Annotated in this window: 51 protein-coding genes and 3 tRNA genes (2 of these 54 only partly in view); 34 read left to right on the forward strand and 20 right to left on the reverse strand. The window is 63.1% G+C overall.

Annotated features, from left to right (window positions below):
* Positions 1–980: the 3' portion of a carotenoid 1,2-hydratase gene (locus H7A19_08125; protein ID MCP5474797.1), read on the forward strand. The gene continues 178 nt to the left of window position 1, outside the view; only the last 980 of its 1158 coding nucleotides appear in the window; its start codon lies off the left edge, out of view; the stop codon is at positions 978–980.
* A gap of 375 nt (positions 981–1355) precedes the next feature.
* Here H7A19_08125 and H7A19_08130 read toward each other — a convergent pair whose 3' ends face one another.
* Together H7A19_08130 and H7A19_08135 are read right to left on the reverse strand one after the other, a co-directional pair.
* Positions 1356–1751 carry a GFA family protein gene (locus tag H7A19_08130; GenBank protein MCP5474798.1) on the reverse strand — a complete coding sequence of 132 codons (396 nt, stop codon included), beginning with the start codon at positions 1749–1751 and terminating at the stop codon, positions 1356–1358.
* Positions 1752–1758: 7 nt separating this feature from the next.
* Positions 1759–1911 (reverse strand): hypothetical protein, encoded by a 153-nt coding sequence (locus tag H7A19_08135; protein ID MCP5474799.1) that lies wholly within the window; start codon positions 1909–1911, stop codon positions 1759–1761.
* A gap of 903 nt (positions 1912–2814) precedes the next feature.
* On the opposite strand from H7A19_08135, the gene acnA reads away from it, so the two are divergent.
* From acnA to H7A19_08175, 8 genes are all read left to right on the forward strand, one after another.
* Positions 2815–5523 carry an aconitate hydratase AcnA gene (gene acnA / locus H7A19_08140; GenBank protein ID MCP5474800.1) on the forward strand — a complete coding sequence of 903 codons (2709 nt, stop codon included), beginning with the start codon at positions 2815–2817 and terminating at the stop codon, positions 5521–5523.
* A gap of 196 nt (positions 5524–5719) precedes the next feature.
* Positions 5720–6094 carry a DUF2237 domain-containing protein gene (locus H7A19_08145; GenBank protein ID MCP5474801.1) on the forward strand — a complete coding sequence of 125 codons (375 nt, stop codon included), beginning with the start codon at positions 5720–5722 and terminating at the stop codon, positions 6092–6094.
* 249 nt (positions 6095–6343) lie between these two features.
* Positions 6344–7081, forward strand: a complete 738-nt coding sequence (locus H7A19_08150) for a nucleotide-binding protein (GenBank protein MCP5474802.1) — start codon at positions 6344–6346, stop codon at positions 7079–7081.
* A gap of 27 nt (positions 7082–7108) precedes the next feature.
* The gene (locus H7A19_08155; GenBank protein MCP5474803.1) at positions 7109–8413 is read left to right on the forward strand and encodes an MFS transporter; all 1305 of its coding nucleotides are present in this window, start codon (positions 7109–7111) and stop codon (positions 8411–8413) included.
* A 27-nt stretch (positions 8414–8440) separates the two neighbouring features.
* Positions 8441–9424, forward strand: coding sequence for a glycosyltransferase family 2 protein (locus tag H7A19_08160; protein MCP5474804.1), 984 nt, complete (start codon positions 8441–8443; stop codon positions 9422–9424).
* Position 9425: 1 nt separating this feature from the next.
* Positions 9426–11282, forward strand: a complete 1857-nt coding sequence (asnB, locus tag H7A19_08165) for an asparagine synthase (glutamine-hydrolyzing) (protein MCP5474805.1) — start codon at positions 9426–9428, stop codon at positions 11280–11282.
* A 3-nt stretch (positions 11283–11285) separates the two neighbouring features.
* The gene (locus H7A19_08170; protein MCP5474806.1) at positions 11286–12143 is read left to right on the forward strand and encodes a class I SAM-dependent methyltransferase; all 858 of its coding nucleotides are present in this window, start codon (positions 11286–11288) and stop codon (positions 12141–12143) included.
* On the forward strand, positions 12140–12880 hold the full coding sequence (locus H7A19_08175; GenBank protein MCP5474807.1) for a methyltransferase domain-containing protein: 741 nt from the start codon (positions 12140–12142) through the stop codon (positions 12878–12880). Before H7A19_08170 ends, H7A19_08175 begins: the two co-directional genes overlap by 4 nt.
* A 37-nt stretch (positions 12881–12917) precedes the next feature.
* Here the strand turns inward: H7A19_08175 and H7A19_08180 are convergent, their stop codons facing one another.
* The gene (locus H7A19_08180; protein ID MCP5474808.1) at positions 12918–14654 is read right to left on the reverse strand and encodes a hypothetical protein; all 1737 of its coding nucleotides are present in this window, start codon (positions 14652–14654) and stop codon (positions 12918–12920) included.
* A 635-nt stretch (positions 14655–15289) separates the two neighbouring features.
* Here H7A19_08180 and H7A19_08185 point away from each other — a divergent pair.
* Together H7A19_08185 and H7A19_08190 are read left to right on the forward strand one after the other, a co-directional pair.
* Positions 15290–16621, forward strand: coding sequence for a hypothetical protein (locus tag H7A19_08185; GenBank protein MCP5474809.1), 1332 nt, complete (start codon positions 15290–15292; stop codon positions 16619–16621).
* Between the two features lie 28 nt (positions 16622–16649).
* Positions 16650–17321, forward strand: a complete 672-nt coding sequence (locus tag H7A19_08190) for a cytochrome b/b6 domain-containing protein (GenBank protein ID MCP5474810.1) — start codon at positions 16650–16652, stop codon at positions 17319–17321.
* Positions 17322–17421: 100 nt separating this feature from the next.
* Here the strand turns inward: H7A19_08190 and H7A19_08195 are convergent, their stop codons facing one another.
* Positions 17422–17586 (reverse strand): hypothetical protein, encoded by a 165-nt coding sequence (locus H7A19_08195; GenBank protein MCP5474811.1) that lies wholly within the window; start codon positions 17584–17586, stop codon positions 17422–17424.
* A 305-nt stretch (positions 17587–17891) separates the two neighbouring features.
* Here H7A19_08195 and H7A19_08200 point away from each other — a divergent pair, with 305 nt between their 5' ends.
* The 3 genes from H7A19_08200 (at position 17892) to H7A19_08210 (ending at position 22033) form a co-directional block, all read left to right on the forward strand.
* A complete protein-coding gene (locus H7A19_08200; protein ID MCP5474812.1) occupies positions 17892–18230 on the forward strand; it encodes a c-type cytochrome in 339 nt (112 codons plus the stop codon).
* Positions 18231–18746: 516 nt separating this feature from the next.
* A complete protein-coding gene (locus H7A19_08205) occupies positions 18747–19685 on the forward strand; it encodes a DmsE family decaheme c-type cytochrome (GenBank protein MCP5474813.1) in 939 nt (312 codons plus the stop codon).
* 32 nt (positions 19686–19717) lie between these two features.
* Positions 19718–22033 carry an MtrB/PioB family decaheme-associated outer membrane protein gene (locus tag H7A19_08210; GenBank protein ID MCP5474814.1) on the forward strand — a complete coding sequence of 772 codons (2316 nt, stop codon included), beginning with the start codon at positions 19718–19720 and terminating at the stop codon, positions 22031–22033.
* 482 nt (positions 22034–22515) lie between these two features.
* Here H7A19_08210 and H7A19_08215 read toward each other — a convergent pair whose 3' ends face one another.
* Both H7A19_08215 and H7A19_08220 read right to left on the reverse strand, forming a co-directional pair.
* A complete protein-coding gene (locus H7A19_08215; GenBank protein ID MCP5474815.1) occupies positions 22516–23352 on the reverse strand; it encodes an N-formylglutamate amidohydrolase in 837 nt (278 codons plus the stop codon).
* Between the two features lie 172 nt (positions 23353–23524).
* Entirely contained in the window at positions 23525–25711 is a 2187-nt protein-coding gene (locus H7A19_08220; protein ID MCP5474816.1) for a pilin, read from the reverse strand.
* A gap of 249 nt (positions 25712–25960) precedes the next feature.
* Here H7A19_08220 and H7A19_08225 point away from each other — a divergent pair, with 249 nt between their 5' ends.
* The 11 genes from H7A19_08225 to H7A19_08275 all read left to right on the forward strand — a co-directional run bounded on the left by H7A19_08225 (position 25961) and on the right by H7A19_08275 (position 34169).
* Positions 25961–26446 (forward strand): Na+/H+ antiporter subunit E, encoded by a 486-nt coding sequence (locus H7A19_08225; GenBank protein MCP5474817.1) that lies wholly within the window; start codon positions 25961–25963, stop codon positions 26444–26446.
* Positions 26446–26724 (forward strand): hypothetical protein, encoded by a 279-nt coding sequence (locus H7A19_08230; protein ID MCP5474818.1) that lies wholly within the window; start codon positions 26446–26448, stop codon positions 26722–26724. Before H7A19_08225 ends, H7A19_08230 begins: the two co-directional genes overlap by 1 nt.
* The gene (locus H7A19_08235; GenBank protein ID MCP5474819.1) at positions 26721–27047 is read left to right on the forward strand and encodes a monovalent cation/H(+) antiporter subunit G; all 327 of its coding nucleotides are present in this window, start codon (positions 26721–26723) and stop codon (positions 27045–27047) included. Before H7A19_08230 ends, H7A19_08235 begins: the two co-directional genes overlap by 4 nt.
* A gap of 23 nt (positions 27048–27070) precedes the next feature.
* Complete coding sequence (locus H7A19_08240; GenBank protein MCP5474820.1) at positions 27071–27568, forward strand: DUF4040 domain-containing protein; 498 nt, start codon at positions 27071–27073, stop codon at positions 27566–27568.
* Positions 27568–27990 carry a Na(+)/H(+) antiporter subunit B gene (locus H7A19_08245; protein MCP5474821.1) on the forward strand — a complete coding sequence of 141 codons (423 nt, stop codon included), beginning with the start codon at positions 27568–27570 and terminating at the stop codon, positions 27988–27990. The genes H7A19_08240 and H7A19_08245 overlap by 1 nt, the downstream gene beginning before the upstream one ends.
* Entirely contained in the window at positions 27987–28340 is a 354-nt protein-coding gene (locus tag H7A19_08250) for a cation:proton antiporter subunit C (GenBank protein MCP5474822.1), read from the forward strand. The genes H7A19_08245 and H7A19_08250 overlap by 4 nt, the downstream gene beginning before the upstream one ends.
* Positions 28341–28389: 49 nt before the next feature.
* Complete coding sequence (locus tag H7A19_08255; protein ID MCP5474823.1) at positions 28390–29865, forward strand: monovalent cation/H+ antiporter subunit D family protein; 1476 nt, start codon at positions 28390–28392, stop codon at positions 29863–29865.
* On the forward strand, positions 29862–31325 hold the full coding sequence (locus H7A19_08260; protein MCP5474824.1) for a monovalent cation/H+ antiporter subunit D family protein: 1464 nt from the start codon (positions 29862–29864) through the stop codon (positions 31323–31325). The genes H7A19_08255 and H7A19_08260 overlap by 4 nt, the downstream gene beginning before the upstream one ends.
* Complete coding sequence (locus H7A19_08265) at positions 31322–31624, forward strand: hypothetical protein (GenBank protein MCP5474825.1); 303 nt, start codon at positions 31322–31324, stop codon at positions 31622–31624. Before H7A19_08260 ends, H7A19_08265 begins: the two co-directional genes overlap by 4 nt.
* Positions 31617–33305: a Na(+)/H(+) antiporter subunit D gene (locus H7A19_08270; GenBank protein ID MCP5474826.1), complete on the forward strand. Its 1689-nt coding sequence runs from the start codon at positions 31617–31619 to the stop codon at positions 33303–33305. Before H7A19_08265 ends, H7A19_08270 begins: the two co-directional genes overlap by 8 nt.
* Positions 33306–33485: 180 nt before the next feature.
* Positions 33486–34169, forward strand: a complete 684-nt coding sequence (locus H7A19_08275; GenBank protein MCP5474827.1) for a hypothetical protein — start codon at positions 33486–33488, stop codon at positions 34167–34169.
* 61 nt (positions 34170–34230) lie between these two features.
* Here the strand turns inward: H7A19_08275 and mutY are convergent, their stop codons facing one another.
* Together mutY and ftsY are read right to left on the reverse strand one after the other, a co-directional pair.
* On the reverse strand, positions 34231–35625 hold the full coding sequence (mutY, locus tag H7A19_08280) for an A/G-specific adenine glycosylase (GenBank protein ID MCP5474828.1): 1395 nt from the start codon (positions 35623–35625) through the stop codon (positions 34231–34233).
* Between the two features lie 117 nt (positions 35626–35742).
* Positions 35743–36993: a signal recognition particle-docking protein FtsY gene (ftsY, locus tag H7A19_08285; protein MCP5474829.1), complete on the reverse strand. Its 1251-nt coding sequence runs from the start codon at positions 36991–36993 to the stop codon at positions 35743–35745.
* Between the two features lie 113 nt (positions 36994–37106).
* Here ftsY and rsmD point away from each other — a divergent pair, with 113 nt between their 5' ends.
* The 7 genes from rsmD to H7A19_08320 all read left to right on the forward strand — a co-directional run bounded on the left by rsmD (position 37107) and on the right by H7A19_08320 (position 42705).
* Complete coding sequence (rsmD, locus tag H7A19_08290; protein ID MCP5474830.1) at positions 37107–37697, forward strand: 16S rRNA (guanine(966)-N(2))-methyltransferase RsmD; 591 nt, start codon at positions 37107–37109, stop codon at positions 37695–37697.
* Positions 37698–37789: 92 nt separating this feature from the next.
* The gene (gene coaD, locus H7A19_08295; protein MCP5474831.1) at positions 37790–38233 is read left to right on the forward strand and encodes a pantetheine-phosphate adenylyltransferase; all 444 of its coding nucleotides are present in this window, start codon (positions 37790–37792) and stop codon (positions 38231–38233) included.
* Positions 38234–38398: 165 nt separating this feature from the next.
* Entirely contained in the window at positions 38399–38887 is a 489-nt protein-coding gene (locus tag H7A19_08300) for a hypothetical protein (GenBank protein MCP5474832.1), read from the forward strand.
* A gap of 243 nt (positions 38888–39130) precedes the next feature.
* Positions 39131–39388, forward strand: a complete 258-nt coding sequence (locus tag H7A19_08305) for a YfhL family 4Fe-4S dicluster ferredoxin (protein ID MCP5474833.1) — start codon at positions 39131–39133, stop codon at positions 39386–39388.
* A complete protein-coding gene (ggt, locus tag H7A19_08310; GenBank protein MCP5474834.1) occupies positions 39385–41112 on the forward strand; it encodes a gamma-glutamyltransferase in 1728 nt (575 codons plus the stop codon). Before H7A19_08305 ends, ggt begins: the two co-directional genes overlap by 4 nt.
* Positions 41109–42017 (forward strand): MBL fold metallo-hydrolase, encoded by a 909-nt coding sequence (locus H7A19_08315; protein MCP5474835.1) that lies wholly within the window; start codon positions 41109–41111, stop codon positions 42015–42017. Before ggt ends, H7A19_08315 begins: the two co-directional genes overlap by 4 nt.
* A gap of 208 nt (positions 42018–42225) precedes the next feature.
* Entirely contained in the window at positions 42226–42705 is a 480-nt protein-coding gene (locus H7A19_08320; protein ID MCP5474836.1) for a DUF4920 domain-containing protein, read from the forward strand.
* Positions 42706–43029: 324 nt separating this feature from the next.
* Here the strand turns inward: H7A19_08320 and H7A19_08325 are convergent, their stop codons facing one another.
* From H7A19_08325 to kdsB, 8 genes are all read right to left on the reverse strand, one after another.
* Entirely contained in the window at positions 43030–43992 is a 963-nt protein-coding gene (locus tag H7A19_08325) for a peptidylprolyl isomerase (protein MCP5474837.1), read from the reverse strand.
* Positions 43993–44174: 182 nt separating this feature from the next.
* Positions 44175–44261, reverse strand: a tRNA-Leu gene (locus H7A19_08330).
* Positions 44262–44316: 55 nt separating this feature from the next.
* Positions 44317–44390 (reverse strand) — tRNA-Cys (locus tag H7A19_08335).
* Positions 44391–44456: 66 nt separating this feature from the next.
* Positions 44457–44532, reverse strand: a tRNA-Gly gene (locus H7A19_08340).
* Between the two features lie 256 nt (positions 44533–44788).
* Positions 44789–45355, reverse strand: a complete 567-nt coding sequence (gene pgsA, locus H7A19_08345) for a CDP-diacylglycerol--glycerol-3-phosphate 3-phosphatidyltransferase (GenBank protein MCP5474838.1) — start codon at positions 45353–45355, stop codon at positions 44789–44791.
* Between the two features lie 32 nt (positions 45356–45387).
* Complete coding sequence (gene uvrC, locus H7A19_08350) at positions 45388–47217, reverse strand: excinuclease ABC subunit UvrC (GenBank protein MCP5474839.1); 1830 nt, start codon at positions 47215–47217, stop codon at positions 45388–45390.
* Between the two features lie 17 nt (positions 47218–47234).
* Entirely contained in the window at positions 47235–48665 is a 1431-nt protein-coding gene (locus H7A19_08355; protein MCP5474840.1) for a redoxin domain-containing protein, read from the reverse strand.
* A gap of 183 nt (positions 48666–48848) precedes the next feature.
* A complete protein-coding gene (gene kdsB, locus H7A19_08360) occupies positions 48849–49628 on the reverse strand; it encodes a 3-deoxy-manno-octulosonate cytidylyltransferase (GenBank protein MCP5474841.1) in 780 nt (259 codons plus the stop codon).
* A gap of 27 nt (positions 49629–49655) precedes the next feature.
* Here kdsB and H7A19_08365 point away from each other — a divergent pair, with 27 nt between their 5' ends.
* Together H7A19_08365 and H7A19_08370 are read left to right on the forward strand one after the other, a co-directional pair.
* A complete protein-coding gene (locus H7A19_08365) occupies positions 49656–49904 on the forward strand; it encodes a hypothetical protein (protein MCP5474842.1) in 249 nt (82 codons plus the stop codon).
* Positions 49901–50560: a lytic transglycosylase domain-containing protein gene (locus tag H7A19_08370; protein MCP5474843.1), complete on the forward strand. Its 660-nt coding sequence runs from the start codon at positions 49901–49903 to the stop codon at positions 50558–50560. Before H7A19_08365 ends, H7A19_08370 begins: the two co-directional genes overlap by 4 nt.
* A 568-nt stretch (positions 50561–51128) precedes the next feature.
* On the opposite strand, the gene H7A19_08375 is transcribed toward H7A19_08370, so the two are convergent.
* From H7A19_08375 to H7A19_08390, 4 genes are all read right to left on the reverse strand, one after another.
* Complete coding sequence (locus H7A19_08375; GenBank protein ID MCP5474844.1) at positions 51129–52430, reverse strand: aspartyl/asparaginyl beta-hydroxylase domain-containing protein; 1302 nt, start codon at positions 52428–52430, stop codon at positions 51129–51131.
* A gap of 51 nt (positions 52431–52481) precedes the next feature.
* Positions 52482–54794, reverse strand: a complete 2313-nt coding sequence (locus tag H7A19_08380) for a sel1 repeat family protein (GenBank protein MCP5474845.1) — start codon at positions 54792–54794, stop codon at positions 52482–52484.
* A 5-nt stretch (positions 54795–54799) separates the two neighbouring features.
* Positions 54800–56860, reverse strand: coding sequence for a S9 family peptidase (locus H7A19_08385; GenBank protein MCP5474846.1), 2061 nt, complete (start codon positions 56858–56860; stop codon positions 54800–54802).
* Between the two features lie 112 nt (positions 56861–56972).
* On the reverse strand, positions 56973–57051 hold the 3' portion of the coding sequence (locus H7A19_08390; protein MCP5474847.1) for a hypothetical protein. Its footprint extends 293 nt past the window's final position; the window shows 79 of its 372 coding nt (coding positions 294–372); its start codon lies beyond the right edge, outside the window — the gene reads right to left on this strand; it ends in the stop codon at positions 56973–56975.

Here is a 57051-nt window from a genome sequence, read left to right on the forward strand (position 1 = left end):
TGGTGTTCCCGCGCGACCACGCTGCCCATCCGCGCCAGCGCATCGAATGGTGGTACCTCACCGCCCGCTTGCAAACGGCGGAAGGTCGTCGCTTCGGCACCCAGGTGGCGCTGTTTCGCTACGGTTTGCAGCCTGAAGACGTTGCCGTACGGAGCGACTGGAGCGGCAAGCAGATCTACCTGGCGCATGCAGCAGTCACCGATATCGACGGTGATCGCTTTCTCTACGACGAACACTGGGCCCGCGGCGCGGCCGGACTGGCCGGTGTGCAGCAGAACCCCTGGCGCGTCTGGGCCAATGATTGTTCGATCGCCAGCGCCAGCGACCAGGCCTTCCTGCCGCTGGAACTCGCTTGTGGTGGCGCCGGATTCCGCTATCGATTGTCCTTGAGCGGCGCCGACTCACCCGTGCTGCATGGCGACGCCGGCTATAGCCGCAAATCCGACGCACCGGGCAGCGCTTCGGCCTACTACAGCTATCCCAGGCTGACGGCGGTCGGTCAGATCCAGATCGCTGAAAACACCTTTGCCGTCAGCGGGCAGGCCTGGTACGACCACGAATGGACCTCGGGCGTACTCGCCGCCGATCAGGTCGGCTGGGACTGGTTCTCGCTGCGACTGAGCGACGGCAGCGCCCTGATGCTGTTCAATATCCGCGATCGGCAGGATCAGGTGGTCGCCCGTCATGGCAGTCTGATCGCAGCCGACGGCGGGGTGCAGGCGCTGTTGGCTGAGGATATCGACATCGAGCCCAGCGGATACTGGCGGAGCGACAAGACCGGCGTGTCCTGGCCCGTGCGCTGGCGCCTGCACTCGCCCTCACTCGGCCTGACGCTGGAAATCACGCCCTTGCGCGAGGATCAGGAACTCGACACCACCACCCGATACTGGGAGGGTGCCATCGACGCCCAAGGACTGCGCGCCGGACAGCCAATCAGCGGTGAGGGCTATCTGGAGCTGACCGGCTACAGCCCGCGGTAGGAGCGAGCTCGTGTCACGCCCCGCGCCTCGACAGTAGGAGCGACCTCGCGTCGCGACCAGCGCCACGCCTGCGGGCAACCCGGCGTCGCAATGGTCCGTAAGATCCGCTGGCAAGACCGGCAGAACTCCTGCCGTTGGCCAACAAGATCTTCAACGCGGAGAACGCAAAGAGTCGCAAAGAACGCAGAGAGAAGCTGATCCCGGATGATTTTTGCTCTTCTCGGCGTTCTTTCTGCTCGTCCTCTGCGTCCTCTGCGTCCTGCTCCATACCGCAACCCACCGCGGATTCCGATTCTTGCGACGACCAACGGCACGCGGGTCGCGACGCGAGGTCGCTCCTACGAGAGCCTGGCCGCGGCAGTGTCCCAGTCGCACCTACGAGAGCTTGACCGCGGCGGCTTCCCAGTGGCGTCCGTCGAAGCGCTCCAGATGGCCGAGGTGCTCGGCTCCGCCTTCGATGCAGCGCAGATTGACACTGTAACAATCCGGGTGCGAGCGCGGCTGGTAGAAGCTCTTGATGCCGCAGTGGCGGCAGAACAGATGACGCGCAGCACCGGTGCCAAAACGGTAGTCGATCAGCGCCTCCGGTCCCGACAGCAGTTCGAAGGCCGCATGCGGAACCGTGACATGCAGATAGCCGGTCATCGCGCAGATCGAGCAATTGCACTCAAGCACATCCAGCGCTTCCGGTCCGCGGAATCGAAAACTCACGGCGCCGCAATGGCAACCACCGAGATAGAGATGATATCCACGGTTGACGAAATCGCTCATTCCCGCCTCAGAACAAGGTGTAGATGAACGGCGCGATCACCGAGCCCTTCACCGCAATCAGGATGCCGCCGATGGCCACCAGCACCAGCACGATCGGCATCAGCCAGTACTTCTTCCGCTCACGCAGGAAGGCCCAGAGTTCACGCAGAATATCGAGCATGGCAGGCGGCGATTGTGGAAAGGGGCACGGGGCACGGGGCACGGGGCACGGGAAGGCTAGCACCTGCGACGGATCAATCAAGCCTTGGGCGCGGGTAACTCCGCATGGATCGCGAAAGGCCGACTACCGCAGTTCAGGACTTGCCCCCAAACTTTGGTGTCATTGCGAGCCACCTGGTTCGGCCCGACACTGCCCACGGGCCATGAACCACAAGCTGCCTGTAGGAGCGACCTCGCGTCGCGACCGGCAAGCCGCAGGTCCACAGTAGTGGTTGCGCCACGAGGGCGCTCCTACCAGTGGACGAAACCGTCGCTGCGCTCTCCATGAACCCATATCGCAAGTTGTTGATTTGCTGTTGTAGGTCACGTTGCTCGCGTAGCGAGTTACGTGACGCAATTCGATGTCACGTAGTCCGCTGACGCGGACAACATGACCTACGACGGCGGGTTCATGGCCCGTGAGCAGTGTCGGGCCGACACAGGTGGCTCGCAATGACGCCAGCTCCCGGCTCTTGTGGGTCCCGACTTGTCTGGACGCGTCTTCTGCACTTCGCCAAGAGCGTCCAGACAAGTCTGGACCTACAAAAGCGCACCGCTGACGAGCGTCCAGACAAGTCTGGACCTACAAGAGCGCACCGCTGACGAGCGTCCAGACAAGTCTGGACCTACAAGAGCGCATCGCCGCCCCTGTGTTGCCGAACTACCCGCCTTTCTCCGCGACCTCCGCGCCTCTGCGTGAATCACTGCGGTGGCGCTGGATGGAGTCTGGCCAACCCATCTACCCGCAATTCGCCATGAGTCGGCCTGCGTAGAGGCCCGGCTTGGTTCATAATGATGGGCTGTTCCCGGCGAGTTGGCCTCGGGCCTGCGCCGGGATGAAGTTCCTCATCCTCGGAGGCTAATCATGAGCAACAGCTTCGGCACCCACGCGACTTTCGAGTCCGGCGGCAAGACCTATAACTATCATAAACTTACGGCTCTGGAGCCGAAGTACAACCTGGCGCGTCTGCCCTACTCGCTGAAGATCCTGCTGGAGAATCTGCTGCGCTTCGAGGACGGCGAAAACGTCACGCCGGCCCATATCTCGGCGCTGCTGAACTGGGATCCGAAGACCCCGTCGACCCAGGAGATCCCGTTCATGCCGGCGCGGGTGGTCATGCAGGACTTCACCGGCGTGCCCTGCGTGGTCGATCTGGCCGCGATGCGCGATGCCATGAAGACCCTGGGCGGTGATCCCAACAAGATCAATCCGCTGATTCCCTCGGAAATGGTCATCGATCACTCGGTGCAGGTGGATCGTTTTGGCACCAGCGACGCGGTGGATCTCAATGCCCGTATCGAATTCGAGCGCAACAAGGAGCGCTACGGCTTCCTGCGCTGGGGCCAGAAGGCTTTCGACAACTTCAAGGTGGTGCCGCCGCGTACCGGCATCGTCCACCAGGTGAATCTGGAATATCTGGCCCGCGTGGTCTTCGCCACCGAAGGCGCCAAGGCCTGGGCCTACCCGGACACCGTGGTCGGCACCGATTCGCACACCACCATGATCAACGGCATCGGCGTACTCGGCTGGGGCGTCGGTGGTATCGAGGCCGAAGCGGCCATGCTCGGCCAGCCTTCGACCATGCTGATTCCGGAAGTCATCGGCTTCCGCCTGACCGGCAAGATGCCCGAGGGCGCCACCGCCACCGATCTGGTGCTGACCGTGGTGCAGATGCTGCGCAAGCGCGGCGTGGTCGAGAAATTTGTCGAGTTCTTCGGCGAAGGCCTGAACGAACTGCCCTTGGCCGATCGCGCCACCATTGCCAACATGGCCCCGGAATATGGCGCCACCTGCGGCATCTTCCCGATCGATGACGAGGCGCTGGCCTATCTGCGCCTGTCCGGTCGCAGTGACGAGCAGGTCGCGCTGGTCGAGCAGTACGCCAAGCTCAATGGCCTGTTCCGCGTGCCGGGCGCACCGGATGCCGAGTACACCGATGTGCTGGAACTGGATCTGGGCGACGTCAAGCCCAGCCTGGCGGGCCCCAAGCGTCCGCAGGATCGCGTGCTGCTGGCCGATGTGAAGGCCAACTACGAGAGCAATCAGGTGGCCATGGCCGAAGCCCGCGCCGCTCGCGGCAAGAGCGCCACGCCGGGCAAAGGCACGGTCACGACCGACAGTGGCAGCTACGAACTCAGCGACGGCGCCGTGGTCATTGCCGCCATCACCAGTTGCACCAACACCTCCAATCCCTCGGTCATGCTCGGTGCCGGCCTGCTGGCGCGCAATGCGGTCGCCAAGGGACTGACCACCAAGCCCTGGGTGAAGACCTCGCTGGCGCCGGGCTCGCAGGTGGCGACCGACTACTTCAAGAAAGCCGGCCTGCTGGAGCCGATGGAGAAGCTCGGTTTCCATGTGGTCGGTTATGGCTGCACCACCTGCATCGGCAATTCCGGCCCGCTGCCGCCTGAAGTCAGCAAGGGCATCGCCGAGGGCGATCTGATTGTCGGATCGGTGCTGTCGGGCAACCGCAATTTCGAGGGCCGCGTGCACGCCGAAGTGCGCATGAACTATCTGGCTTCACCGCCGCTGGTGGTGGCCTACGCGCTGGCCGGCAGCCTGGATGTGGACCTCACCCGTGAACCGCTGGGTACGGGCAGCGATGGTCAGCCGGTGTACCTCAAGGACATCTGGCCGAGCAATCACGAGATCGCCGAAACCGTGCGCACCGCGGTCAATGCGGCTGGCTTCAAGGCTTCCTATGAGGGCGTGTTCGACGGCGACGAGCGCTGGCGCTCGATCAAGGCCCCGGAAAGCGCATTGTATGCCTGGGACAGCGAATCGACCTATGTGCAGAACCCGCCCTATTTCGACGGCATCACCATGCAGCTGCGCACCATCAGCGACGTCAAGGGCGCACGGGCACTGGCCCTGCTGGGCGATTCGATCACCACCGACCACATCTCCCCGGCCGGTGATTTCAAGCCGACCACCCCCGCCGGCAAGTACCTGACCGATCGCGGCGTGCAGTACGCGGATTTCAACAGCTACGGCTCGCGCCGCGGCAACCACGAAATCATGATGCGCGGCACCTTTGCCAATATCCGCCTGAAGAATCAGCTGGCGCCGGGCACCGAAGGTGGCTACACCACCTATTTCCCGAGCAATGAGGTCACCTCGATCTACGACGCTTCGATGAAGTTCCAGGCCGCTGGCACTCCGCTGATCGTTATCGCCGGCAAGGAATACGGCACGGGTTCCTCACGCGACTGGGCGGCCAAGGGCACCATGCTGCTGGGCGTGAAGATCGTCATCGCCGAGAGCTTCGAGCGCATCCATCGCTCGAACCTGTGTGGCATGGGCGTTCTGCCCTGCAAGTTCGAAGCCGGCCAGAACGCCGCCAGCCTGGGCCTGACAGGCCGTGAGACCTTCGACTTCGAAGGCATCGGCGACGGCACCGGCAAGACCCTGAAGGTCACCGCCACAGCCGAGGACGGCAGCGTCAAGCAGTTCAACGTGCGCGTGCTGCTGGAGACGCCGAAGGAAGTCGAGTACTTCCGCCACGGCGGCATCCTGCAATACGTGTTGCGTCAGCTGGCCGGTGAGTCGGAGCCGAGTTCGCAGGCTGCCTGAGGGCTGGCAACAGCGTCTCACGCTGAGACGCGGAGGTCGCGAAGTAGAGAGAATGAATATTCGATCTGCTTCGCGGTCTCCGTGCTTCCACCACAGCCGCTTGCCTCCGTCAGGTTGACGGCAAAGCGGCCAGCCTGAGCGCATTGCCGACCACCAGCGCGTACAGCAACACGCACTCCCGGACCAGAGGAACGCGATGAGCACCGCCACGCAGCCATTGAATGTACTGGGCACGCCGCTGCGGACCTGCAGCACCGAACCCATGACCGGCTGGTTCCGAGATGGCTGCTGTCGCAGTGATCCCGATGACCGCGCCCTGCATCTGGTGTGCGCGGTGATGACGGCGGAATTTCTCGAGTTCAGCAAGGCCGCCGGCAATGACCTGAGCACACCCAGACCCGAATACGCTTTTCCGGGTCTGCTGCCCGGTGACCAGTGGTGTCTGTGCGCCACCCGCTGGCGCGAGGCCTATGCCGCCGGCATGGCACCACAGGTGGTGCTGGAGGCCACACACCTCAACACGCTGGGCGTGGTCTCGCTGGATCAGCTGCGCGAGTACGCGATTCGCTGAGCTTTGCCGTCGGGCCGTCCGCGCACAACTTGGTCATGTGTCATCTGTGGGGCGCCGCGACGGCGCCGCTTCCTGGTGTGCGCCAGAAGATCAGGAGCGGCCGCGACGGCGCGCGTTCTTCCTCATGGCCACTCAACTCCGCCCGAGCAACAGGGCGCTCCAGAAATCGCCAGGTCAAGGAAGTATTTCCGCAGCTGCCTCATACTTGGTCAGCCTTTCGCTCTTTCCTTGCCTGCAGGAACCCATCTGATGCGCAATACGATCATGCTGTCGCTGTTCTGTGCCTGCCTCGCAGCCTGCGGATCGCAAGCCGAGGAAGCCGCGCCCGCGACCACCACGGATCAGGCCGCAAGCCCGGCGTTCGCCACCGAAGGTCTCAGCGGCACGGTGATCGAATCCCTCTCGGCACCGCCCTATGTCTATCTGCAGCTTGACACTGCGAACGGAGAGATCTGGGCCGCGGTTCCGGCTGCCGAGCTTGCCAAGGGCGCCAAGGTCACCATCCTGACGCCGATGCTGATGAGCAACTTCGAATCCAAGTCGCTGCAACGCAACTTCCCGGAAGTCTATTTCGGCACACTGGACTCGCCTGCCGGCTCGCAGCCCAGTGGCGTCAATCCGCACACCGCCGTGGCCGCCGCGGATGCCGAAGACCTTCGCAACATCGAGAAAGCGAGTGGCAACGACGCCCGCACCGTAGCCGAGGTCTGGGCGCAGCGAGCGCAACTGGCGGGACAGGTCATCAGCGTGCGCGGCAAGGTGGTCAAGTACACCCCAGGCGTCATGGGCAGAAACTGGGTGCATCTTCAGGACGGCAGCGGGGCCGCCGATGACAGCAGCAACGATCTGACCTTCACCACGCTGGCCGAGGTCAATCGAGGCGATACCGTCACCCTGACGGGCACAGTCGTTGTCGACAAGGACTTTGGTGCGGGTTATCGCTATCCGGTGATTGTCGAAGACGCCAGGCTGATCCAGGCGCTCTGAGGCGGCGCGGACTCAGCGGAGCATCGCATGAATTCGAGCGCCATCCGCACCGAATCGCCGAACAGCGGCAAGACCCGCTGGTGGGTGCTGCTCCTGCTGAGTCTGGCGATGACCGGCAATTTCTACGTCTATGACTGCATCGGGCCGCTGGCGGACCATCTGCAGCGGCTGCTCGGTTACAGCGACACCCAGCTCGGGACGCTCAATGCGATCTACAGCTTTCCCAACATCTTCCTGGTCCTGATCGGCGGACTGCTGACGGATCGCTTCGGCGCGGGCCGACTGATGTTGTGGACTTCGATGATTTGCTTCGCCGGCGCCCTGCTCACCGCGATCAGCGGCAATTTCGCGGTCATGGCAGCCGGGCGATTGCTGTTTGGTATCGGTGCCGAAACCATGATCGTGGCGGCGACGGTGGCCCTGGGCCTGTGGTTCCTGGGCCGCTCGCTGGCGCTGGCGATGGCGCTCAACCTCAGTCTGGGCCGAGCCGGTTCCTACGCAGCAGACGTTTCCCCGGTCTGGGCCAAGGGCGCCTACGACGCTGGCTGGCAGGATCCCTTGTGGATTGCAGCCGCGTTCGCGTTCGCGGCCATGCTCGCATCCATCGGCTATTGGGCCATTGAACGGCGGGCAGGCAATCAGACTGCGGCTCCCACCTCAGCGCCGGCAGAGAAGATCGTCTGGCGCGACGTGCTCAGTTTTGACCGATCCTATTGGTACGTTCTGGCGCTGTGCGTGACCTTCTATTCGGTGATCCTGCCCTTTCGAAGCACCTTCGCCATCAAGTACTTCCAGCACGCCCACGGGCTCAGCCTGGACGCCGCCAGCATCATGAACAGCTATGTGTTTCTGGCGGCGGTCTTCGTCAGCCCGGTCTTCGGCTTGATTGCCGACCGCTTCGGCTGGCGCGCCAGCCTCATGATCTTGGGTTCCTTTCTGTTGCCGCTGACCTTTCTGCTGCTGGGCATCGGTCAGGCGCAGCTGTGGACCGTCACCGTGCTGGTCGGCATCAGTTTCTCTCTCGTTCCGGCGATCCTTTGGCCATCGGTCGCTCATGTGGTAGCGCCGGCGCGCCTCGGCACCGCCTTCGGACTGATGACGATGATCCAGAACATCGGCCTCACCTTCTCTAACCTGGCCGCAGGCTGGCTCAATGATGCGGCCAGCGCCGGCGCTGAAAATCCTGCCGGCTATCAGCCAATGCTGTGGTATTTCGGAGTACTTGCCCTGGTGGGCGTGATCTTCGCCGTGCTGCTGCGGCAGCGAGAATTGGGCCCACATGGGCATGGATTGGAATCGCCTGAGGCCAGGATCCATGCAATCCTTAGGTAACCGCAGCTTCGAGTTCAGACGGCCCAGATGTCCGAGACTGTTTCTACCGAGTCGACGCCCGACCTCACGATCACCGTTCCGGTATACAACGAGCGGGAGAACGTGCCGATCCTGCATCAGCGCATCGTCGCCGCGCTGGAACCTCTGCAGCGCAGCTGGGAGCTGATTCTGGTCAACGACGGCAGCAGCGATGGCTCGGCAGCCGTACTGGACGAAATCGCTGCCAGGGATTCTCGAGTGACGGCCCTGCATCTGCGTCGCAACTATGGTCAGACGGCGGCACTGATGGCGGGTCTGGATCACGCCCGCGGGCAGATTGTGGTGCCGATGGACGCGGATCTGCAGAATGATCCGAAAGACATCCCGAAATTGCTCGAGAAGCTGGACGAGGGCTTCGACGTGGTGTCCGGCTGGCGCAAGGTCCGTCACGACCATCCGATTCGGCGAAACCTGACCAGCCGCCTCGCCAATGCTCTGATCTCCAGAGTGTCTGGCGTGCATTTGCACGACTACGGTTGTTCGCTGAAAGCCTATCGCCGCGATGTACTTGCCGGCGTCAAGCTCTATGGCGAAATGCACCGCTTCGTTCCGATCTACGCCTCCTGGAACGGCGCCCGGGTCACCGAACTGCCGGTCGAACACCATCCGCGCATCCACGGCGAATCCAAGTACGGTCTGGAGCGTGTGATCAAGGTCATCCTCGATCTGATCGTCGTCAAATTCCTGTATCGATATGCCAACAAGCCGATCTACCTCTTCGGTGGTTTCGGTTTGCTCAGCATGGCCGGCTCCGCCGGTGCCGGCCTCTGGGCGCTGTGGTTGAAGTTCTTTGCCCAGACCTCGCTGATCCAGACACCCTTGCCGCTGCTGGCCATCTTTCTGGCCGTGACTGGCGTGATCAGCATCCTGATGGGCCTGCTCGCCGAGATGCTCAACCGCACCTATCACGAGTCCCAGGCCAAATCGGTCTACCAGGTCGGGCGTCTGGTGCGCTCGGCAGAATCCGCCTGATATGTGCGGTATCGCTGGTTTCGTCGGGCCCGCCGACCCAGGTGCTCTGAAAGCCATGGCCGACGCCATGCTGCACCGCGGCCCGGATGGAGAGGGCCTGTTGCCCGATGGGCCAGACCGCGTGCACCTCGCTCACCGCCGCCTGGCCATTCTCGACATCGCCGGCGGACAGCAGCCCATGCTCACCGACGACGAGGCGCTGAGCATCGTCTTCAATGGCGAGATCTACAACTTCCGCGAATTGCGCCAGGAACTGGAGCGCTGCGGCGCGCGATTCCGTAGTGATCATTCCGACACCGAAGTCTTGCTGCTGGGTTGGCGCGAATGGGGCATGCAGCTGTTCGATCGCCTCAACGGCATGTGGGCGCTGGCCATCCATGACCGCCGAAAACGACAACTGATTTTGGCGCGCGATCGTTTCGGCAAGAAACCGCTGTACTACCACCGGAGCCGCGAGATCTTTGCCTTTGCCTCGGAGCTGTCGGCGCTGCGCATGCATCCGGCGACGCCGCGCAGCTGGAACCCGATCGCAGTCCGCAAGTATTTCGCCTACGGCTTCATCCCAGCCCCGCACTCGCTGCTGGACGGTGTGCACAAGCTGCCAGCCGGGCATACGCTGACGCTCAATCTGAGCGATTCAAGCTCCCGTATCGACCGCTGCTGGCAGTATCTGCCGGCGCCCGATGCCGATCTCGCGGCCCGACCGAGTGCGGAACTGGCCGAGCAACTGCTGTCGCTGCTCGATGCCGCAGTCGCGCGGCGACTGGTGGCCGATGTGCCCGTCGGGGCCTTCCTTAGCGGCGGCATCGATTCGTCCACCATCGCTGCGCTGGCCATCGCCCAACTCGGCGCCGATCGCCTGAAGACCTTCTCCATCGCCTTCGCCGATTCGGATTTCGACGAATCGCCCTACGCCCGGCATCTTGCCGACCAGATCGGCGCGGCCCATCGCGTCGAGTCCTGCAGCACCCAGGACCTTTACGACGCCCTGCCCGAAATCCTGCGCCGACTGGATGAGCCGCTGGCCGATGCCTCGCTGCTGCCGACCTATCTGCTCTGCAAGTACGCCCGCCGCGAAGTCACGGTCGCTCTCGGCGGCGATGGCGCCGACGAACTGCTGGCGGGCTACGATCCATTTAGGGCTCTGAGCCCGGCAAGAGCCTATCAACGTCTGGTGCCCGGACTGGTGCATCGCGGAATCGAAGCGGTCATTTCGCGGCTGCCGGTGTCACATCGCTACATGAGCCTCGACTTCAAGCTCAAGCGGACCCTGCGTGGCATGGGCCAGTCGCCCCGCTTGTGGCTGCCGTTGTGGATGTCTCCCGTGACTCCGCGGGAACTCGGCGAATTGCTGAACGAACCAGTCGATACCGAAGCCCTGTACAGCGAAGCGATCACGGCCTGGGAGCGAAGCCCCGAAGCCAATGACGTCGATCGCAGCATCTGCTTCTACATCGATCTGTACCTGCAGGACGACATCCTGACCAAGGTCGATCGGGCCAGCATGATGAATTCCCTGGAAGTGCGCTCACCCTTCCTGGACATCGATCTGGTCAACTTCTTGCGACGCTTGCCCTCGACGCTCAAACTCCGACGTGGAGTCGGCAAGTGGTTGTTGCGGCAAGCCACCCGCGATCTGCTGCCGCAGCAGATCATCCAGCGCAGCAAGCAGGGCTTTGCGGTGCCCGTCGGCCGCTGGTTCCAGCAAGGGGTGTTGCCGCTGGCCGAGACCGCCGATGCCTCACCCTTCTGGCACCAGCAACTGGCGGAACACCGCGCCGGCAAGGCTGACCACCGACTGTATCTGTGGAGCCAGCTGGTCCTGAACACCGCCCGATCACACTCAATGGGTCACTAGCGAATGACTACAGCCGATACCGCCACCGCTCAGGCTTTCGCCAACTCGTGGAACAACCTGCCGCCTGGCTCGGTCTATACGCCATCCCAGTTCATCGACTGGATGCAGCCGCTGCAGAAATCCGACTTCGAGGGCAAGGAGGTGCTCGAACTTGGCTGCGGCAACGGCAGTCTGCTGGTGCACTCCTGTCACTGGCAGCCCAGACGCATCGTCGGTGTGGACCTTGGTGCATCGGTACAGACCGCGCGCCGCAACGTCGCCGACTTCCCCTTCGCCGAGATCGTACAGGCGGATCTGGTGGAATTCGCATCGGAGGGCTTTGATCTGGTCTATTGCATCGGTGTGCTGCATCACCTGAAGAATCCCGCCGCCGGATTTGCCTCGGTGGTGCGCAATACCCGCCCCGGTGGACGCTTTCATTGCTGGGTCTATGCCCGCGAAGGCAACGCCATCGTCATTGCCCTGGTCGAACCGATCCGCAAGATCGCGTCACGGCTGCCGTGGTGGATTACCAAATACCTGATCGCGACACCGCTGGTGGTCCCCTACTTTGTCTACGCCAAGCTGCTGCGCGCCTTGCACCGCTTGTTCCCGGAGCAGGCGCCGCGCTGGTTGGCCTGGGCTCCGCTGCGTGAATATTCTCTGTGGATCGCGGAACGCACCTTCTCCTTCTTCAGGCATGTGGCCTTTGACCAGTTGGTGACCCCGCAAACAACCTACCTGTCGCGCGCCCAGATCGAGGAGTGGCTCTCCAGCCGGGCCGATATCGAAGCCGGCAGTTCGTACATCATCTTCCGCAACGGCAATTCCTGGAAATTCGGCGGGCGTCGCGCCGCAGACCACAGCGAGCAATCCACATGAGTCATGCCTACAACGCAGAATTCATGAGCTACGCCGACCAGTCGTCCAGACACGCGGCCAACACCATTGCACGACTGATCAAGACTGAACTAGGCATCTCCAGCGTCCTTGACGTGGGCTGTGCCAAGGGCACCTGGCTCAATGCCTGGCGCGAATTGGGAAGCGAAGACATTCTCGGGCTGGACGGCGACTACGTGCGCCGCGAAGAGCTGGTGGTTCCGGAGGCCAACTTCCTCGCCAAGGATCTCTCGCAGGCCCTGGACCTGGGCCGACGCTTCGATCTGGTGCAGTCGCTGGAAGTGGCCGAACACCTCCCCCACTCCGCGGCGGACTTGTTCGTGGACAATCTGGTCCGGCACAGCGCTGGCTACATCCTGTTTTCGGCAGCGCCGCCGGGACAAGGCGGCGAATTCCACATCAACGAGCAGCCTTACGATTATTGGCGAGAGAAATTCGCCAGGCATGGCTTTCGCGCCTACGACTGGATACGCCCGCAAATCCAGGCGATGACCAGCATCTCCTTCTGGTATCGCTACAACCTGTTCCTGTACGCCCACGAGTCAGCGATCGTGCCAGCTTCAATCGCTTCTGCAGCCGTGCCATCGGGCACGCCCCTGAGCGACATCTCGCCCAGGGCTTTTCGGCTGCGCAAGGCCGTGGTGCGCATGCTGCCTGTTCAGGTCCGTGATGGCCTCGCCCGCTTCAAGAGCCGTTACCTGCCCAGCGGCCGTTGGTGAACACGTCTTGCCGGGCCGTCCGTGACCACCTGCACACTCAGCGTGGAGCGAATTCCTGGCACCCCTGCTTGCTGCACAGGCGCTTGATTCTCAGCCCATGCACCTGCAATTGCGGCGGCAGCGGTCTAGGCAGGTCGAGCAGACCGGCGACGGCATCCGCGGAGAAGGTCGAGAAGGAGGTCAGCGGATCGGCGCTGACGGTGCTGATCGGCAACAGCATCACCGGCTCGGGAGAGGGCGGCGTCAATTCATAGCTCGTCCCCGAGCGCCGCAGTTCCAGCAGTTCCACTCTGGCGATGAATTCCACAAAATAATCCTGAAGGGTGACCGCATTGTCCGCGCGGAACGGGCCGGCGCGGATGGCGACATCATTGGCAAAGACCACGTAGTCGTTTTCCCTGAAATTGATCTTGTTGAGATCGCGCGGCAAGGGCACATTCCTGATTGAATCTGCCGGGTATCCAACCAGATTCCGAATATGGAAGTCCGAGATGTGGGTAATTCGGTGGTAACGGTCATTGCGAAACCCGTGTCCTTCCGGAGACACAAAACTCAAGGGTTTGGTGGTGACCACCCTGGCAGAGGGATCCCGGGCAGACGGCAACCAGCGCATGAAATCCATCACCGCGTGCGCATAGTAGCCGTCACGCAGTCGCAAGGCCTCGGACACGCCGGCCCTGACATCAAACAGCGCAAAAACCAACCCCAGGAGGACCAGCACTGCCGGCCAGCGCCTCAGTTCCGCAATCGCCGGAACGATCAGCACGGCGGTCACGGGTGCCAGAAAGGCGAGATAGCGCACTTCCTTGAAGGGAACAAGGCTCATCACCGTGACCCCCAGCAGCCAGAACACCGCGGCAAGACGCAACAGCCCGCTGCCGTCACGCCAGCACAGGAGCAAGCCGGGGAGCAACAGCAGCACCGCTGCCAATCCGTATGCCGGGATATTACGCCAGTAAATCCACGGATCCATCACCAGAGCGATGTTGCCCTCGGTTTCATACTGTGTCGATATATACCCGATCTGCTGCACCGGGCGGAGCAGGAAGGGGGCATCCGGAAAGGCTGAACCCAACACCGACGCGTAGCCCAGCCAGGCAATCGCACCGCTGACCGCGGCAGCGGCGGCGAGGCGCAGCCAGGTGCGAAGCAGACCAGGGCGATCGCTGCCTGCAATTGCGGCCACTGCCAGAAAGGACAACAGCAACCATACCCAGAACAGTGCAAATGTCTGCTTGACCAGCGCTGCGCCCGCGCCGAGGGCCACCAGACTCAGCCAGCGCCAGGCAGTGGGTCGCTGATGAAAATCGACGGCCAGCTTGAGCATCAGCAGCGCCATCACGCCAGGAAAGATGTCGTGGCTGACGAATGGGGCGTAGCTGAAGAAGAGCACGCTGGGAATGCTCAGCACAAAGGCTGCCAGGACCGTCCAACGGTTGCCGTGGATCTGCTTCAGCAGAAGCCAGCAGATCACCAGGTAGAGCGCGTGCGCAATCGCCATCAGTACGTGGTGCAGGCGAACGTCGAAGGGTGGCAAGCCCAGATGGTTGGCCAGGGCTTCGGCCGGCATCAGCCAGACTGCCAGCAAGGGACCGCGCTGCCAGGCGTATTCCGGGCTCGCGCCCAGCAGATACTGGGCATTGACGATGGTGCTGTAACCGTCGTCAAAGTCGATGTTTACCCAGGGAACGCAAGCGAAGAGCCAGACCGAAATTGCGGCAATCACCAACCAGGCGATGATGTTTGGCCAGTTCCTGTGCAGAGCGGGCGGCATGGCAGTCTCGAGCAGGGTGGGCAAGTAGCCGAGGGCCCCATCGGCGTGCCCGGGCTGCCGACACGTTCTGGCCTTCCGCGGCGCAACTCGTAGAATGGCGCAAGCACTCTGCGGGCGCCAGCTGGCAGCCTGTCGGACTTTACTCGCGAGTGCGCCGCAAGCGCATTTGGCGCTCGGCTTCGGCGGTCATTCGGAACATTCCTGGCATTTCGACTTGATTCTCGACTTCGCTTTCGCCAAATGGCCGTCCAGCCCTTCGGGTTAAGCGTCTGGACGGCGTCTGCTGCATTGCGACGCTTCACCAATGGAAAAGCCACTGGCTGCTCGCCGCACCTTGCAGCCATCCGCCCAGCCTCCCAACGCATCTCACGTTGAAAGTCCGACAGGCTAATAGCCCGCCGCAAGCTGATTCGCTTTGGGACTTGCGCCTGATCAAGACCTTGCCTTCGCATTTCCTGCACATTCATGATGTGCAGCCGAGTCTGGTCAAGATGCCGTTGGGAGGGTCAAGCGTGCGTAACGACAATGGGGCCAGGTTGCAGTCCAGCGCGAGTACATGTAATCACGCCCTCGCGCGCACGCCGAGTGTGTTTCGGTCGAGTTGGTGCCTGCTTCGGGCCGGCGCACTCGTATTGATGTGCGCCCTGCCGGTGTCACACATCTGGGCACAGGACGATGACGCCGACGAGCCCATCGAACTTGCGGAAGAAGACCTCGACTGCCTGAAATGCCACGACGATCCCAAACTCTCGGTCAAGCTCGACAGTGGTGAGACACTCCCGCTGTACATCTCTACCCAGGATTTCCTCGGGTCGATGCATAACGAGAACAGCTGCGCCGATTGCCACTTCGACATTGACCTCGACACCCATGGCAAGGGCGAATCGGTCATCGCCAGCAAGCGCGAATTGGGTGTGGCGATGGGCGATACCTGTCGCGACTGTCACAAGAAGAAGTACCGCGAATACGACGACAGCGTGCACGCACTGCTGATTGCCGAGGGCAGCACCAAGGCACCGATGTGCGCGGATTGCCACAATCCGCATACTGTTCGCTCCTGGAAGCTCGCAGAAGCTGAAGCCGCAATGCCCTGTGGAAAATGTCACCAGGAGATCTTTGACGCGAGCGCCAAGGATGTGCACGGCCTGGCCCGCGGCGACCGCAAGAACCCGGGGCCGGTGTGTTCGGGCTGCCATCAAGCCCACGGCATCAAGGCGGCGTCGCTGGGCACTGGCCTGCGGGATACCTGCCTGAACTGCCACAAGGATGCCTTCGCCAAGCACGAGATCTGGCTGCCCAATGCACAGCTGCATTTTGACGCCATTTCATGCCCGACTTGCCACGCGCCAGACGCCGAACGGCGAGTGAACCTGCGGCTCTACCACGAACTTGGCGGCGACCGCGTGCAGCTGATCGAGAAGAGCGGAGTACCGCAGTTTGTACGCCTGACCACCGCTGCCGATCAGGCCAGTCAGGGTCTGGACGATCGCGCGCTGCTGGGCTTGCTCAAGGATTTCACGCACGAGGAGGGTCAGGGCAAGATCGTTCTGCGCGGACGACTGGAAGTAGGCAGCGGCGTTGAAGCCCATCGACTCGCAGACAAGTCCAAAGCCATTGCCGATTGCAAGGTCTGTCACCAGGCCGGCGCGCAGGTCTTCCAGCGTGTGATTCTGACCATGGCTGGGCCTGATGGCAGGCCGCTGCGTCACGGCGTAAACGAAGACGTGCTGAATTCGGCGTTCTCGATCGATTCGATCCGTGGCTTCTACGTACTCGGCAGTACCCGAATCAAGCTGCTCGACTATCTGTTGGTGCTGGTGGTTCTTGGCCTGGCGGGCGGTATCGGTGCTCATATGGCGGCGAGACGGTGGTTTCGCAGGGCACGCGAGAAACGCAAGGGGCAACCCATTGCTTCGCAGGCAAGCTCGGGGAAATCGACTTCAGCGGACGATAGCGGCGGTCCATGAGATGACGACCGGATCGCAGGAGAAGGCCATGCAGAAAATCTATGTCCACCCACTTCCGGTCAGAATCTGGCACTGGATCAACGCCGCGTCGATGCTGGTGCTGATCTTCACCGGTCTGCAAATCAGATACGCAGGAACCTTTGACCTGATGTCGTTCAGGAATGCGGTGATGGTGCACAACTGGGTGGGTTTCCTGCTAGCCGCCAATTTCCTCCTCTGGCTGTTCTACTACCTGTTTTCGGACAACATCCGGATGTATCAGCCGGAATTGCGTCCGGGCAGGTATTTCCCGGCCATGTTCAAGCAGATCTATTTCTACAGCTATGGAATTCTGCGCGGCGAACCCAATCCCCATCGGGTGAGCGAGGCTCAGAAGTTCAATCCGATGCAGGCCATGACCTATCAGATCGTGATGTTGCTGATGCTGCCCCTGCAGTTCTATACCGGGCTGCTGCTCTGGGACGTCAACCGCTTCGCCGATCAGATTGATCTGCTCGGCGGCGTGCGCGTGGTGTCGACGGCTCACGTGCTCCTGACCATCGCCTTTCTGGGCTTCCTGCTGTCGCATCTCTATCTGATCACGCTGGGACACACCGCAGGTGCCCACACCAAGGCCATGATCACCGGCTTCGAAGAGGTGGAGGAAGCTCCGGAGACGAGCCCTGCTGCTGGGGCCTCAAGCCAGCAGCCCGAGCACTGAGCTGCAGACCAACCGCAACGCTTCACCCAGACCGGATGGACAATCGGGCGGCGCTGGACAACCGCCCAGCGGGCGGTCAGACCCACGGGCACTGCTCGGATTATTTTGCGGCACCGGCCTTGGCGTCACCCTGAGCATGCGCCTTGCGCGCACGCATCAGCATGCTGAACCCGACGACCGGAATGGCTGCCATGTAGGCCAGTGCAATGAAGGGCGAGATCAGAAACAGGACGATCCGTTTGATCTGCAGTATCGGAGTAGGCATGGCGATGACGAATCCTGGGAAAGGAGAACAGGCGATGGCAAGCCCTTCGACTATGCTGCCAGACCAGCGGCTTCGACCGGAATCCACCTGTACGCCTCAAGTCTAGGATGCCTGCTCGACCAACGTGATTGATCAGCGTCAACACGCGGGCACCATTGATCACCTACGCTGATCCGGTGCCACGTTGGCATCATGCACCCGGCGTGCCTGGCCATTCGCTCAGGCAGGCACAGAGTCAACATCAGCTGGAATTGAGCGCGGTCGCAATCGTCGGCCGTTGTGGCCCCACTTTCAAGGAGTCGTTGATGAAGTCCAGGATCACTCTGACGCTCATCGGTTCACTGTGTTTCGCACTTGCCGGCGTGAATTCGGCGCATGCCGTCGACGCCAAGGCGGCGGAAGCACTGATGAAGAGCAATCGCTGCAGCAGTTGCCATCACCCCACCAAGACCAAAACCGGCCCATCCCTGAAGAAGATGGCCGAGGATTTCAAGGGCAAGCCGGATGCCGAAGAATTGATCATCAAGGCCATCACCACCGGTCCGATGGTCGAGATCGACGGCGAGAAGGAAGCACACAAGAAGATCAAGACGTCCGACCCGGCGCAGCTGTCCAACCTGGCCCAGTGGCTTTTGACCCACTGAGCTGGGGAATCGCATCGGCACAGCTGCCTGCTGCTGCCGATGCGATGCCCGGCCGGAGGCATTCTTCCAATGGATCCCGACTGAAGATCCTTGACTCGTGCCGCCCCCGAAGGTTGCGGCTGATCCCGCACTGGTGCAATGCCAGTTGGCGCAACCGAAGCGCAAACACCGAATCCGGAACACCAACCCCGTGCCCCCCGCATCGCACCCGTCACGCCAATCAAGCACTTTCATCACCCAATATTGACGGGGATCAATATCACCCAGCAGTGATGGGTTCAGCCTAAGCCAACATTAGCTCAGGACTTCCAACTGTCATCGCAGTGATGTTGATCAAGGGTGCTCAGCCATACGCCCTGAATTCTTCAACGGCTCCCTGCTTGACGGAGCCAAATCGACAGCGGTGCCTGCGAATCCTTTGGCTGATAGGCGGTGAAGTATTGCCCTGACCGTGCACAAGCGCGCAGTCATGGGCGATTCGGGCACTTGGGATCATCGAGTTTCGAGGAGGAGATCATGGGGACGCACCACTGGTACACCCGCGGTACATGGCTGACAGGACTCATCCTGTTCCTCTTTGCCTGCGCCGGCGGACCGGCACTCGCTGCCGGCACCGGTACCGGTGCCAGCGATCCAGGCTACCGAAAATGCGTGCGCTGTCACGATGAGGAGGCAGAGCATCCCGTGCTTTCGATCCTCAAGACCAAGCATGCCGTGGTGGCTGACGAGCGCACGCCCATGTCCAACCATGCCTGCGTGGCCTGCCATGGTCCCAGCGAAGCCCATATGGATCAGGAAGACGCCCCACCGGACGTCACCTTTCACGAGGCCGATGCCCGTGTCGGCAACGAGGTCTGTCAGACCTGCCATATGGGCAAGCACCTGACCGAGTGGCAGGGCAGCCGCCACCAGATCGAGAATGTTTCCTGCACCAACTGTCATTCGCCGCATGCGGCGCAAGATCCCGTGCTGGACAAGGTATCCCAGCCTGAGGTGTGCATCACTTGCCACAAGGACCAGCGCGCCAATCTGGTCAAGCCCTATAGCCATCCCATCCGCGACGGCGAGATGAGCTGCTCCGGCTGCCATGCACCGCATGGATCAACCGGGGACGCCATGCTGGCGAGAAACACGGTCAACGACACCTGCTACATGTGTCATGCCGAAAAGCGCGGCCCCTTCCTTTGGGAGCATCAGCCAGCCTCGGAGGACTGCACCATCTGCCATTCCCCGCATGGATCCGTGCACACCTCGATGCTGAAGCAACGCGGACCGTGGCTTTGCCAGACCTGTCACGCAGCACAGTTCCATCCGTCCACTGCCTACAGTGGCACCGGGTTGCCGGGCCTCAATCGTCCGAGCGGCGCGCAGCAGATGCTGGGCAGGAACTGCATGAACTGCCATAGCGAAGTGCACGGAACCAACCATCCCTCCGGCGCGCGTTTCACACGCTGACCCCAGTCGCTGATCGTCATGCGAGGTATGTCATGAACACAGAACGCAATTTGCTCAGCAAGGCCATTCGCGACGTGCTGCGCCGCGGAACACTGATCGCTTCACTCTTCGCTGCCGCTTTGGCCAGCAGCGGCATCCACGCCCAGGACTCCGACGATGAAGGTGACGGGGTAGATACCGAGCAGCTCCTTGAAGACCAGACCGTCATCAAGAGCGAGATCGAGATCGGCGTTGGCAACGTCTCCGATTCCTCCTGGCGCTTCGGTCGCTACACCGGTCTTGAGGACGACGGGCTGTTTCCGGTGGTCAACATCGACATCTACAAGCGCGGCGGCCCCTGGGATGGCGACAACGCCAGCTACTGGCGATTGACCGGTCGCAATCTCGGCATCGAGTCGCGTGACCTGATGTTCGAGTTCGGCAAACAGGGCAGCTACAACTTCCACCTGGGTTTCGATGAGATCCCGCATTATCAACTGCAGGACTCGCAGACCTTCTTTGCCGGTGCCGGCAGCAGCAATCTGACACTGCCCAGCAACTGGGTGGGCGGCCAGACCACGGCGCAGATGAGCCAGCTGGGCCCCAACCTGCGCACCTACGGCATTGAGCACGGCCGTCAGCGCGCCAACATCGGCGGTGATGTCACCCTGCCCTCGGGATGGAGCTTCAAGGCGGACTATTCCCGCGAGAAAAAGGATGGCAACAAGGTCACGGCGCTGACTATCGGCAATTCCGGTGGCAATCCGCGAGCGGTGCTGGCACCGGAACCGGTGGACTATCTGACCCAGCAGCTGGATGCGGTGTTGTCCTTCGCCGACGCCACCAAACAATTCAGCATCGGCTACTACATGTCCTTGTTCGACAACGACAATACTGGGCTGATCTGGCAGAACCCGTACTCGGCCATCAGTGGCTGGGACAGCTCGGCCGGCTTCCCCGGCGGTCAGGGACAGGTCGGGCTGGAACCGGACAACGAGTTCCATCAACTGAATCTCAAGGGCGGCTACAGTTTCTCCAAGACCCTGCGACTGGTGGGCGATGTTTCCATCGGCCGCGCCACCCAGAACGACGCCTTCCTGCCCTACACCATCAATCCGGTGCTGGCGGCCACGATCACCCAGCCGTTGCCCGAGGCCTCTCTGGATGGCGAAGTCGACGTCACCCATGTCGGGCTTCGCCTGACTGGCCAGCCTTGGGATACGGTGTCACTCGGCGCCAGCTTCAAGTACGACGAGCGTGACAACAAGACCCATCACCAGGAGTTTGTCTACATCGGAGGTGATTCGAACGCTCAGAATGTAGCACCCAACAGCGGCGTGAGGCGTTTCAACGAGCCCAAGAGCTACAAGGACGAGCGCTTCCGTCTGGATGCCGGCTGGCGCGCCAGTGATTGGTTGCGAATCGACGGCGAAGCGGAGTTCCGCAAGACCGAGCGGCCGCACCAGGAGCGCGAGAGGATCGATGAGGATCGCTTCTCGCTGAATTTCGCCATCGACACCGGCGGCTTCTGGACCGGTGGATTGCGCCTCAACAACGCCAAGCGTGACGGCGGCAGCGAGTATCTGGGCTACGAGACCTTGCTGGGCGGCTATTCGCCGGACTACTACAACACGTTGCAGCCCTTTGTCGGCGGCTTCCCCTTCGAGAACCTGCCGGGTTTGCGCAAGTTCAATCAGGCCGATCGAAAACGTCAGAACGGCGAGCTCTACGCCAGTTTCATGCCGGCCGACGCGGTCTCGATCAGCGCCAGCTACAACTACAGCGAGGATGACTACAACAACTCCGAGTTGGGTCTGACCTTCTCCAGGGTCAGAACTCTGAATGTCGATGTCACCTGGACGCCGACCAACCGCTTCTCTGTCTATGCCTTTGCCGCGGAAGACCGTTACGACAACGATCAGGATGGTCGCCAGTACTCCGGCGGCGGCGTGCGCCCGACTCAGTACAACGATCCCAACCGCAACTGGACCATGAAGAGCCGCGACTATGTGCTCACCTATGGCGTCGGGGGCAACCTGAGCTTCCTGGAAGACCGAATCAAGGTCGGCTTCGATTTGGTGAATTCCCGTGCCGATTCCGACATCTTCGTGACCACCGGCCCGTCACTGACCTCCGCACCCTTGCCGACGTCCGAGAGCGATCTGAACTCGGCCAGCCTGTGGGCTGACTATCGCTGGCGCAAGGACATCAACTTCCGGCTGCGCTTTGCCTACGAAGACTACGCAGAGTCCGATTGGGCCGTCGATGGCGTGCCACCCAACCAGCTGGCCAACGTGATCACGCTGGGCGAGAGCAGCCCCGACTACTCGGTATGGGTGACCACCTTCAGCGTGGCCTACCGCTTCTGAGTTTGAGTCTGCAATAGCGTCAAGCACTTCTCCCCGCTCGCGGGGAGAAGTCGTTTCTGGGCATGGGAAAGTGCGCCGGGCCGGCAGTATTCCAAGCTTTCGGTGTAGCGAAATTGCGTCGCGACCTGGGGGATGATGCCTACCGTCGTCACCGGTCGCGCCGTGAAGGCGCTCCTACGAAAGCTGCGCTCGCTGTAGGAGCGACCTTGCGTCGCGACCTGGGGGATGATGCCTACCGGCGTCACCGGTCGCACCGTGAAGGCGCTCCTACGATAGCTGCGCCCGCTTCAGGAGCGACCTTGCGTCGCGACCGGCGAAGCACAGGTCCTATACTGCAGCGCATCCTGGTTCGGCGTCGCCATGAGGAGGAACGCGCGCCTGCGCGGCCGCTTCTGAGCGGCTGCCGGCGCCAAGCGGCGCCGCAGCGCGGCGCCCTCCAGAGCGAAGGGCCGCTCTGTCATGCAGTTCTCGCTGGCCAAGGATCAAACCCTGCCCCTAGGCAAACGGCCTATCGGCGTTTCCGGTGTCCACGCGCCCGGCGCCAGATGCTGCGCGCGCGGTCGGAAATGCGCGGAGGTACGCATCAGCGCGCGATACAGCCTTGCCGCCCACTGGGCACGGGCGGCGGGCGTGCTGATCTGGTCCTGGCGCAGCTCGATCATGGTGTAGGGCAGACCACGCTGGATGGCGTGATGGTCCACCGTGTGACCCATGGCCAGATGGCCATCGTAGGGCTGATTGTCGCCGACCACGACGCCATCCCGAGACAGCTCGCGGATCAGGTGGTGAGCGAAGGTCGGGTCGTGGCGCCAGAGCACGCCCACCGACCATGGCCTGGGCTCGCGGGTGTCGGCGAGCATCGGCGTGAAGCTGTGGATGGACAGCACCAGCGGCACCATCGAAGTCATCGCCATCTGCTTCAGGTGGCGATCAATGCGGCGATGATAGGGCTGGTGGTAGACGCGCCAGCGCCGATCCCGCTCGGCCTCCGACAGACCCTGGTTGCCAGGGATCAGGGTGCCGTCACTGACTTCGGGTATCAGGGTGGGATCGTCCCTGGACCGATTGGGATCGATCACCAGCCGCGAGATCCCGTGCTCGATCATCGGCGCCTTGAGCGCTCTGGCAATCCGCCGTGCCACGTCCACCGCGCCCAGATCGCAGGCAATGTGCCGTGTGAGATCGAAGGGGCTGAGCCCCAGATCATGCAGCGGGCCGGGGATCTTGTTGCTGGCATGGTCACACAGCACCAGCCAGTGAAGATTGCTGCCCGGATGCCAGCGAAACACGGGAATATGATGTCTAGACTTGGAATCCATGCCCCAATGATGCCCGACCGGCGGCTGCAGATGGCGGGGCAAGACTGCGCCGCTTCAGCTTGAAGGGCTCAGGGCGTGCCGTCGGCGCTTGCGTGTCCCGGCCAGCACGGCCATCGGTTTGCCAGCCTTGCGGCACCCCGGCTTGCGCCGCTCCGGGGTGCCTCGTGACCTTTCAGCCAGCCCGACAGGAGGCCGGCAGATAGCGATCGGCAATGTCCGTTCCGATGCCATCCTCCAGTTCCACCAACAATTCCTCGGTATTGCCAAGGGCATTGCCGCAACGCCAGCTCAGATTGCCATCCTGGTTCACGGCCGGGAGCAAGTACAGATAGCTCTCGTGCAGCTTGGCGTGGGCAGCGTCGTTGAAGGTGATCAGGATGGCTCCCGCGTCCAGGTCCACGGTCACCTTGCCACCGGCACCGCTCATGGGTAATTCCATGCCGATGTCCTCAGCCGATTTGGGCAGCGCATTGGCGCTGTAATAGTGCTCGGAGATCGCTACCTTCAGCGCTGCGGCCTGGGCCAGACCCTCGGCGACCTCGGCTCGGACGATGAAGTCCTGATAGGCGGGTATGGCGATGGCCGCCAGCACTGCCACTACGGCGACCGTGGTCATCCCATCGGCGCCACCGAGGAACTCACCCGGGTGCTGGGCATAGTTCAGATCCAGATGAATCCGCTGCGCCGACAAGTCCACACTGATACCCATCGCCGTCTGACGCGGCAGACCCAGTTCGCGCGCGGTCGGCAGGCTGACCATGTCGACCTCGGCACCGCCGATGTCAGCCAGGGATACCAGCCCGCCAAGCCATGCGTAGTAGGTGCGTCGAGTGGCGTCGTCGATGACGCCGGCAGCGCTGAAAGTCGCTGAAGGATCACTGCCGGAAGCGCTGACGAAGGCCCCGAGCGACTCACCGGCCCCCAGACTGGCGCGGTCGATCAGCGGCTGCGGCACACCGGCCAGAACCAGCCAGCCATCCTCTTCGACCCAATACAGGTGCGAACCGGCCCGCGCATACAACTGGGCCCACAACTCGTCAGGAATCTTGGCCTCGCTTTCGCCCAGTGCCGCTCCCACTTCCATCAGGCTCGGCAGGCGCAAATGGTGAATGCTGGCACCACCGCGCTCAGTGACATCGAGCTTGGCCTTGAGCTTCTGCTGAAGCACATCCAGCACCTTCTTGAAGGCGGCGGCATCCTGCAACCTGATCGCCGCAAAGTCGCCGGCGTCATCACTGAAGACCGCCAGTTCCGGTCCGAAAGGCGCAAACCAGTCTGCCAAAGCCAGCCCGGTCGCTTCCTTGAGTTTGGCATCGGCTTCATCCAGCTCGGCGGCGCCTTCGTCCTTGGCATCCTGGGCAAAGGCCTTCTGCATGCGTTGCACGTCAGCACCCGTGGGCCAGGCCATGGTGAAGGCAGCCGTGGTGGTTCCGGCGGACTTGATGTCCATCGAGCGCGCCGACTGCGGCAGGTATCGACTCCAGCCAGCACCGGCAATTTCCGCCCGCAAACTCAAGCGACCATGCCCTGCCACCGTGCCCCAGCCCAACGCGACGCGCTTGGTCTGGTCCAGCGCCATGCGCGCGAATTCGTCGGTGGCGCCCATGCTCAGAATGGGGCGCAAGGCCTCCATGTCGGCCCACAACACCATGCCGTGGCCGGCAGCGTCGATCTCGCGCTCCAATGCCAACTCGGGGCGAGCTTCCACCTTGGCCTCGGCGATACCCTTGCGCAGTGACTTGAATGCGTCGAGATTGGCAAACATCCCGCCCAGCAATGACAGGCGCTTGCTGGCCGCGTCGAAATGCAGGAACAGCGCCGAAGTGCCGAGCGCAATCTGCGTGTAACCCTCATTGTCGAAGGCCAGCGCCGAATCCACCTGCGGCAGTTGCCGCAAGGTCTCGGCAAGGGCCGCTGCGTCGGGGTAATCCAGGATCATCGTGATATAGACGTTGGCCGCCGGCGAAGCCATACGGCCTGCGGCGATTGTGGTCAGTTCAATCGGCGAGCCCAGCCGATAGAGCAGCCCTGCCAGCGGCTGCGTCGCCTCACCGGAAATCGGGTCCTTGGCAAAGTCCGTCCGCATCTTCGCAATCGCGGTGACATAGGCCTGACTCTGGAACATCCGGTCGGTCGCCTTGTCGGCAGGTCCGAACAGCGCTCGCCAGGGGCTCGGAAGCCTCAAGTAAAGAATGCTGTCGGCCGGAAGCCGATCGCGCAGCCAGGCATTCTGCGAAAACGTTTGCTCCTGGGCTTCGACGGATGCCGAAGGAACGCTGGACGTCTCGTCGTGCTTGCCCCCACAGGAGCTCAGCAACACCAGAGCAAAAAGCAGAAAAAGTCGATGAATCATGGACATGGCAACACCTTCATGGCAGCTCTTCACATTTCTTGATCATCCCACAGGCTAAACCGGTATCCGGTCGCCATGCAATGACATTGCTTGCGCTGCGCTGCGGCCAGGCGCAATCGCGGCTCTGCCATGTACCCCGCCCGAGCTCTGCTATGCTCCGCGGGCCGCTGGCGTGATGCCTAAGATGAGCCGACTTTCAGCCAGATTGCGCAGCCACGCAATCGACAACAGAGCCGTGCCGATAGCCCGACATCCATGAAACACACGATCAGTCTCAGTCTTCTTCTTGCGACGCTTTGGTGGGTGCTTTCCGGCTACCCCAAGCCCATCCTGCTGGGTCTGGGACTGTTCAGCGTCGCCTTCACGGTCTGGTTGGCGAATCGGATGGACGTCATCGACCGGGAAAGCCACCCGGTGCATCTCTCGCGTCAGCTCCTGGTGTTCTGGGCACGACTCTTCGTCGAGATCGTGGTCTCCAACCTTCAGGTGGTGGCATCGATCCTGTCGCCGCGTCGCAACAACATCCAACCACACTTCCTGCGCGTGCGCAGCCGCCAGAACACGGCACTCGGGCAAGTGTTGCTGGCGAACTCGATCACCTTGACGCCCGGAACCGTGACCGTGGGGCTGGACAATGGCGAATTGCTGGTTCACGCCTTGAGCACGGCGTCCGGAGCTGCGGTCGTCGAGGGCCAGCTGGACGCAATGATCCCGCCAGATCTGGAGGAAATCGCCTCGTGATGCTCACCGCAGCCGGCATAGCCATATTGGTGTCGATGGGTCTGGCGCTTCTGCGCACGCTGCTCGGGCCCAGTGTGCACGACCGCATCCTTGCGGTGAACAGTTTCGGCACCAAGACCGTGCTGCTGATTACCCTGCTCGGTGCCATGGCGGGTCGTGGCGACTACTTCGACATCGCCCTGCTCTACGCCCTGATCAACTTCATCGGCACGGTTGCCTTGATGCGCTACAGCGAGTCGGCGGAGATGCGCCGCGAGGAAGAGGATTCGAAGTCGTGAGCGCGCTGGATATCTGCATCGCGCTGCTGCTGTGGTCCGGTGCCCTGTTGCTGGTGATTGCCGGCATCGGTCTTTTGCGCTTTCCGCATTTCTATTCGCGCCTGCACGCGGCTGGTGTTGTCGACACCTTGGCTGCAGCCCTGTTTCTGGGCGGGCTAGTGCTGAAATTCGGGGCCACGCTGGCCTCGGTCAAGCTCGGGCTGATCTTCCTTTTCCTGCTGTTCACCAGCCCCACCGCCTGCCATGCGCTGGCCTATTCGGCCTGGATCAGCGGCTTGCGTGAACCTGCAGACTCCGAGGAGCCGCCGTCATCGCCGAACTGATCGACATTCTGCTGCTGGCCTTCATGGTGATCACGGCGATCTTCGTCGTGCGCAGCCGCGACCTGCTGGTCGTGGTCATGGTATTTGGCGCCTACAGCCTGCTCTCTGCCGGCATGTTCCTGGTCATGGACGCGGCCGATGTGGCCTTTACCGAAGCCGCGGTCGGTGCCGGGGTATCGACCATTCTGATGCTGATGGCGCTGAGCTACACCAGTCGCTTTGAACGCCCAATCGGCCGCCAATGGTTGCCTCTGGCCGTGGTGCTGGTCACCGGCGCCGTGCTGGTCTACGGGACGCTGGATCTGCCCAGAGTCGGCGCCCCGGAGAACGTGGCGCACCAGCATGTGGCGCCGCGCTATCTGCAGGAGTCCGGTGAGGAAATCGGTATTCCCAACGTCGTCACCAGCGTCTTGGCCAGCTACCGTGGATTCGACACACTCGGCGAGGTCGCCGTGGTCTTCACGGCGGGCCTCGGCGTGTTTCTGCTGATCGGCGGCGTGCGCCGCAAGAGTGGCCACTGATGCGCGATTCGCTGATCCTGCGCATCGTCAGCAAGTTCATGATCCCGGTGATCGTGCTGTTCGCGCTGTACGTGCAGTTCCACGGTGAACTGGGTCCTGGCGGCGGCTTTCAGGCCGGCGTGATCCTGGCGGCTGCGCTGATTCTGCACATGCTGGTATTTGGTCTGGACGAAACCCGCCGGATTGCACCCATCAAGGTGCTGCGAACGCTGAGCGCACTGGGCGTGCTGATCTACGGCGGCACTGGCGTCATCACCCTGTTGCTGGGCGCCCAGTTCCTCAACTACAACGTACTTGGCAGCACGCCGGCCGGCGGCCAGCACCTCGGCATCTTCCTGATCGAAGTGGGTGTGGCAGTCACGGTGGCCTCGACGCTGCTGCTGCTGGCCTTCGTCTTTGCCGCCAGGGTGCGTGATCGATGACCTCTCTAGGCCTGTACAACTACTGGATCGTGATCGGCCTGATGATGATCGGCCTGTACACGATGATTTCACGCGGCAATCTGGTGAAGAAACTGGTGGGCCTGAACGTATTCCAGACCGCCGTGTTCTTTCTCTACATCAGCATCGGCTTTGTCCACGACGGCGCCGTGCCCATCCTGACCGAAGGCGTCAGCCTGTACTCCAATCCGCTGCCTCATGTGCTGATCCTGACCGCCATCGTGGTCGGAGTGGCGACGACGGCTCTGGGTCTGGCACTGGTCATCCGCATCAAGGAAGCCTACGGGACCGTGGAAGAGGACGAACTGCAGCAGATGGACAACGACGCATGAGTCTCCCGGGCCCGATGACCTGCCTTGAGATTCGAGGCGCAGCGCGGACATGAGTCCTCATCTGCAGGTCCTGATCGTGGTGATTCCTCTGCTGGCCGCGCCGCTGGCGGTGATGCTGCGAGGCGATCGCGCGCCTTGGGCGCTGGCCACCCTGGTCAGCTGGACCCTGCTCGCCATCGCTCTGGCGCTGGTGTTTCAGGTCCAGCAGCACGGCACGTTGAGCTACGCCCTGGGTGGCTGGGCGGCGCCGTGGGGCATCGAATACCGCCTGGACATGGCCAACGCTCTGGTGCAGTTGCTGGTGACCCTGGTCGCTGCCACGGTCTTTCCCTACGCCCGACTCAGCGCCCGACGTGAGATCGATCCCGACAACCATCCGGGCTTCTATGCCGCCCTGTTGCTGCTGCTGACCGGGCTGCTGGGCATTACCGCCACCGGCGACGCCTTCAATGTCTTCGTGTTCCTGGAAATCTCTTCGCTGTCGACCTACACCCTGATTGCCTTGGGTCGTGACCGACGGGCACTCACCAGTGCCTTTCGCTATCTGGTCATGGGTACTGTCGGCGCCACCTTCTTCCTGATCGGCGTCGGGCTGCTGTACGCCATGACCGGCACGCTCAACATGCAGGACCTCGCGGAACGCCTGCCGGCGGTGGCGCATACGCGCACCGTGATCACCGCAGTCGCTTTCGTCGTCGTCGGTGTCTGTCTGAAGCTCGCACTGTTTCCGCTGCACCTGTGGCTGCCCAACGCCTACACCTACGCGCCCTCGTCGGTTAGCGCGCTGATGGCCGCCACCTCCACCAAGGTAGCGGTCTATGTGTTGATTCGCTTCCTCTACGACATCTTCGGCGTGAATTTCTCCTTCGGCCAGCTACCCCTTTCGCAGGTGCTGGCTGGACTTGCAGTCATCGGCATGCTGGTGGCATCGGCGGTGGCCATCAACCAGAGTGATGTCAAGAAGGTACTGGCCTACTCCAGTGTGGCCCAGATCGGCTACGCGGTTGCCGGGCTGGCGCTGGCATCCACGCTGGGACTGACGGCGGCGCTTCTGCATCTGTTCAACCACGCCCTGATGAAAGGCGCGCTGTTCATGGCCTTGGGGGCCATCGCCTGGCGTATGGGCGGCACCGGCATCGACCAACTCAAGGGCTTGGGCCGAGCCATGCCCTGGACGCTGGCCGCTTTCGTCGCCGGCAGTCTGAGCCTGATCGGCGTACCGCTGACGGTAGGCTTCATCAGCAAGTGGTACCTGGTGCTGGCGGCACTGGAACAAGGCTGGTGGTGGCTGGTAGTCGCCATCCTGACCAGTTCGCTGATGTCGGTGGTTTACGTCTGGCGCGTCATCGAAGTCGCCTATTTCCAGCCTTCCGAATCGCGTGATCGCACTCAGGAGGTGCCGCTGGGGCTGCTGCTGCCGACCTGGGCGCTGGTGGTTGCCAATGTCTATTTCGGAATAGACACACGCCTGACGGTGGGACTGGCTGAACAGGCTGCTCGCGCACTCACCGGGGTGCAGCCATGAGCGCGCAGTGGCATCTGCTGCTGTGCCTGCTGATCCCGCTGGCCGGTGGTGCCGGCATCGTTGCCTGCAGGCGATGGCCGAACGTGCGCGAGGCAGTGACCCTGAGCACGGCGGTGGCCCTGTTCCTGAGCGCAATCTCGGTGTTGATGGATCTGAATGCGGGACTGACGCCGCGCCTGATGCTGGCTGAACCCATCCCGGGCGTCGCCCTCGCCTTGCGCGCTGAACCGCTGGGCATGATGTTTGCGCTGCTGGCCAGCGGTTTGTGGATAGTCACCTCGGTCTACGCCATTGGCTACATGCGCGCCAAAAGAGAGCAGAACCAGACCCGCTTCTACCTGTGCTTCGCCATCGCCCTTTCAGGTGCCATGGGCGTGGCGCTGGCGGAGAATCTGTTCACGCTGTTCGTGTTCTACGAGATGCTCACGCTGTCCACCTATCCGCTGGTGTCACACGCCGGGGATCGCAACGCCGTCAAGGGTGCGCGCACCTATCTCGGCATTCTGCTGGCCACCTCGATCGGATTGCTGCTGCCTGCCATCGTCTACACCTACAGTATCGCCGGCACGGTCAGCTTTACCCCGGGCGGCATCCTCGCCGGCAAGGCTGGCCAGACCGAGGCGGCGCTGCTGCTGGCACTGTTCGTGCTGGGCGTGGGCAAGGCGGCGGTGATGCCCGTGCACCGCTGGCTGCCGGCGGCCATGGTGGCGCCAACGCCGGTATCGGCACTGCTGCATGCAGTGGCCGTGGTCAAGGCCGGCGTGTTCACCATCACCAAGGTGGTCATCTACATCTTCGGCACCGATTTCCTGGCGAGCATCCCGGCCGAGCGCCTGCTGGTCTATCTGGCCGGATTCACCGTCATCTCGGCCTCGGTGGTAGCCCTGCGCCAGGACAACATCAAGCGCCTGCTGGCCTATTCCACGATCAGCCAACTGTCCTACATCGTGCTCGCGGCACTGGTGCTCACACCTTTCGCCGAAATCGGTGCGGCCATGCACATGGTGGCCCACGCCTTTGCCAAGATCACGCTGTTCTTCACCGCCGGCGCCATCTACGTCGCTGCCGGCAAGACCCAGGTATCGCAGCTGGACGGCATCGGTCTGCGCATGCCGCTGACCATGGCCGCCTTCACCATCGGCGCCCTGAGCATGGTTGGTGTGCCGCCCACGGCGGGCTTCGTGTCCAAGTGGTACATGATCGCCGGCGCCTTCCAGAACGATCTGTACTTCGTGCTGGCGGTGCTGATCATTTCCACCGCCCTCAACGCCTTCTACTTCCTGCCGATCATCCATCGGGCCTTCTTCCGGGTGGAGACCGTGGCTCCGCGGATCGACCACCGTGAGGCGCCCTGGCCCATGGTGGCGGCGCTGGTCTGCACTGCGGCACTGACCATCCTGTTCTTCGTATTCAACGGACCCGCCGTCGACTTCGAAAAAGCCATCGTGCAAATGCCATGAGTGAATCCCGAGAAACGCACGCCAGCAGCGAGAGCGCATGGCTCAGCCGGCCGAAGACCATCCGCCTGTTGTGGTGGCTGTTCGCAGTGGTTCTGGCCGCCACGCTGGTGGCTCAGTTTGCGGTGGACATGCACCCGCACTTCGGCGCCGACGGCTGGTTCGGATTCAATGCCGTCTATGGCTTTCTGACCTGTGTGGGCATGGTGCTGCTGGCGAAGGTGCTGGGCTGGGGGCTGAAGCGCCCCGACAGCTACTACGGCGCCGAGCCAGAGACCAGCGAGACTCGCAACGATGTTTGAGCTCGCCTTTCCGCCCGCCTTCATCCTGATCCTCGGCGCGCTGCTCATCGGCATCGCCCGACCGGCGCTGCGCCCGGTGATCGTGCTCGGCGCGCCGTTGCTGACCCTGTGGGCGATCTGGCAGCTGCCCGATGGCGTGCTGCTCACCGCCAAATTCCTGAGCTACGACATCCAGTTGGTCGAAGCCAGCGCGGTGCGCCGCCTGTTCGCCACGGTGTTCACGCTGATGGCTTTCGGCGGCGGCCTGTTCGCGCTGCGCCAGGCGCGCTGGCAGGAACTGGCGGCGGCCTACGCCTACGCTGCCGGCGCGGTGGGCGTGAGTTTCGCCGGTGATCTGATCACCATGTTCCTGTTCTGGGAATTCATGGCGCTGTTTTCCACGGTCGTGGTCTGGTGCGGCGGCACCGACGCGGCGCGCCGGGCCGGTGTGCGCTATGCCCTCATGCACCTGATCGGCGGCGTCGTGCTGAAGATCGGCATCGAAGGCATCATGATCCATACCGGATCCATCGAGATCCGTCCGCTGGCGCTGGACAACTTCGATGCCTGGGTCGTGTTGGTCGGCGTGCTGATCAACGCCGCCGCGCCGCCGGTCAGCGCCTGGCTGGCCGATGCCTATCCTGAAGGCAGCCCCTTCGGTACGGTGTTCCTGTCTGCCTTCACCACCAAGACCGCGGTGCTGGCGCTGATCCTGCTGTTCCCGGGAACGCAGATCCTGATCTGGATCGGCCTGTACATGGTGTTCTACGGAATCATCTATGCGCTGCTCGAAAACGACATGCGCCGAATCCTGGCCTATTCCATCGTCAACCAGGTTGGATTCATGGTCTGCGGCGTCGGCATCGGCACCGAAATGGCCATCAACGGCGCCGCCGCCCATGCCTTTGCCCACATCATCTACAAGGCACTGCTGCTGATGAGCGCCGGCTCGGTGCTCTACCAGACGGGCAAGAGCAAGTGCACCGATCTCGGTGGCCTGTACCGGTCGATGCCGATCACCACGATCTGCGGCGTGGTCGGTGCCCTGGCCATTTCAGCCTTTCCCTTCACCTCGGGCTTCATCAGCAAGTCGATGATTTCCCAGGCCGCTGTCGACCAGCATCTGGTCTGGGTCTGGTATCTGCTGACGGCGGCATCCGCCGGCGTTTTCCTCCATGCCGGCATCAAGTTCCCCTGGTTCGTGTTCTTCCAGAAGGATTCCGGCCTGCGACCCGCCGACCCGCCCTGGAACATGCGCGCGGCGATGATCCTGTTCGCGCTCGCCTGCGTGGTCATCGGCTGCTTCCCGCAGATCCTCTACACCCTGCTGCCCTACCCGGTCGCCTATGAACCGTATACCGGCGCACATCTGATCAGCCAGTTCCAGCTGCTGCTGTTCGCCGGCCTGGCCTTCTTCGTGATGCTCCCGGCCATGCGGCGCACCCTGACGATCAGCCTGGATACCGATTGGCTCTATCGCCGCGCGCTACCCGCCATCGCCGGCGGCGTGGAGCGAATCTGGGCTGCCCTGACTGGCTGGATCGCACGTCATTGGCACCAGCACGGACAATCGCGCCTGCACGCACTGATTCGCTGGAGCCTGCCCGGCGGCGCATTGGCCCGCACTTCTCCGGCCGGCAGCATGACCCTCTGGGTCACCGTCATCCTGGTGCTGGTCGTGGTGCTGGCGCAGCGCGGCTGAGGAAGCTCGGCGGTTGCAACCGCCCACGGCACCAGAGACCAGGTACTTCGCAGCACCCGCCAGAGTGCATCCGCCAGCGATGGTCGAAAGCCGCTCCTGGAGGAAGCGGCAACAGCGGTGGGACAAATGGCGCCTTGATGACACCAATACCCCAGAATGGCACTCAAAGGGGGATGGGGAATGGGGCTTTTGACATTGCTGGATGTCCTTTTGGGCCTGTTCTTCGTCTACATGTTGTTCGCGCTGATCGCCAGCGCCGTAAACGAAGCCATTGCCTCCGTGCTGAATTCTCGCGCCAAGTGGTTGCGTCGCGGTTTGTCCCGCCTGCTGCAGCCTTCGGAAATGGCACGGATCCTGTCTAGTCCACGGCTGATGTTCATTGAAGGCGAATTCAAGTCACAGGAGGGAAAGACGTTCAATCCGAGCTATCTGCGTTGGTCAGACTTGCTGCACGCCCTATGTTCCCGCGACGGATCGCCGGTTGATCCGCCGAGCATGACCTCGATCAGCGACCGTATTGCCGAGATGCCCGAGTCGCCGATCAAGACGATACTCTCCGAGCTTGCGAGCGAGGCGAACATGAGCATGGAAGCATTCGAGCGCGCCTTCGAACGGTGGTACGAGGGCTTCGAGAACAGCCTTCGCAGCTGGTACCGCCAGAAAACCCAGTGTCAATCGGGCCTGGCTGCTGACGCTGCGGGCGCCGTGTTCGGGTCTGGAGTTCCAGCAGACGATCGGCATCAGCTCGAACAACAACATCATCGATCGGCGCTTCGACAAGATCTACTTCGAGAATCAGATGTGCTTCTTCAGCCAGATTCAGCCGGTGGACTACAAGGCGCTGAAGCAGGAACGTCGGGCTGAACACCGCGGACGCCTCATAGGTGTTTGGGCATCGGCGAGTTGGGCGCCGGCCTGTCAGGCGTCAGGGCGCCACAAAGCCCGGCGGCTGTACCGAGCCTTCGCCGAAGAAGTACTTTTCCATCTCGTCGCGCAGAAATGCGCGGGCCTTGGGATCGACCGGCGACAGCCGATTCTCGTTGATCAGCATGGTCTGGTGAGCCAGCCATTCGCCCCAGGCGCGCTGCGAGACCTGATCAAAAATACGCTGACCAAGTTCGCCGGGATAGGGAATGCGGACCAGACCTTCCTGGTCGGCGCCGTAGCGTACGCAATGGATCAATCGGGACACGAGAATTACCTCAGGGGCGGGAATGGGCTGGGCGCAGGCGGCGGCCTGGCTCTCGATCAAACGCCGCACCGGCTGCGGCAGGCCAAGGGCGAGTGCCTCGGGGGTGGCAAACCAGCGCGTATCGTTATCTGTGAGGGCGGCTGCTTCGACTTCAACCGCCAAGACCTGGATGTCGAGCGAATAATGGGTGAACTCGTGCCTCAGAGAGGTCAAGACGCTGCTGCTGCGTGCGCGCAATCCATCACCATGCAGGATTTCAATCGCCGCTGCTTGCGTATCGGCTTCAGGCAAGGACCAAAGGCCCGCCCAAATGCCCGTCGGCGATCGCCGCTTCAGCAGCAAGCGCTGCTGGCGGTCCTGCACCCACAGTTGCACGCAACTGCGCAGTGGCCGTTCGCGCCGGACCCGCGCCTGGGGGAATTGGGCGACGGCGCCGGTCAGATGCGCCCCACAGTCATCCTGCAGCGGACACAACAGGCAGGTCGGGCGAGTGCGACTGCACACGGACGCACCCAGATCCATCAGCGCCTGCGTGTAGTCGGCCAGTCGCGCGTCGGGGAGCAACGATTCCGAGAGTTGCCAGAGGGCGGCCTGTGTGGTGCTGCTGGCCGGATCACCAGCGACCCTTCGATAACGCGACAACACCCGCCGGACATTGCCGTCGAGGATGGCGTGACGGGCACCATGAGCCTGCGCAAGGATGGCCCCGGCGGTGGATCGACCAATGCCCGGCAGCGCCAGCAACTGATGGAAATCGTCGGGCAGTTCGCCCCGGTGCTGCGCGACACAGATCTGCGCGGCCCGATGCAGATTGCGCGCCCGCGAGTAGTAGCCCAACCCAGACCATTGCGCCAGCACCTCGTCCAGACTGGCTGCAGCCAGTGCCGGCAGATCCGGGAAGCGTGTCAGAAAGGCCTCGAAATAGGGAATGACGGTCTGCACCTGGGTTTGCTGCAGCATCACTTCGGACAGCCAAACCCGATAGGGCGTGCGGGGATGCTGCCAGGGCAGATCGTGGCGACCATGCTGGTCGAACCAGGCCAGCAGGCGGCCGGCGAAGTCGGTTTCACTGCCTCCGAGGTCGCGCTCCTGAGCTCTCCCGTCGTCGCAGCGTTTGATGGATTGCATGATTGGGTTCAGTGAGGGTGAGTGAAACAAGGCGTGTGAACCGGCAAGACACCCGCGAGCCCCGGCATTCCGACATCGCCCCCGGGTGCGCCTTCGGCTTGCCCGGGCTACTTTTGATCAAGCCTTGCCCAGCTCCGGCGGCAGCAGCGCGTCGACGAATTCGTCAGCGACAAACTCGCGCAGATCCTCGCGCTTCTCGCCGACGCCGATGAAGCGCAGCGGCAGACCGAGTTCGCGGCACAGGGCGAAGACCATGCCGCCTTTGGCGGTGCCATCGAGCTTGGTCACGACCACGCCAGTGACGCCCACGGCCTGGTTGAACTGCTTGGCCTGATTCAGCGCGTTCTGGCCGGTGCCGCCGTCGATGACCAGCAAGGTCTCGTGCGGCGCGCCGGGGTCGATCTTGCCGAGCACGCGCTTGACCTTGGCCAGTTCCTGCATCAAATGACCCTGGGTGTGTAATCGGCCGGCGGTATCGGCAATCAGCACATCGATGTTGCGCGACTTGGCGGCCTGCAGGGCATCGAAGATCACCGATGCGGAATCGGCGCCGCTGCCCTGGGCCACCACCGGCACCTGATTGCGCTCGCCCCAGGTCTTGAGCTGTTCGACCGCGGCCGCCCGAAAGGTGTCGCCGGCCGCCAGCATCACACTATGCCCGGCGAGCTTGTAGCGCATCGCCAGTTTGCCAATGGTGGTGGTCTTGCCGGCACCATTGACGCCCACCGTGAGAATCACAAAAGGCCGGGGCGTGCTCGGAATCTGCAAGGGCAGCGCGTAGTTGGCGATCAGTCCGTGCAGTGACTTGCGCAAGGCTGCCAGCAGTTCATGGGCATCGGCGAACTCGCGCTTGCGCATGCGCACCCGCAGACCCTCGACCAGCTCGGTGCTGGCGACGACGCCGATATCGGCCTGGATCAGCGCCGTTTCCAGTTCTTCAAGCAGATCCTCATCCAGCTTGGGATTGCGCTTGAACAGCGTACCCACGCTGCCGGTGAGCGCCCGTGCCGATGCCGCCAGCCGCTCGCTGAGCCTGGGCGGCGGCGCGGGCCTGGGCTCGGCCGCGATCGCATCGATGGCGCTGCTGAAGGCCAGTGCGGGATCAAAGAACTCCTGCTGCGGCTGCGGCTCGAGCTCCGGCTCTCTCTCGAAAGTCGAGGCGGTCGTCGCGGCGCTGTCTACCCAAGCGGAAGTCGATTCGGGGACTCGCTCGGAGTCCGAACCACTCGTCAACGCCCCGACCTCGGGCACTGCAGCATCTGCTGCAATCGCCTCACTGGCGGCCGCGAGCGACTCCTCGGGTGGCGTTGCCAGCTCCGGCGGTCGAACCGGTGCATCAGTCTTGTCCTTGCGAAACCACTTGAACATGCGCGGCTGGATTGTTGTTTGCTGTAAAGCCCGCGATTCTAGCGGTCCCGCACCGCCGACGTATCCTGATCTTCGTGAACGCACGACGCCATTCAGCTGCTCCCGCCAGATCTGTGGGTGAAGTCCGCATCATCGGCGGATCGCTCAAGCGCTCCAAGCTTCCGGTGCCGGACCGACCGGGCCTGCGGCCAACGCCGGACCGGGTACGCGAAACCCTGTTCAACTGGCTGGGCCCGAGTGTGCGAGGCGCGCGCGCCCTGGACTTGTGCGCTGGAACTGGTGTGCTGGGGCTGGAAGCACTGTCGCGCGGCGCCGACTTCGTGCACTTCAACGAAACCGACTTCGCTCTGGCGGCCCAGATCACCTCGGCACTGGAACGTTTTCGCATGGCTGATCGGGCACGGGTCACGCACGACGATGCCCGGCAACTGTTGGCTGGCACGGTGGCCGGCGGCTTCGATCTGGTGTTTGTGGATCCGCCCTATCAGGCCTCGCTGTGGCCTGACCTGCTGCCAAAGCTGCCGGCCTGGCTGAACCCCGCTGCCAAGGTCTATGTGGAACATCCGATCGATGTGGAGCTGGCGCTGGACGACGAATGGCGGGTGCTCAAACAGGCGCGCGCCGGGCGAATCCACTACTGTCTCCTGCAGCGCACAGCGGGATCAGCCGATTCCCTTCACCTCCGACAGGCTGCTAGCCTGTGAGCCTGGAAAGCAGCGGAGCAGACAGCGTGAATGACTCGACAGCGACACGGCCGTCTTCGCGCATTGCGGTCTACCCTGGCACCTTTGACCCGATGACCAATGGTCATGTGGATCTGGTGGTGCGCGCCGCTCCGCTGTTCGAGCGACTGGTGGTCGGGATTGCCCACAACCCCATCAAGGGACCCAGCTTCGGCCTGGATGAACGCATCGAACTGGCGAAGGAGTCGCTGGCGGGGATCGCCAACGTCGAAGTGCGAGGCTTCAATTCCTTGCTCGCGCATTTCGTGCGCGATATCGGCGCCTCGGTGATTCTCCGCGGCCTGCGCGCGGTTTCCGACTTTGAGTACGAGTTCCAGCTGGCCAGCATGAACCGGCATCTGATTCCTGAAGCCGAAACCATGTTTCTCACGCCGGCTGAAAAGTTCAGCTTCATTTCTTCATCGCTGGTGCGCGAGGTGGCCAGACTCGGCGGCGATGTCTCCGGATTCGTGCCTCCGGCGGTGCAGCAGCGGCTGGTGGCACTGTGGAAGCGCTGAAAGCCGACCCACCTGGCCATTGACTTGACGCAAGATCGGGCAAGGGGAAGGCGTCAGACTGAAGTGCACACAATTGGTGCTGTCAAGGCCGCCTGAATGATTCTTAATGTATCGGGTGCTGGTAGCATGCTTGCACTCGGGATGACCTATCGAAGGAGCCTCATCATGTTCCGTCGCTTTCTTGCGATCGCCGCGTTGACCGGCGTGTTGTTCACCTTGGGAGCCTGTGAAGAGGCTCCACCACCGCCGGATCCGGCGAAGATCGTGCCGACCAACCCGTCTGATTCGGCTGCCTGGAAGAAGTACGTGGCGGCCATTTCGAAGACTTATATCCCGGCTGCCCAGGCCGACCAGAATTCGCGCGTCTTTGTCACTTTCGTCGAATACGGTCAGGACGAAGCAAAGACCGCGCGTCACATTGAAAACACCAAGAACTTCATCGGCCGTGGCATTGCCGAAGGCACGACCCTGCTGTTTGCGTCGCCGGACTCGCCGCTGATGGCCAGTATCGTCGAGCAAGCCTTCGCCGATCCCAGACCAGATCTGCTGAAGGGAATTCGCGTCATCTTCATCGGACAGAAAGCCGAGGAAGAACGCGTGCGCACGGCCGTCACGGCCTGGGGTGCAAGCTTCGTTTTCCACGAGGCGAAGTAGTTCGCAACCGAAGGCAGAGCTCTGACCTCGACACCGACCCGCCCCAGGCGAGTCGGTGTTGATGCAAGGCAACTCGAAAGCAGGCGGATGGATGGCAGCCAACCGAATCGGCCGAGACCTATGTATCCAGCTTCCGTGTTGACCCCTTCGACAGTGGGTCAATGCCGCAAACAGGTCGCACCGGGATCAGACCGACTGCCGGGTTCCGGCGTGCGCGCCTGAGGCTGAAACACTGGAACTGGCATGGCCCTGCTGATCACCGATCAATGCATCAACTGCGACGTCTGTGAGCCCGTGTGCCCCAATCGGGCGATTTATCAGGGACCGCAGGTGTACGAGATTGACCCCAGCCGCTGCACCGAATGCGTGGGCCATCATGAGGAGGCGCAGTGCGTGGTGGTGTGTCCGGTTGAGTGCATCTTTGTGGATCCGGCCATCCCGGAAACCCGCGAGCAGCTGCTGGCCAAGGCCATTCAGCTGAAGAACGAGGAAACGGCATGAATACCGATCGTCCAATTCTCAAGCACTGGCCGCGGATCGGGCTGTGGCTGATCCTGCTGTGGCTGCCGACGCTGGCGCTGGCCCTGGCCGAGGTCAAGCCCCACGCCGCCGGCATTGCCAGCGCGAACAAACAGGCCACCGAAGCCGGTTTCGAGATCCTGGCGCAGGGCGGCAACGCTTTCGATGCGGCTGTGGCGGTGTCTGCCGCGCTGGCCGTGGTGGAACCCGAAAGCTCAGGTTTGGGCGGGGGCGGCTTCTTCCTGTTGCACCGCGCCAGTGACGGCAAGGCGGTGTTCGTCGATGCGCGTGAGAAGGCCCCGCTGGCGGCGACCCGCGACATGTATCTGGACGCAGACGGCAACGCCCAGCGCGCCCGCAGCGTCAACGGCGCCCTGGCCGCCGGCATTCCTGGCCTGCCGGCTGGCCTGGTGCTGGTGGCCGAACGCTACGGCAAGTTGCCCTTGAAGCAATCGTTTGCGCCGGCCATCCGCCTGGCACGCAAGGGCTATGTCTGGAGCGCAAAGAACTCGGCGATGATCGGATTCCGCACCGAACAGCTGGCCAAGTCCGAAGGCGCCGCCGCGCTGTTTCTGCGCAAGGGCAAGCCGCCGGCCCAGGGTGATCGCGTCAGGAACCCGGACATTGCCAGGGTACTGGAGCGCATCGCCAGAGAGGGGCACCGCGGCTTTTACGATGGGGACACCGCGACAACCCTGGTCAAAGGTGTCAAGGCCGCCGGCGGCATCTGGTCGCTGGATGATCTGGCCCAGTACCAGGCCGTGGAACGCGAGCCGCTGCGCTTCGAGTTCCAGGGTCAGCAGATCCTGACCTCGCCACCGCCCTCTTCCGGCGGCGTCGCTCTGGTCGGCCTCTTTCAGATCCTCAGCGGCTATCCATTGGCAGAGTTTGACCGGGTACAGCGCCTGCATGTGGAAATCGAAGCCATGCGCCGGGTCTATCGCGACCGCGCCATCTACCTTGGCGATCCCGATTTCGTGCAGGTGCCCATGCAGATGTTGCTCAGCCCCTACTACGCGGCCGGATTGCGCGCCTCGATCCACACCCGCAAGGCCACGCCCAGCGATGCATTGCCGGGGATCAGCGCCGGGCCAGAGGGCAACGACACCTCGCACTTCTCGATCATCGACAGCGAGGGGAACATCGCTGCCGTCACCCAGAGCGTGAACCTGCCCTTTGGTGCCGCGTTCGTGGTCCCTGGCACCGGCTTCGTGCTCAACAACGAGATGGACGATTTCTCGGTGAAGCCCGGCGTACCGAACGCCTTTGGGCTGATTGGTGACGACGCCAACGCCATCCAGCCCGGCAAGCGGCCACTGTCGTCGATGACACCAACAATCCTGCTAGGCAAGGACCGGGCCGCCGCCATCGGCTCTCCCGGCGGTAGCCGCATCATCACCATGGTGTTCCTGGGCTTGAGCAAGGTGCTGGCCGGCAGCAGCGCCGCCGAAGCCGTTGCCGCGCCGCGTATCCATCATCAGTATCAGCCCGACACGGTTTCGGTGGAACCGGGCGCACTCAGCGAAGCCGAGCTCAGCGCCTTGAGCGAACGTGGCTACACGGTTGCGCCCGCCGAGCGTCCCTGGGGCAATATGCAGGTGGTCATCTGGAACAAGCAGGACGGCAGTGTCGATGCGGCCTCCGATCCCCGCTGGGAAGGTGTGGGCGGCGGCGAGTCACGCGACCGTGAGATGATCTTCCGATGAAAGCCTGGTCAATCGAAGGCAATACCCAACGCCTGGACGGTGGCGCCATGTTCGGCAATGTGCCGCGCGCGATGTGGGAACGCTGGATACAGCCCGACGAGGAACACCGCATTCCCTTGTCCTGTCGCGGCCTGCTGGTGCAACTGGATGACGGTCGCCGCGTGCTGTTCGAGACCGGCATCGGTGCCTTCTTCGAACCCAAACTGCGGCAGCGCTTTGGCGTGCTCGAAGATCGCCATGTGCTGCTCGATTCCCTGGCCGCTCTGGGTTTGAGCGATGCCGATATCGATGTCGTGGTGCTCAGCCACCTGCACTTTGACCATGCCGGTGGCTTGCTGGCCGCCTGGGAAGAAGGCCAACCGCCGCGATTGCTGTTTCCCAAGGCGCAGTTCGTCGTTGGCAGCGATCATTGGCAACGCGCGCAGGAACCGCACGCCCGCGACCGGGCGTCCTTCATTCCGGAACTGAACGCACTGCTGGCCGACAGCGGACGACTGGAACTGGTGGAGCTGGGTCCGGCCAACGCCATCGGCAATCCAGGCGCCCTGCCCGCCCACTGCCAGTCGCTGGGCAAGGATGTCGGCTTCTACGAATCGCACGGCCATACGCCGGGACTGATGCTGAGCGAGATCGGCGGCGACGGCGGCATCGTCTTCTGCGCCGATCTGATTCCCGGCCGAGCCTGGGTGCATCTGCCGGTGACCATGGGCTATGACCGCTATCCGGAACTGCTGATCGACGAGAAGCGGCACTTCCTGGCCGACAAGCTGCGCCGCGACGTGCGCCTGTACTTCACCCACGACCCGCAAGCGGCCTGGGCCGCCCTGCAGCGAGACGACAAGGGCAAGTACAGCACCCACGACGAGCATGCGTCGCTGACAGCGCAAACCCTGCCCTTCGCGTAGGCAGGCGGCCCCCTGCCACCTGGGGGAGCGGCTTCAGCCGCGACCCGCCATCGCAGGCAGAGCCCGCTCCCACAAGGAGCCGGCCCAGCCCACGCCATCTGTGGGAGCGGCTTCAGCCGCGACAACTTCCACTGCCTCGGCACGCTCGCACCTGCAGCATCCGATCGGCGACAATAGCGCCCTGCCCCATCAGCCTCTGAGCACGATCATGACCCTGTTCCGACCCATCGTCACCGCTCTCGCCCTGTTCGCCATGAACCCGGCTTTCGCCGCCACCACGCCCGAGCCCTCATCCGTCGTCGACGGGCACCCGGTCTACGGCGCAGCCATGCCGGCAGGCGAAGCCACCGCGATCGGAACGGCACTGACCGATAGCGAGGCTTATACGGGCAAAGCCCAGAAATTCAGCGGCCGAGTCACCAAGGTCTGTCAAGCCAAAGGCTGCTGGATGGTCCTGGCCGACGGCGAAAACCACGCCCGCGTGATGTTCGGCAAGGATGATTTCTTCATCCCCACCGATACCAGCGGCGACGCCGTGGTCCACGGGACGCTCAGCGTCAAGACCATGAGCGAAAAGATGGCCAGGCATCTCGCCGATGATGCCGGCCAGGACAGCAGCAAGATTCAAGGTGACACCCAGGAATTTCAGATCATGGCGACGTCGGTGATGCTGCTTCCGTCCAGCTGAAACCCGATACTGGCGGGCGCGGCCCTTGCGTCCGGTGATCCACTTGGGCTTTCCACGACTCTGCCCTGATCACCGGGCGCGGCCCGCCCTCGCCAGGCATGCCCCAGGCCATTGATTTGAAAATGAAAAACGGGCCATGGGGCGTTGGCGCAGGAGACGCTTGCTGATTGGCAAACCCCATGGGAGCGGCTTCAGCCGCGATGGTCGGCTCCCGACCATCTGCGCGCCTCGATCGCGGACAAAGTCCGCTCCCACAACCTGCCCCTGGACTCGGTCAAGCGCCGCGGCAATGCCATCCATCAGTGAACGCCAGCGCTGACCCGATCAGCTGCCCGGACACTTCTCGTACAGCGGCGAGGTCAGGCTCCGCACCGGAATCGTGCCGTTGCCATACACCGAGGTGTAGCTGAAACTGCCAATGCTGCAATCACTGAAACGGATCGTGAGCACACCCCACTGCGGATTGCTGGTCACTTGCGAGGCCATGTAGGCGCTGCCGAACTGACCGCCGGTGCTGATCTGCATCGGGATTTCCACCGAGCTTGCACCCCAGGCAAAAGGCGCGGATCCGATGGTCCAGAACTGCTGGCCTTCGAAGAAGTCATACCAGGACACCACCAGGATGGGCGAATCACTGTTGGTGGCACCGCTCGCCTTGGTGATCTCGATCAGAAAGCCCTTGCCAGAGTTGTCCGGATCGAACCAGGTGCCGGTGTGCAAAGGCAGGATCGGAAACTCATCCGACGCCACGCGCACCGCCCTGCGGATCAGCGGCATGCGGATCGGCTGCTCGCTGCCGAAGAAGATCGGAGTCGTGTTGAGCTCCTCCAGCGTCTTGTAGCCATACACCACACGCCCGAAGACCGTGAAGTCGGCATTGAGCGAGGCATTGGTATTGGTGTTGATGAAGAAGTCCGAGGTAGCACTGTTGACATTGGTGACACCATTGGTGGACGTCAAGGCCATAGCCACTGTTCCGGTCGTGTGCTGCAGACCGTTCCCGCGCTCGCTGGGGATTGCCGCGCGCTTGACGATGCCCTCTCCACTTTCCTTGAAGCCACCACCCTGGACGACAAAATTGGGTACCACGCGCTGAATCAGCGAGCGATTGTAGGAGCCATCATCGACGTAACTCAGAAAATTGGCGACGGTGTTCGGGGCACGAACACTATCCAGTTCCAGCAGCATCGGACCACGATCCGTATCGAGAAGCACCCGCGGATTCTGGGCCGCAGCCATCGAAGCCAGCGCCAGCAGCGCCAATCCAAGCAAAAGCTGCTTCGACATAGATTTCAACTCCGTCACAAAAGTGGTCTCGGAGGATACAGGCAAGCATGGACATAAGCCGCACTGCCAGTCACCGGCAAGGCAACAAATCAGACACGCGTAACAAGCACGGCGCAAGAAGGCCGAAACGACGCATGCAGGGCATCCGCGGCTAAAGGCGCAGCTACACACTGGAAGAAACGTGGTGCCCGGAGCGGGACTCGAACCCGCATGACCGCAAGGCCGAGGGATTTTAAGTCCCTTGCGTCTACCGATTTCGCCATCCGGGCTTGGACGGGCTGTTGCAGGCTACACCAGCGCGGATTCGGTGGGGACTTGAAGGTTTGGAGGCCAGGGTCGGAATCGAACCGGCGTACACGGCTTTGCAGGCCGCTGCATGACCACTCTGCCACCTGGCCAAACCTTCGGGTTTTCAGGCCCTTGAAACAACAAAACCCCGGTCACCCGAGGTTTTGCCCTGAATCTGGAGCGGGAAACGAGACTCGAACTCGCGACCCCGACCTTGGCAAGGTCGTGCTCTACCAACTGAGCTATTCCCGCAAGAGCCGACAATCATATCGGAAGAACGGACGAAGTCAACACCTCTTTTGAAAGAAACTTACATGGGCTTGCCAGCCATGAGCCAGCCTTCCAGCAACCGAGCTGCGCGAGGCCTCTGAGGTCCATGCAGAGCACTCGACTTGTGGCAATTGAACGGGGAAGACATCGTGCTTGCGCATGCCGGACGGCACTGCGCCGGCCCGGCATGGGTCGTGCCGGCAGACTCGACAGCGCCAAGCACGGACGCGCCCGGCGGCTATTCGCTCTCCTTGCCCTGCAATACCCGCCAGGCGGCTCGCAGATATTGGCCCGCAGACCAAAGGGTCAGCACGGCGGCGATCGCGAGGGCGACCAGACCTACATGGTAGATCGGCAGCTTCCACAGCGGATCGCGCCACAGCAGCATGGTCAACGCGGCCATCTGCACGATGGTCTTGACCTTGCCCATGCCGCCCACCCGAACCATCGCCCGTTGGCCGATCTCGGCCATCCACTCGCGCAGCGCCGAGATACTGATTTCACGACCGATGATCACGGCGCAGGCGATCGCCAGCCAGGGGTGCGGATCGCGCTGCAGCACCAGCACCAGTGCCACGGCCACCATCAGCTTGTCGGCCACCGGATCGAGAAAGGCGCCAAAGCTGGAGGCCTGATCGAATCGCCGCGCCACCCAGCCATCCAGCCAATCAGTCAGTGCGGCCGCCAGAAACACCATGGCCGCGGCCCGATGGGTCCACTCCCAGGGCGCATAGAACAGCACCACCAGCACCGGGATCATCACAATCCGGCCCAGGGTGAGATAGGTCGCCAGATTCAGCGGCATTGCATGTCGGGTGGGAGTGCTCATGCCGCCTCTCAGCGTTGATGCAGGGTGTCGTGGATGCGTTGCGCCAGAGCGCGATCGATGCCGTCCACGGTGCTCAAGTCTTCCACAGCTGCGCGCGCAATGCCCTGTAATCCGCCAAATGCCTTGAGCAAAGCCCGTTTTCTCTTCGCGCCAACGCCCGGAATATCCTCCAGCACCGACTTCTGGCGGGCCTTGCTGCGCCGTCCGCGATGCCCGGTGATGGCAAAACGATGGGCTTCGTCCCGCACCTGCTGAACCAGATGCAATCCGGGCGAGGCCGGTCCGGGCTCCAGTTCGCGCATTTCCGGGGCAATGATCAGGGTCTCATGGCCAGGCTTTCGCTCGGGGCCCTTGGCCACGCCTACACACAGGATTCCGTCGATACCAAGCTCCGTCAGCACCTCCAGGGCCTGGCGCAGCTGACCCAGACCGCCATCGATCAACAGCAGATCAGGCGCCATGCCCTCGCCCCGGGCCAGACGCGCGAATCGGCGCTGCAGCGCCTGACGCATGGCCGCGTAGTCATCGCCGGGCTCGATGCCGTCGATGTTGAAGCGTCGATAGTCGCTGCGCAGCGGTCCATTGGCGTCAAAGACCACGCACGAGGCCACCGTGACCTCGCCCATGGTGTGGCTGATGTCGAAACACTCGATCCGGGCCGGCGCCTGATCCAGACCAAGCAGCTGACGCAGGTCTTCGCGACGGGCGCTGACGGTGGCGTTGGCCGCCAGTTCGCTGGCCAGTGCTGCCTCGGCGGTGCGCATCGCCATGTCCACCCAGCGGGCTCGGTCGCCGCGCGGCCGGTCGATCAGCTTGACCTTGCGCCCAGCCTGATCGCTAAGCACTTCGGCCACCAGCTCCTGATCGTCGATGGCGTGGCTGAGCAGAAGTTCAGCGGGCGCCGTCTGCTCCGAGTAGTGCTGAACCACAAATGCCCGCAGCACCTCGGCTTCGGTGGCGGCACCGAGGAAACGTGGGAAGTAGCTACGGTTGCCCAGGCTCATGCCACCGCGGAAGAACAGCACCTGGATGCAGGCCTTGCCGTTGCGACTGGTGCAGGCAATGACATCGAGATCGCCGCGCTCTCCCTGGACGAACTGGGTGGCCAGCACTCGGCGCAAGGTTGCCACCTGGTCGCGCAACTCGGCGGCACGCTCGAAATCCAGAGCTCCCGCGGCGCGTTCCATCTCGGCATTGAGTTCATCGATCAGGGTGGAGCTGCGGCCTTCCAGCACCAGACAGGCGTGCCGCACCGCAGCGGCGTAATCATGGCGGTCGATCAGGCCCACGCAGGGCGCACTGCAGCGCTGGATCTGGTGTTGCAGACACGGGCGAGTGCGGTGCGCAAATACGCTGTCTTCGCACTGTCGCAGCTTGAAAGTCTTGTGCACCAGATTGAGGGTTTCGCGCACCGCCCAGGCGCTGGGGAAGGGCCCGAAAAAGCGATCTGGCGCGGATCGGGCGCCGCGATGGAAACTGACCCGCGGAAACTCGTCGCCGGCCGTCAATCGTATCCAGGGGTAGCTCTTGTCGTCGCGCAATTCGATGTTGTAGCGCGGTTTCAGTGCCTTGATCAGCTGTGCTTCCAGCAGCAGCGCTTCGGCCTCGGTACGGGTGACCATGACCTCCATGCGCTGCACCTGCATGATCATGCTGGTGATGCGGGCATCGTGGGCACCGCGGGCGAAGTAGCTCTCGACCCTGGCCTTGAGATTGCGCGCCTTGCCTACGTACAGCACCTGATCGCCCGCACCGAGCATGCGGTACACCCCGGGCTCGGTGGTCAGCGTGCGCGCAAAATCCCGACCGTCAAAACCTGCCGCAGCATCTGTGGACACCGTTGCCACCGCGCGACTCAAGTGCTGATGGCAAGCCGCGCCAAACGCCCCGTCTTCAGGTCCAGCTTGAGAATCTCGTGGGCGTGGGTGTTGGCGATGAAGACCGCGCCCTGGGCTACGCAGACGCCTGCCGGTGACTGCAGGTTGTAGTTGATGTTCAGCGTCTTCAACTCATTCTTGGCCAGACCATAGACCCGCAGCTTGTTGTTCAGCGTATCGGCAATCCACAACACATTGCGCGCGGTGTCGGCGTGGATCGCGGTGGGATGGCACATGCGCGCGGCCATCCCCAGACCGTCAGTCGAGCCGTCCGAATACAACCCGCCCGGCACCAGGGTGCTGACGCGACCATCTTCAAGCCGGATCTTGCGCAAGGACGACGTAGCCGCGTCCAAGACGAAAAGACTCTCGCCCAGCACGGCAAGCGCCGTGGGCTGGGCAAAACTGCTGAAGGTGCCGGTGCCATCGACAGCATCTTCGCGGCCATTACCCACCAGCAGGCTCAAGGAACCACGCCCCAGATCCAGCTGCCAGATCTGGTGCGATCCGGCCATGGCAATGTAGAGCCGGTCATTCTGCAGGGTGACGTCCACCGGCGACGCCAGCGGCGTGGCGCGCGGGGCCGAAATATCGGCAGCCGAGGGCCGCCCGCACAGGCCGTTGCCGGCGATGGTGTCGACATCACCGCTCATCAGTCGTACACGTCGAATCGCGTGATTGCCGGTGTCGGCAATCATCAGGAAGTCTTTGGTCAGGGCCAGGCCGACCGGGCAGCGGAATCCGGCTTCTATGCCCTTGGCATCCCAATGTCCTGGATTGCCGGATCCGAACTGGCGATTGATCCGACCATCGAAACCGACTTCCAGCACCCGGTTGTAGCCACTGTCCGCCACATACAGATGCGCCCCGGAAGCTACCAGGCGTGTCGGGAACCGCAAGGCGCCACGCGGCTCCGGCTTGCGCGCGGTCGGCGCCGACTCGTAGCTGCGCAGTTCTTTCTCGGCCGCCTGGTCCAGAATCTCCTGAATGCGCACTTCCAGTTCGGCACGCCTGCCTTCCCCGGGGTAAACCCCCACCAATCGGCCTTCGCAATCGATCAGTACCGCGGTCGGCCAGGTCTCGATGCCAAGTTGCCGCCACAACAGCCATTCGCGGTCACTGGCCACCGGATGCCGCAGGTTCCAGCGGTTGCAGGTCTTCAGCAACAGTTTGCTGTCGGCCTCGACCGGGTGCTTGGCCGTGTGTATGCCGAGCACCACCAGGCCATCATGGAACTTGGTTTCCAGCAGCCTCAGTTCCTGCACCTGTTGTTCGCAGGCAATGCTGGACCCGGTGAAGAAGTTCAGCAGCACGGCCTTGCCGCGCAACTGCGACAGGCGGATGGCCTCGTCGGTATTGACCCACTCGAGCTCTGCGGGTAGCTCCTGCAGGTAGATGTCACCACTCATGCCTAGACTCCAAATGGGCTTGCGTCGGTAGAAACCGGCGTGCCCGGGAAAACCGCGTCGAAGCCGGGATCGATCGCCGAGCCGCCATGGTGCCGATCCGGGCCAGAACGGCTCCAGCATCCGAGTACTGACGATGCCCGGTGTACCCGACGAAGTCCAGACGCGAGCGCACGGACAGCAGCATCATGCATCGTCGCCAGACCGACTGCCCAGCAGCGCCTGAAAGCGTTCGAGGTCCTCGGGCGTATCAATGCCCGGCGGAATGGGCTCCGGCGCCCTCCTGACGGCAATGCTCAGACCATTCTCGAGCAATCGTAACTGTTCCAGCGACTCGGCGTGCTCCAGTGGCGACTTGGCCAGCCGAGCGAATTGCCTCAGAGTGCCTGCCCGGTAGGCATAAAGACCCACATGGCGCAGGATCGGTTCCGGCGGCAACTGCTCGCGATCGCGCGCCAGCGCGTCGCGCGCCCAGGGAATCGGCGCTCGACTGAAGTACAGCGCCCGCCCGCGCAGATCGCAGACCACCTTCACGCAGGCCGGATCGAACAGTTCGCGCACCTCCAGCACCGGCGTCGCCAAGGTCGCAGCCGCCGCGCTGGGATCATCCTGCAGGGCGTCAATGACGGCTTCCAGGCAGCTCAGCGGCATCAGCGGTTCGTCCCCCTGCAGGTTCACTACGATCTGCTGGTCAGTCCACGCCAGACGATCAGCCACTTCCGCCAGGCGGTCGCTGCCGGTCGCGTGGTCTGAACGGGTCAGGACTGACTGCACCTGCAGCCGCTTTGCCACCGCGGCGATGCGCTCGTCGTCCGTTGCCACCACCAGTTCCGCTGTCGCCAGCAGACGTGCACGCTCGATGACATGCTCGATCAAGGGCTTGCCGCCGGCCAGCAACAGCGGTTTGCCGGGCAGGCGACTGGCACCGAAGCGGGCGGGAATGGCGATGACGACCGAATCTGACATGTAGCGGGATCCTCTCGATGGCAGCCCATGATCTCACCACGAGTTGCTCCCCGTGGCGATCCTGTCGATGGCGCCGCGGAAAATCGGGGATTCCGCGTGGCCCCAGGCAAGACTGAAACGACAAAGTATTGCGATCAGGTTCGCATCAACGGCCTCGCAGCAAACCGCGCCCAGGCCTCGGCACTACCAAAACAGATCGAATTGTCAGAAACTTACGGCCTGTTGTTGATGTCAGCTGTCAAGCCTTCCAACAAAGTTGCCCTATTGCGTTCATGACCCGTCACCTGATTGCCCTGCTACTCGCATGTGCCGCCACCGCCCAGACGGCTGAAGCGGCGCGCGAAAACATCTACAAGTACACCGACAAAAGCGGGGTCACGGTCTATACCAATGTTCGCCCGAAGGGAGTGGCGGCCAAGGTCATCGGTACCTACTCCTGCCCGGCGTGCAAGGTCGATTCCAAGGTCGACTGGACTCACACGGGACTGAATGTCACGGCATTCAAGAACGAGATCGTCACCGCTTCCCGCCTCAACGAGGTGGATGAGTCCATGGTGCGGGCGATCATTCACGCCGAGAGCGCCTATAGAACGGAAGCGCTGTCGCCCGTGGGCGCCCAGGGTCTGATGCAGCTGATGCCGGGAACGGCCGGCATGTATGGCGTGGACAACGCCTTCGACCCGGCGCAGAACATCGCCGCAGGGGTCAAGCATCTGCGCATGCTGCTGGACATGTTCGACGGCGATTTCGAACTCGCCGCGGCAGGCTACAACGCTGGCGAGAATGCTGTGTTGCGCTACGGTGGGATTCCACCCTATGCCGAAACCCAGGTCTACGTGGAGCGCGTGGGCATCTTGCAGAAGCGCTATGCCTCAGAGATCGCCGGCGGCAGCGCGACCACCGCCGCCGCGATGGGCGGCGGCGGGAAATAGCAGATCGGGGCGCAGGCCCACCCGGCTTGTTGCCACGCCCGCCGTGTCGGATTGACATGGCACATGTGCCATCAAGTCAACCAAGCTCGCCATTGCGAGCCGCGTGTGTAGTCCCGACACTGCCCATGGGCCATGAACCCGGCGCTTGCATGTTTCTGTGGGTCCAGACTTGTCTGAACGCTTTTCGCTTGTTGATGCGGAAGCGTCCAGACAAGTCTGGACCCACGGACAAGCGGCTTGCCGTCTGCACGACATGTGTCGGCAAATCCGCCGCTCACAAGAAGGGTTCATGGAGAGCGTAGCGAAGCAATCCAGGGGCGAGCGGCGCTACCCTGGATTGCTTCGTCGCTGCGCTCCTCTCCATGAACCCATATCGCAAGTCGTTGATTTGCTTGGTTCACCTGTAGGAGCGCCCTTGCGGCGCGACCGCTGATGCGGTCGTGCGGCTTGCCGGTCGCGACGCGAGGTCACTCCTGCAGGCGGGTTTGTGGTTCATGGCCCGCCGGCAGTTTCGGGCCGAAACAGGTGGCTCGCAATGACGCTCCGGTGTGGCTGCCGCTGGCTCAAATCACCCCAAGGCCGCACGCTCGTAGCTCTGTGCTGTCTCCAGCACCCGGCTGAAGGCCTGGCGCTCGACCGGATCGAGGTTCGGATTCCAGGTATCGAAGATCAGCACCACGCGGGTCTGGTCGCTGTCGTTCCAGGCTTCGTGTTCGAAGGAATCGTCGAAGATCATGAGCTTGCCCTCTTCCCAGCCGCGAGCCTCGCCGGCCGCCTTCAGGGCACCGCAGTTCTCCGGGACGATCAGTGGCAGATGCACGATCAGCCGGCCATTCACCGTTCCATAGTGTGGCGGTATCCGTGAATGCGGCTTCAGCACGGAGAACATGGCTTCAGGGCCATACCCCGGCACCCGCATGATGTCGATGGATTCTAGGAGGGCCGCCGTACCCGGACAGCGCGCACAGTTCTCCTCGATGCGCTCGCCGTGGCGGTAGAAGTGGAAGGTTGACCAGTCGTAGGACTGATTGATGCTCTTCCAGATCTGGGCCTCGCGGGTACCCTCCGGGTGATTCACGTACGGGGCAAAGCCGCGGCCCTCGGTCATGACGTTCATCAACTCGGCGCGCACGATTTCGGTGGCGGCCTCCACCCGACTGACCCAGTCGAAATCGGCCCGCTCGTAGAAGGCCTTGGGCGGCAGATCCGGCACATACATCAGGCCCGGCCGCCACTTGGGATGGGCGAAATCGGGTGGTCGCTTGCCGACAAAGATGTCGCCGGCCTTGCGCAGACGCGACACCGCATCGGCGCCGTGCGCCGCGACCAGGTCGGCCAGACTGCGGTCGATCTCGGCATCCAGATGGGCACGCACCACCCCCAACGCATGATTCAGATAGCGCTTGAGGTCTGGCGGCATCTGCTGTGGGTCGAGATTCGCTTCGGCGAATCGCACCGCGCGCAGAAAGGCCAGTGCCGCGTCGGCCGGCCGCTGCATCCGCTCGAGCACGGTGCCGCGATACAGCTGCGCCTCGATCAGGCGCGGATCACGTTCCAGCGTCTGCTCCAGCGCGGCCAGCGCTGCCGGCAGATCGTTCAATCCATAGTGGCCCATCGCCAGATTGAAGACATGGCTGGCGTCGGTGGGGACAGCGCTGCTGGCACGCCGGTAGTAATCGACGGCAGCTGCGTAGTCGGCGCGCTGGCTGGCTTCGAAGCCAAGGAACTCCAGCGCCGTGGGGTGTTCCGGGCTCAGGGTGAGCAGTGCGCGGAAAGCATCAGCCGCCCCGCTCAGATCGCCGGCCTGGTATCGGGCCAATGCCGCCTGCTCGCGTGCGGCCAGAGCGGCAGCGTCGATGTTTTCAGTCATGGAAAGTCCTGCACATGATTCAGCCCGCTACTATAGAGCGTGCACCCGGGCTCAGTCTTCGCTCCAGGCCTCGCCGCGCTCGTACAGCGCCAGGCGTTCGGCGAAGGCGTGCTTCTGCTCCGCAGCCAGCGCTGGTTCCTTGTCGGCCAGATCCAGTGTCTGCTGTTGCGTGGCCACCGCCTGATCAAACAGACCGGAGGCGGCCAGACACGCGGCCAGCGTGTCGTTGAGGTTGGCGGATGGTTTGCGTTGCAGGGCTTCAGACACCAGGCGTGTGCCATCAAGCGGATCGCGCACCGCCGGATCGCGACTGCTGCAGCGCGCCCAGCTCAGATTGGCGATCGACGGACCGTGGCCCTTGGCCGCTGCCTGGGACCACCAGCGCACGGCCTCGACGCGATCACGGTCTCCGCCACGACCGGCGAACAGGGCGCGGGCGTAGTAGTCGATGGCATCCGGATGCCCGCCCCGGGCCGCGGTTCGATAGTGCGCACGGGCGAGCTGCAGATCCGGCGCCACCCCACCCTGCCCGAATTCGTAGATCTGCCCGAGCCGGAACTCGGCAGCCAGATTGCCGTCACTGCTGAGTTCAAGCAGCATCTTGAGCGCCAGCTCTGGATTGGCCTGGACGCCCTGCCCCAGCAGCAGTGCTACCGCCAGCCGCAAGCGCGCAGCCACCATGCCGTCGGCGGCCAGTTTTTCGATCACGGCATAGCCGTCACTGGCCTGGCCGATCATGCCTTCAGTGCCGCTGAGATAAAGATCGGCCAGATCGGTGGCCGCCTTCTGATTGCCGGCCAGCGACGCGCTCAGATACCAGGCCTCCGCTCGGGCCATGTCCGGCTTCAGCTTCAACTCGCCCCGGGCATAGGCGCGCCCCAGCCGGCGCATGGCGCCGCCATTGCCCAGTTGCGCGGCCTCCCGGTACAGGGACAGGGCCCGTTCCTCGTCGCTGGCGAGGCCCATGCGCCCGGCGTCATGACCGATGGCCAGCAAGCCCATGGCGGTAGGATCGTTGTTTGCCGCCGCCTGCTCCAGCAGCGGCCAGCCATCGCGAAAGCGCCCCAGACGCAGATACTCCAGACCCAGTTGAGCCATTGCTGCCGTAGAGCCCGCGTCGGCGGCGCGCCGAAGCCAGCGATCGGCGCTATCGCCGCGCTGACGGCGCAAGCGATCCGACCGCAACATCTGCACCAGCAGCAAGGTGGCCGGGGCATGGTCGGCACGGGCAGCCTTGCGCAGCGCCTTGCCGGCGTCAGCGCTGATCTTGCGACCGGGATCGATGCTGATGGACAGCTGGGCATAGGCCGTGAGCGCCTCGGGCTCACCCATCCGCTCACTTGCCTGCCGCAGCCACTTTTTCAGCTCACTGCCATCGCCTGCGCCCTCGACTCGGTGTTCGGCCGCCAGTGCCATCACCACCATGGCCTCGGCGTAGCCGCGTTCTGCGTAGGGCCGCACCAGTTCCAGCGCATTGGCAGCGCAAACGCCCTGGTCGTCGAGAATCAGGCACAGGGGCAGCAACTCGAAGGTGGCTGCCGTGTCGCCTTCCAGCGCCAGACGTTCGATCCGCGCGGCGGCGGTTTCCGGCGAGATTTCCCCGCGTCCCAGTTCGATCGTGAGTTTGGCCAGTTCCGCCCGCGGATTCGCCGCCTGATCGGCTTCGTTGAGATAACGCTCGACCAATCCCCGCAGCATGGCCGGGTACAGCTCTTCGCCTTCATGCCCCCGCAACCGTTGCCAAAGACGCATGAAGTCGAAATGCAGCTGCTTCTCGCGCCTGGCTTCGGGATCGAAATACACGGCGATGAAAGGCAGGCTGCCCCCCGGCGAGCCCACCACATAGCGCCCGTACAGCGGCGTCGCCCCCATCAGCCGGATCATCATCGAGGCGTCAGCCTCGGCACCCACGAGCAGCGGCCGGTAGGCGGATGCACCCTGACCGTCGGCCAGCAGAAAGGCCAGCAGCCGCTGGCTGCGCTCACGCTCGCTGGCCAGCAGACCCTCATCACCCGAGATTTCCGCGCACTGCTGAGCCGTGGTCTGCAGCGCCGGGCTGAAGGGATTGACCGCGCGCGACCAAGCCAGCTCCTTGGCGTATTCCTGGCACAAGGCCGCCGTGGCGGCATCGGGCGGGATCAGACTCAGCACCGAATAGCTGGCCAGCACCATGTCGAAGCGGGTGTAGTGGGCGAATCGCTCCCAGGCCGCTGTCAGGTCGTCGGACGCTGACACCGGCACAGGTGGCCCAGGTTCAGGTTCCGGTTGCGGCAGCAGCTGCGCCACAGCAGGCGCAGCCGCCAGCAGCCAGCTCAGGCCCAGCAGCAGCCGGATGCGGCGCCACAGTCGAGGCGGGTCACGCATTGCGCTCAGGGCGCGCTCGTGGCAGTCCACTGCTGCAGCCAGCCTTCCACCGCACGGTGCCATTGCACCGAGTTGTGCGGCTTCAGAATCCAGTGGTTCTCATCCGGGAACCACATGAACTTGCTGGGAATTCCGCGCCGCTGCAGTGCCGTGAATGCAGCGATGCCCTGCTCGAAGGGCACCCGGAAATCGAGCATGCCATGGGTGACCATCATCGGCGTCTTCCAGGCGGTGACGTGATTGACCGGGTTGTGCTTCTCGTAATTCTCCGGCTTTTCGTAGGGCGTGCCTTCCATTTCCCAGTGGTTGAACCAGAGCTCTTCGGTGGTGTAACCCATGAAGCGGTTGTCGAAGATGCCGGCGTGATTGACGATGCAGCGGAAGCCCTCGGGCCAGTTGCCGGCAATCCAGTTCATCATGTATCCGCCGTAGCTGGCCCCGATGGCGCAGGCGCGATCGCTATCGAGAAAGGCATAACGTTCGGCCGCGGCAGCCATGCCCTTCTTCAGATCCTCCAGCGGCTTGCCGCCCCAATCACCGCGAATGGCGTCGGTGAAGGCCTGGCCATAGCCGGTGGAACCGTGGAAGTCGATGAAGACCACGGCAAAGCCCTTGCCGGCATAGGTCTGGGGATTCCAGCGATAATGGAAGCTGTTGCCCATGCTGCCCTGCGGTCCCCCATGGACGATGAAGGCCACCGGATAACGCTGGCCCTCGACATAGTCGGCCGGCTTGACCACCCAGCCGTAGACGGTCTCGTCATTCCAGCCCTTGAAGCTGAACTGCTCGTACTGGCCAAAGCGGATCTGTTTCAGGGCGTCGGCATTGACCGCGGTCAGCGCCTTGCGGGCGGCGTCCTTGAGCGAGACCGCGTAGATGTCTGCGGGCGCGTCGAGGGCATCGATCGCGGCGTAGATCTGATGCTTGCCGACCGCGTATCCGCTGACCGAACCCGCGGTCGTCAGCCGCCGCGCCTTGCCACTGGCGATGTCGACGGCAAACAACAGGCGCTGACCGATGTCGTCGGCATAGGTGATCAGGGAACGGCCATCGGCCGACAGGCTCAGGCCGTCGGGCGAGCGATCCCAATCCGGCGCCACTTCCCGGACTGCCTTGGTGGCCAGATCCAGTTCGAGGATGCGGTTGCGGTCGGCTTCATAGCCGGCGCGGGCCATCGAGCGCCAGTAGAGCTTCTTGCCGTCAGCCGAATACAGCGGCGAGGTATCGTAGCCGCCGTATCCCGGTGTCAGGTTTTCTGCAGGCTCGTCGCTACCGACGGTGACGCGGTAGAGATCGGTGTTGGTGGACCAGGCTTCGGTAGTGCCGGCGATTCTGGCGGTGAACACCAGTTGTCGGCTGTCCGGCGAGAACGCCACTTCGCCGAGGTCACCGAAGGGTTTGGTCGGCACATCGCCATCGATGCCGCGCGATGCCCACCAGGCAGCACCAGCAGGCTTGCCGGCCGTGTCGAGCTCGTAGACGAAGAGCTGCGATCGCGTGCCGCGGCTCCAGGTATCCCAATGGCGGATGAAAAGCTTGTCCTGAATGGTGCCGCTGGCCTTCTCGGCCTCGTCGGCGTCCATGCGCTTCTTGCTGCAATCGAAATTGGCGCCGCACTCGGGGTATACCTCCAGCGCCAGCGCCAGACGCTTGCCATCCGGCGAGAGCATGAAATCGCCCACGTCCAGCGGCAGGCTGGTCACGACTTGTGCCTCACCCAGTCCCTCGAGCTTCCACACCTGCATCGAGCCGCCACGCGAGGACAGGAAATACAGGCGCTGGCCACCCGGCGAATAACGCGCATGCATGGCGCTGGAGCCAACGGCGGTCAGCCGCTGCGGGGTCTTGGAACTGCCATCCAGTGACAGCTGCCAGACGCTCTGCAGGCCCTTGTTGGCTTCCCAATCGGTTTCACGCAAGGTGTAGGCCAGTGCCTTGCCATCCGGGCGCAACTGCGGATCGGAGATCCGGTTCAATCGCACCAGATCGTCGACATCGAAGGGTTTGGCTTCGGCGCAGGCCAGCGCCGGAAACAACAGCAGGACCAGGGAGAGACGACGCAGCATCAGTGCAGACTCCGGTGGGATCATCGACCCCCGAGTCTGCCATTACTGGGCAGCGAGAGCACCTGCCAGACGACCGGGGACTGGCGAGCCGCCCAGCTGCAAGCAGTCTCGGTCAGCGAAACTCGACCACCGTGGACCATTCCCGGTAGGCAGGATCATTGACCTTGGCGCCGATGCGATAGTGCTTGCCG

The organism is Rhodanobacteraceae bacterium (assembly GCA_024234055.1).
In the GTDB taxonomy this organism is placed as follows: Bacteria; Pseudomonadota; Gammaproteobacteria; order Xanthomonadales; family SZUA-5; genus JADKFD01.

Excerpts from the sequence above, each read along its gene's own strand:
- H7A19_08145 (MCP5474801.1), top strand. The coding sequence starts at position 5,720 with ATGAGCACCGCCACGCAGCCATTGAATGTACTGGGCACGCCGCTGCGG.
- acnA (MCP5474800.1), top strand. The coding sequence starts at position 2,815 with ATGAGCAACAGCTTCGGCACCCACGCGACTTTCGAGTCCGGCGGCAAG.
- H7A19_08370 (MCP5474843.1), top strand. The coding sequence starts at position 49,901 with ATGACCCGTCACCTGATTGCCCTGCTACTCGCATGTGCCGCCACCGCC.
- H7A19_08215 (MCP5474815.1), bottom strand. The coding sequence starts at position 23,352 with ATGGATTCCAAGTCTAGACATCATATTCCCGTGTTTCGCTGGCATCCG.
- H7A19_08250 (MCP5474822.1), top strand. The coding sequence starts at position 27,987 with ATGACCTCTCTAGGCCTGTACAACTACTGGATCGTGATCGGCCTGATG.
- H7A19_08155 (MCP5474803.1), top strand. The coding sequence starts at position 7,109 with ATGAATTCGAGCGCCATCCGCACCGAATCGCCGAACAGCGGCAAGACC.
- H7A19_08205 (MCP5474813.1), top strand. The coding sequence starts at position 18,747 with ATGGGGACGCACCACTGGTACACCCGCGGTACATGGCTGACAGGACTC.
- H7A19_08195 (MCP5474811.1), bottom strand. The coding sequence starts at position 17,586 with ATGCCTACTCCGATACTGCAGATCAAACGGATCGTCCTGTTTCTGATC.
- H7A19_08225 (MCP5474817.1), top strand. The coding sequence starts at position 25,961 with ATGAAACACACGATCAGTCTCAGTCTTCTTCTTGCGACGCTTTGGTGG.
- ftsY (MCP5474829.1), bottom strand. The coding sequence starts at position 36,993 with ATGTTCAAGTGGTTTCGCAAGGACAAGACTGATGCACCGGTTCGACCG.
- coaD (MCP5474831.1), top strand. The coding sequence starts at position 37,790 with ATGACCAATGGTCATGTGGATCTGGTGGTGCGCGCCGCTCCGCTGTTC.
- H7A19_08260 (MCP5474824.1), top strand. The coding sequence starts at position 29,862 with ATGAGCGCGCAGTGGCATCTGCTGCTGTGCCTGCTGATCCCGCTGGCC.
- pgsA (MCP5474838.1), bottom strand. The coding sequence starts at position 45,355 with ATGCCGCTGAATCTGGCGACCTATCTCACCCTGGGCCGGATTGTGATG.
- H7A19_08245 (MCP5474821.1), top strand. The coding sequence starts at position 27,568 with ATGCGCGATTCGCTGATCCTGCGCATCGTCAGCAAGTTCATGATCCCG.
- H7A19_08170 (MCP5474806.1), top strand. The coding sequence starts at position 11,286 with ATGACTACAGCCGATACCGCCACCGCTCAGGCTTTCGCCAACTCGTGG.
- H7A19_08385 (MCP5474846.1), bottom strand. The coding sequence starts at position 56,860 with ATGCTGCGTCGTCTCTCCCTGGTCCTGCTGTTGTTTCCGGCGCTGGCC.
- H7A19_08150 (MCP5474802.1), top strand. The coding sequence starts at position 6,344 with ATGCGCAATACGATCATGCTGTCGCTGTTCTGTGCCTGCCTCGCAGCC.
- H7A19_08190 (MCP5474810.1), top strand. The coding sequence starts at position 16,650 with ATGCAGAAAATCTATGTCCACCCACTTCCGGTCAGAATCTGGCACTGG.
- H7A19_08365 (MCP5474842.1), top strand. The coding sequence starts at position 49,656 with ATGATCTCACCACGAGTTGCTCCCCGTGGCGATCCTGTCGATGGCGCC.
- mutY (MCP5474828.1), bottom strand. The coding sequence starts at position 35,625 with ATGCAATCCATCAAACGCTGCGACGACGGGAGAGCTCAGGAGCGCGAC.
- H7A19_08185 (MCP5474809.1), top strand. The coding sequence starts at position 15,290 with ATGTGCGCCCTGCCGGTGTCACACATCTGGGCACAGGACGATGACGCC.
- H7A19_08175 (MCP5474807.1), top strand. The coding sequence starts at position 12,140 with ATGAGTCATGCCTACAACGCAGAATTCATGAGCTACGCCGACCAGTCG.
- H7A19_08380 (MCP5474845.1), bottom strand. The coding sequence starts at position 54,794 with ATGCGTGACCCGCCTCGACTGTGGCGCCGCATCCGGCTGCTGCTGGGC.
- ggt (MCP5474834.1), top strand. The coding sequence starts at position 39,385 with ATGAATACCGATCGTCCAATTCTCAAGCACTGGCCGCGGATCGGGCTG.
- H7A19_08200 (MCP5474812.1), top strand. The coding sequence starts at position 17,892 with ATGAAGTCCAGGATCACTCTGACGCTCATCGGTTCACTGTGTTTCGCA.
- H7A19_08320 (MCP5474836.1), top strand. The coding sequence starts at position 42,226 with ATGACCCTGTTCCGACCCATCGTCACCGCTCTCGCCCTGTTCGCCATG.
- H7A19_08210 (MCP5474814.1), top strand. The coding sequence starts at position 19,718 with ATGAACACAGAACGCAATTTGCTCAGCAAGGCCATTCGCGACGTGCTG.
- asnB (MCP5474805.1), top strand. The coding sequence starts at position 9,426 with ATGTGCGGTATCGCTGGTTTCGTCGGGCCCGCCGACCCAGGTGCTCTG.
- H7A19_08230 (MCP5474818.1), top strand. The coding sequence starts at position 26,446 with ATGCTCACCGCAGCCGGCATAGCCATATTGGTGTCGATGGGTCTGGCG.
- H7A19_08240 (MCP5474820.1), top strand. The coding sequence starts at position 27,071 with ATGGTGATCACGGCGATCTTCGTCGTGCGCAGCCGCGACCTGCTGGTC.
- H7A19_08355 (MCP5474840.1), bottom strand. The coding sequence starts at position 48,665 with ATGAGTGGTGACATCTACCTGCAGGAGCTACCCGCAGAGCTCGAGTGG.
- H7A19_08325 (MCP5474837.1), bottom strand. The coding sequence starts at position 43,992 with ATGTCGAAGCAGCTTTTGCTTGGATTGGCGCTGCTGGCGCTGGCTTCG.
- H7A19_08375 (MCP5474844.1), bottom strand. The coding sequence starts at position 52,430 with ATGACTGAAAACATCGACGCTGCCGCTCTGGCCGCACGCGAGCAGGCG.
- H7A19_08265 (MCP5474825.1), top strand. The coding sequence starts at position 31,322 with ATGAGTGAATCCCGAGAAACGCACGCCAGCAGCGAGAGCGCATGGCTC.
- H7A19_08270 (MCP5474826.1), top strand. The coding sequence starts at position 31,617 with ATGTTTGAGCTCGCCTTTCCGCCCGCCTTCATCCTGATCCTCGGCGCG.
- H7A19_08160 (MCP5474804.1), top strand. The coding sequence starts at position 8,441 with ATGTCCGAGACTGTTTCTACCGAGTCGACGCCCGACCTCACGATCACC.
- H7A19_08255 (MCP5474823.1), top strand. The coding sequence starts at position 28,390 with ATGAGTCCTCATCTGCAGGTCCTGATCGTGGTGATTCCTCTGCTGGCC.
- H7A19_08300 (MCP5474832.1), top strand. The coding sequence starts at position 38,399 with ATGTTCCGTCGCTTTCTTGCGATCGCCGCGTTGACCGGCGTGTTGTTC.
- H7A19_08220 (MCP5474816.1), bottom strand. The coding sequence starts at position 25,711 with ATGTCCATGATTCATCGACTTTTTCTGCTTTTTGCTCTGGTGTTGCTG.
- H7A19_08180 (MCP5474808.1), bottom strand. The coding sequence starts at position 14,654 with ATGCCGCCCGCTCTGCACAGGAACTGGCCAAACATCATCGCCTGGTTG.
- H7A19_08275 (MCP5474827.1), top strand. The coding sequence starts at position 33,486 with ATGGGGCTTTTGACATTGCTGGATGTCCTTTTGGGCCTGTTCTTCGTC.
- H7A19_08130 (MCP5474798.1), bottom strand. The coding sequence starts at position 1,751 with ATGAGCGATTTCGTCAACCGTGGATATCATCTCTATCTCGGTGGTTGC.
- kdsB (MCP5474841.1), bottom strand. The coding sequence starts at position 49,628 with ATGTCAGATTCGGTCGTCATCGCCATTCCCGCCCGCTTCGGTGCCAGT.
- H7A19_08315 (MCP5474835.1), top strand. The coding sequence starts at position 41,109 with ATGAAAGCCTGGTCAATCGAAGGCAATACCCAACGCCTGGACGGTGGC.
- H7A19_08305 (MCP5474833.1), top strand. The coding sequence starts at position 39,131 with ATGGCCCTGCTGATCACCGATCAATGCATCAACTGCGACGTCTGTGAG.
- H7A19_08135 (MCP5474799.1), bottom strand. The coding sequence starts at position 1,911 with ATGCTCGATATTCTGCGTGAACTCTGGGCCTTCCTGCGTGAGCGGAAG.